Here is a 56,918-nt window from a genome sequence, read left to right on the forward strand (position 1 = left end):
GGTGGGGGCGGCGCGCGGGGGGGGGGGCCCCGCGCCGCCGCGGTGCGTTCAGGCGCCCTGTCCGCCGGCGGCCGCGGCGCGGGCGCTCCAGCGGCCCGCCCGCCGCTCGATCTCGATCGGGTGGTCGAAGCACTCCGAGACGAACTTGGAGGTCAGCACCTCGTCGGCCGGGCCGCACGCCACCGTGCGCCCGGCCCGCAGCAGCAGCGCGTGCGTGGTGGTGGCGGGCAGCTCCTCCAGGTGGTGGGTGACCATCACGGTGGCCATGTGCGGGCGCGCGGCGCGCAGCCGGTCCACCGCCGCCAGCAGGCCTTCGCGCGCGGCCACGTCCAGGCCGGTGGCGGGCTCGTCCAGGAGCAGCAGGTCGGGGTCGGCCATCAGGGCCCGTGCGATGAGCACCCGGCCCCTCTCGCCCTGGGAGAGCGTGGTCCACGGGTCCTGGGCCCGGTCGGCCGCACCGAGCAGGGCCAGCAGCTCCCCGGCGCGCGCGTCCTGCCCGGGCGTCGGCTCCCAGCGCGGCGGGATCTCGATGCTGCCGGTGGCGCCGGTCAGCACCACCTCGCGCGCGGGCAGCGCCGACCGCAGGTCGTGGCGGGGGTCGACGTGGCCGATGCGCGCCCGCAGCTCGCGCACGTCCACCCGGCCGAGCCGGTGCCCGAGCACGCGCACGGTGCCCCGGGTGGGGTGGGCGCGCGCCCCGAGGAGTGCGAGCAGGGTGGTCTTCCCGGCGCCGTTGGGGCCGAGCAGCGCCCAGTGCTCGCCCGGGCGCACCGCGAGGGTCACCTGGTCGAGCAGGAGCTTTCCGGTGCGGACCAGGTCCACCCCGTCGGCGTCGATGACGTTCCGGTCGCGCTCGTCGGCGGCCACGGGTCACCGTCCTCCCTGGTTCGTGGGCCCTGTCGGACGCCGGATCACCCTACCGCCGGGGACCCCGGGCGCGCGGCGCCGCCCGGCACCGGCCCCTGCACCGGGGGGTAGGCGCGGACCGGGCCGGTGGTCGCGCGGTCGACCTGCGCGTTTACCGTGGGAGGCGACAGTGGGCACATCGCGCCGCGATCGGCGCGGAAGGGGCGCGAGAAGGTGGTAGGGGATCCGTCGGACCGGCCGTGCAAGCTCGTCGTGTGCCGGGGCTGCTGCTGCGGGACCAAGAAGAAGGTCCCCGGGGTGGACCACAAGGCGCAGCTCAAGCGGCTCAGCGGGATCGAGGACCACGAGGGGCGGCCGGTCCCCGTGCGGGTCAGCAAGTGCCTGGGGATCTGCTTCAAGGCCAACGTGGTGGTCGTGCAGCCCTCGTCGAAGGGGCGGGCCGGCGGCGGGCGGCCGGTGTGGCTGGGCGACTTCACCGAGGACCGGCTGGTGGACGAGCTCGACGACTGGCTCTTCCAGGGCGGCCCGGGGGTGGTGCCGGTGCCTGAGCCGCTGGAGCCCCACCTCACCTCCAAGGACGCGAAGAAGCCCAAGAAGAAGAAGCTGAAGAAGCAGCTCAAGAAGAAGCGCAAGCAGGCCGAGAAGGCGCGCGGGGAGCGCACGGCCGCGCCCGCGGAGGGCGGGAAGGGGAAGAAGGGCGCGAAGGGCGGGCGCTCCGCGGACGAGGGCGGCGGCAAGGACGCGAAGAAGTCCAAGGGCAAGAAGAAGAAAAAGAAGAAGTGAGGTGGGCCCCCGGGCCACCCCACTCCCTCTCACCGCTCCGCGCCCCGGGCGCCGCCCGGCGCCGGGGCCCAGACCGCCGCTACGCGGGCGCCGCCACCTTCTCCGGCTCGCCCCCGCCCGGACCGTCGCCCCCGGAGCCGGAGCCGGGCCCCTCGTCCGCCTCCAGGGTGGTCGCCAGCGGCTTCTCCTTGATGAACAGTGACAGGACGAACCCGACCGCCACGATCGGCACCCCGTAGAGGAACACCGGCGGAAGCGCACCCGCGAAGGCCTGCACCACGAAGTCGTGCACCTGGGGCGGGAGGGCCTGCAGCATGTCCGGGGTCAGCGAGCTGAGCCCGGCCTCGCCGCCCTGCATCTGCAGCCCGCCGCCGGGCAGGTCGGCCACCCGCTCGTTGAGCCGCCCGACGAAGACCGACCCGAAGACCGCGATGCCGAACGACGCCCCGATCTGCCGGAAGTAGTTGTTGGCCGAGGTCGCCGTGCCCAGGTACCGCGCCGGGGCCGCGTTCTGCACGATGAGCACCAGGTTCTGCATCACCATGCCCACGCCCAGGCCCAGGACGAGCATCCCGGACGCGTTGTACAGGTAGCCGGTGTCGGCGTCCATCCGGGACAGCAGCACCAGGCCGGCCATGATCACCAGCGTGCCGGCGATCGGGAAGGCCTTGTAGCGGCCGGTGGAGGAGATGAGCCGCCCGGTGGTGATGGTGGCCGCCAGCATGCCCGCCACCATCGGCAGCATCATCAGCCCGGACTCGGTGGCCGTGGCACCGTTGACCATCTGCAGGAAGGTCGGCAGGTAGGACACGGTGGAGAACATCGCGATGCCCACGGTGATCCCGATCAGCGCGGTGAGCACGAAGTCGCGGTTGCGGAACAGCGACAGCGGGATGATGGGCTCGCTCGCCCGGCGCTCGGCCAGCACGAACAGCACGGCGCCGACGACCGCTCCGGCGCCCAGGCCGATGATGACCGGGCTGTTCCAGTCGTACTCGCTCCCGCCCCAACTGGTGAACAGCACGATGCACACGCTGGCCGCGGCGAGCAGCACCGTCCCCAGGTAGTCCAGGCGCGGCCGGGGGCCGTCCGGCTTGGGCAGGTGCAGCACGGCGGCCGCGACGGCCAGGGCCAGGGCGCCCAGCGGCAGGTTGATGTAGAAGATCCACCGCCAGTCCAGGTGGTCGGTGAAGAAGCCGCCGAGCAGCGGGCCGGCCACCGAGGCCAGTCCGAACACGCCGCCCATCAGGCCCATGTAGCGGCCGCGCTCGCGGGCGGGCACCACGTCGGCGATGATCGCCTGCGCGGTGATCATCAGGCCGCCGCCGCCGATGCCCTGCAGCGCGCGGAACGCGATCAGCTGCGGCATGTTCTGGGCGATGCCGCACAGCACGGACCCGATGAGGAACATGCCGATGGCGAAGATGAAGACGTTCTTGCGGCCGAACAGGTCACCGGCCTTGCCGTAGATCGGCATGCCCACCGTCGCGGCGAGCATGTAGGCGGTGACCACCCAGGACAGGTGCTCCAACCCGTTGAGCTCGCCCACGATCGTGGGCAGGGCGGTGGACACGATGGTCTGGTCGAGCGCGCCGAGCAGCATCGTCAGCATGACGCTGAAGAACACCCAGCCGACGTGCGGTTTCTTTCCGCTCTTCCGGCTCGGCGGTGCCGAGGGGTCCTCGGTGCCGGTGGTGGTCATGGATGGATCTCGCTTCCCCGTGGGATGGTTCGGGCGCCGCTCCGGCGGGCGCCGTGTCGGTTCGGTGGGCGGGTGGGCCCGGGGCGGGGGAGGGGCGCCGGGTCAGGCCCGCTCGGCGGGGAGCACGAAGAACTCCCGAAAGGCCTGGAACGTCTCGTCCATGACGCGCTCCAGGTCCTCCCGGAAATCCTCGGGTCCGGGCGCCGGGTCGCAGGGGCCGTGCCCGGACTCCTTGAGCCGGTGCATGGTGAACCGCATCAGCGTGGTGGCCATGAGCGCGCCGAGCTGGGCGCGCGTGCCCTCGGCGTCGCCGTCGCCGAGCCGTTCCGCGATGTCGGCGGCGACCCGCTGCTCGGTCTCGGCGAAGCGGGCCATGACGCGCGGCATCAGCGCGGGCTCCTGCTGTACCAGCCGCTTGCGCTGGTACAGGTCCCGCATGGCCGTGCGGTGCTCCTCCGGGTCGTCGCCGACGAAGGTCATCAGGTAGGCCTTCAGGTCGTCGACGGGGTCCCCCGTCGGGCCGCCCGCGACGAAGACGGCCCGGCCCTCCTCGGACGGGCCCAGCGGGCCGTCGCCCACCAGGGCGTCGTCCTTGGAGGCGTAGTAGTTGAAGAAGGTCCGGGAGGACACGTCCGCGGCGGCGGCGATGTCGTCGACGGTGACCGCGTCCAGCCCGTGCTCCAGGACCAGCCGGACCGCTTCGCGGTGCAGGTTGCGACGGGTCTCGCGCTTCTTGCGCTCGCGCAGTCCCATGGTGGTCCCCCCGTCGGAGCCGGGCCGTCCTCTGACACCCTCCATCTTGCAGCCTCTGCAAAAATGCGGCAACTGAATTTCTGCGTGATCTGAATCCCAGGCGGACGGGGGAATAACGGGAACGCCGGAGGGGGCCGCCGTGGTCGGCGGCCCCCTCCGGCGTCGGTCCCCCCGCGGGTCGGGCCCGGAGTCAGGCCCGGGACTTCTCCTGGGAGGCGAACTGGGTCCGGTACAGCGCCGTGTACAGCCCGCCGCCCGCCAGCAGCTCGTCGTGGGTGCCGCGCTCCAGGATCCGCCCGTCCTCCATGACCAGGATCAGATCGGCCTCGCGCACCGTCGCCAGCCGGTGGGCGATCACCAGCGAGGTGCGGCCTTCCAGCGCGGTGGCCAGCGCCTCCTGCACCGCCGCCTCGGACTCGGAGTCCAGGTGCGCCGTCGCCTCGTCCAACACCACCACCGAGGGCCGCTTGAGCAGCAGCCGCGCGATGGCCAGCCGCTGCTTCTCGCCGCCGGAGAGCCGGTACCCGCGGTCGCCGACCATGGTGTCCAGGCCGTCCGGCAGCGTGTCGAGCAGGTGGCCGAGCTGCGCCGCCCGCATCGCCTCCACCAGCTCCTCGTCGGAGGCCTCCGGCCGGGCGTAGCGCAGGTTGGCGCCGACGGTGTCGTGGAAGAGCTGGGCGTCCTGGGTGACCACGCCGACCGCGTCGCGCACCGAGCCGAAGGTCGCCCCGCGCAGGTCGGTGCCGCCCAGGCGCACCGCGCCCTCGGTCGGGTCGTACAGCCGCGAGACCAGGTGGGTCAGCGTCGTCTTCCCCGCCCCCGACGGGCCGACCAGCGCCACCAGCGACCCGGCCGGCGCGGTGAAGGACACCCCGCTGAGCACCTGGGTGTCGTCGCCGGAGGCCGCCTGCGGCGTCAGCTCCAGGGAGGACAGCGAGGATTCGGCGGCGGTGGGGTAGCGGAAGGAGACCCCGTCGAACGCCACGTCCAGCGGCCCCTCCGGCAGGGGGCGGGCGCCGGGCGCCTCGTCGATCATCGGCTCCAGGTCCAGCACCTCGAAGACCCGGTCGAAGCTGACCAGCGCCGTCATCACCTCCACGTGCACGTTGGACAGCGCGGTGATCGGCGCGTACAGCCGGGTGAGCAGGGTGGCCAGCGCCACCAGGGTTCCCAGCTCGAAGGCGCCGCCGACGACGAGGGCGCCGCCCACCCCGTAGACCACGGCGGTGGCCACGGCGGTGATCAGCCCGATCATGGTGAACAGCAGGCCGCCGACGACGGCCTGGGTGACGCCGATGTCGCGCACCCGCCCGGCCCGGTCGGAGAAGGCCGCGGCCTCCTCCTCCGGGCGGCCGTACAGCTTGACCAGCATCGCCCCGCCGACGTTGAACCGCTCGGTCATCAGCGAGCTCATCTCGGCGTTGAGGTTCATCCCGTCGCGGGAGATCCCGGCCAGGCGGCGGCCGATCAGCTTGGCGGGGATGAGGAACAGCGGCACCAGCACCAGCGCGGCCAGGGTGATCTGCCAGGACAGCACGAACATGGTGGCCAGCACCGCCACCGTGCTGATCAGGTTGGACACGATCGACTGCAGCACCGAGGTGATGGCGCGCTGGGCGCCCACCACGTCGGTGTTGAGGCGGCTGATGAGCGACCCGGTCTGGGTGCGGGTGAAGAACGCCAGCGGCATCCGCTGCACGTGCGTGAAGACCTGGGTGCGCAGCAGGTAGATGACGCCCTCGCCGATGCGGGAGGACATCCACCGGTTGGTCAGGTTGAGCACGGCCTCCAGGACCGCCAGCCCGGCCACGGCCAGGGCGAGCGACGCCACCAGGCCGGTGTCCCGGTTCGCCACGCCCTGGTCGATGATCTGCTTGAGCAGCAGCGGGTTGGCGACCACGATCGCCGACGCCAGCGAGGTGCCGACCACGAACAGCACGATGGAGCGCCAGTGCGGGCGGGCGTAGCCCACGATGCGCCGGGCGAGGCCCTTGGGCAGCGCGCTCTGCTTCGCGCTGCCGTCGTTGACCAGGGAACGGTATATCGGGGGACCGCCCCCGCCCATCATCGCCATTTCGACCTCATTCGCCTTCGGGACAACGCGCGGAACGCAGGGGAGGCGCGGCGAACCCGGCGCAGCCCTGCAGCGTCGTCAACAGCCCTCGCGGGCGCCCTGTTCCCGGGGCCGAGCAGGCGCCGAAGAGGTCGCACGCGCGGGAATACGCGGGAAACGGGGCCGGAACCGGCCTTCGTGGTACGGCGCGGTCCGCCTCCGCACCGCCGCCGCGTCCGGCCCCGGCACGGCGGCCGCGCCCGGAATCCGCGCCCAGAAGCCCGTCCTCAGAGCCCGCGCCCGGAGGCGGCGTGCCGAGCCCGCTCAGAGACTGGGCGACAGGCGGTTCAGCGTCGCGCTGGTGGAGCGCCCCCGGGTGAGCGGGAGCTCCCAGAAGTCGGCCCCGAGGGCCTCGGCGCCGCGCCGTTTGGCGTCGGTGTGCGGGTCGCCGGAGGTGATGGCGAGCGCGGCGGGGTCCATCGGGCGCAGCAGGTCGGCGTAGGCGTCCCAGCCGTTGACCTCGGGAGGCCCGGAGACGATGAACACGCCGTCGACACAGCGCAGGGCGGCCAGCAGCTCGGCGCGCTCCTCGTCGGGGTTGACGGGGCGGTCGGGGCCCTTCCAGGCGCTGACCCGCCGGTCGTCCTCGACGCCCACGACGAGCGGCAGGCCGCGGTCGCGGATGGCGGACAGGAAGCGCAGGTGGCCCACGTGGAGCACGTCGAAGACCCCGGTCACCACGGCGGGGGACGCGCCCCCCGGCGGCCCGGCGATCCAACGGGCCGTCAGCGCGGGAACCTCCATGGGCATGTGCACACCTTCACACGATCGACCGGACGCGGAGCGGCCGCGGGCGGGGCTTGTCCGCCCGCCCCAACATATCCCCGGCAGAGGCCGTTCCCCACGCACGGGGCGCCCGTCGGCGCGCGCCGCCCGTGAGGCGGTGCCCACACCGGCCGACCGGCGGCCCGGCGGACCCCGGGAACGACGAAGGCCGGGTCCGTTCGGACCCGGCCCCCGGCCGTGTGCGGAGCGGGCGACGGGAATCGAACCCGCATGGCCAGCTTGGAAGGCTGGAGTTCTACCATTGAACTACGCCCGCATGGCTCCGGTCCCTCTGAGTTTCCTCTAGACTCGTTGAGCCGACGGGGACAAGACTACAGTCTCCGCAGCGTTGGTCGTACACCCGGACGGCGCGGCCGGCGCGAGCAGTACGGGGAGTAGCGCAGCTTGGTTAGCGCGCATGCTTTGGGAGCATGAGGCCGCGGGTTCGAATCCCGCCTCCCCGACGAGACGTCTATGGCTCCAGGTCCGGGGGCGGTGCGGCTCCCGAGGGCCGTGAGCCCCCGCCGTTCTGCCCTAGACTTGGTGTGATCAGCAGGGGGACGAGTGCGGGACCGGGTCAGGTCCCCGCTCAAGGCCCCGCGGCTCGGATCACTGACTGCTCGGCCGGTGCCGTCCCGGACACCGCGGCCTTGCGTCGTGCCCTGCGTGCCGGGTCGTCCCGGAAAACAGCCGGAAATCTAGGAGTACCGCCCCGTGAAGACCGATGTCGAGGAGCTCAGCCCGACCCGGGTCAAGCTGACCATCGAGGTTCCGTTCAAGGAGCTGGACCACGCCTTCGACGAGACCTACAAGTCGCTGGCCAAGCAGGTCCGGATCAAGGGCTTCCGCCCGGGTAAGGCGCCGGCCCGGCTGATCGACCGCTACGTCGGCCGCGGTGCGGTGATCAGCGAGGCGGTGAACCACGCCGTTCCGGAGCTCTACAACGAGGCCATCCAGAAGGAGGAGGTCTTCGCGCTCGGCCAGCCCGACGTGGAGATCACCAAGCTCGAGGACAACGACGAGCTGGCCTTCACCGCCGAGGTCGACGTCCGCCCCAAGTTCGAGGTGTCCGACTGGGAGGGCATCGAGGTCACGGTCGACGACGCCGAGGCCTCCGACGAGCAGGTCACCGAGCAGCTGGGCAACCTGCGCGAGCGCTTCTCCACCCTGGCCGGCGCGGACCGCCCGGCCGCGGAGGGCGACCACGTGTCCATCGACCTGTCCGCCGCGATCGACGGCGAGAAGCTGGAGGACGTCCAGGCCAGCGGCGTCTCCTACGAGGTCGGCACCAACACCATGCTCGAGGGCCTGGACGACACCCTGACGGGCATGTCCGAGGGCGACGAGGCCACCTTCACCACGAAGCTGGTCGGCGGCGAGCACGAGGGACAGGACGCCGACGTCACCGTCACGGTGCACAGCGTCAAGGTCAAGGAGCTGCCGGAGCTGGACGACGAGTTCGCCCAGCTGGCCAGCGAGTTCGACACCATCGAGGAGCTGCGCGCCGACGTGCGCAACCGCCTCGGCGAGATGCGCCGCGTCCAGCAGCTCTCCCAGGCCCGCGACCGCGCCATGGAGAAGCTGGTCGACTCGGTCGACATCCCGCTGCCGGACTCGGTCGTCGACGAGGAGGTCGACCGCCGCCGCCAGAGCCTGGAGAACCAGCTCCAGCAGGGCGGGCTGACCAAGGAGTTCTACCTGGAGTCCCAGGGCCAGAGCGAGGAGGAGTTCGACGAGGAGCTGAAGACCAGCGCCCGTTCGGCCGTCAAGGCCGGCTTCGTCCTCGACCAGCTCGCCGTCCAAGAGGAGCTGTCCGCCGGCCAGGAGGACCTGACCGCCTACGTCGTCGAGCAGGCGCAGCGCATGGGCGTCTCCCCCGACCAGCTCGCCCAGCACCTGGTCCAGTCCAACCAGCTGCAGATCGCCTACACCGAGGTCGTCCGCTCCAAGGCCATGGACCTGGTCCTGGAGAAGGCCAAGGTGTCCGACGAGTCCGGCAACCCCGTCGAGACCGCCCAGGGCGGCGACGACGAGGCCGAGGCCCCCGCCGACACGTCGGCCGCCGAGGAGTCCGAGGCCGAGGCCGAGGACGAGAAGTCCGAGTAAGGCTTTCGCTCTGACGCTCTGGGCCCCCGGCCGCGCCGCGCGCGTGGGCCGGGGGCCCGTTCGCTTTCTGCGGAATGCGCGGCCTTCCGGGCCGCCCCCATGCGCTCAAAGCGAACAGGCCCGCGAAGCGTGCGAGCGGGACCGTGAAGAGCGTTAGTGTCGCAAGCGTCGCAACCGTTTCGATTTCGGAGCAGGTGACGAGAGTGCCGCCGACCCAGAACGAGTCCACGCGAGTCGAAGCCCGTACGGCCGAGTCGCCTATTCCCCCGGTGTTCGAGCAGACGTCGCAGCGTCTGCTGCGCCAGCGCATCATCTTCCTCGGCCAGCAGGTCGACGACGAGATCGCCAACCGCATCGTGGGTGAACTGCTGCTGCTGTCCGCCGAGGACCGCCAGCGGGACATCACGCTGTACATCAACTCGCCGGGCGGTTCGGTCACCGCCGGTATGGCGATCTATGACGTCATGCAGTACATCCCCAACGACGTGCGCACCGTCAGCATGGGCATGGCCGCGTCCATGGGCCAGTTCCTGCTGTGCGCCGGCGCCACGGGCAAGCGCTTCGCCCTGCCCCACGCCCGCGTGATGATGCACCAGCCGATCGGCGGGATCGGGGGCACCGCCTCCGACATCCGGATCCTCGCCGACGACCTGCTGTACGTGAAGAAGATGTTCCAGGAGCGCATCGCCTTCCACACCGGCCAGACGGTGGAGCAGATCGAGAAGGACTCCGACCGGGACCGCTGGTTCACCGCCCAGGAGGCCAAGGACTACGGGTTCATCGACGAGGTGCTGGAGGGCACCCTCGACGTCTCCGGCCAGTCCTGAGGGGCCGAGTCACGCCTGAGGAGTCCGGGACCGGTTACCCCCGAAGTACGGTGCATGTGGAGGGCCAGAACATGAACGAGTACGCGTACAAGGCGTTCGGCGCCGGCGGCATGGCTCCGCCGAGCCCGCAGAACCGCTACATCCTTCCGTCGTTCGTCGAGCGCACCTCGTACGGCGTCAAGGAGATGAATCCGTACAACAAGCTCTTCGAGGAGCGGATCATCTTCGTCGGCGTGCAGATCGACGACACGTCGGCCAACGACATCATGGCGCAGCTGCTCACGCTGGAGCAGATCGACGCCGACCGCGACATCCAGATGTACATCAACTCGCCGGGCGGGTCGTTCACGTCGCTGATGGCGATCTACGACACGATGCAGTTCGTCCGCCCCGACGTGCAGACGGTGTGCATCGGCCAGGCGGCCTCCGCCGCCGCGGTGCTGCTGGCCGGGGGGACGAAGGGCAAGCGCGGCTGCCTGCCCAACGCGCGGATCCTGATCCACCAGCCCGCCACCGACGTCACCCGCGGCCAGGCCAGCGACATCGAGATCCAGGCGAACGAGATCATGCGGATCCGTAAGCAGCTGGAGTCCACGCTGGCCAAGCACACGGACAAGACGGAGGAGGAGATCTCGCAGGACATCGAGCGGGACAAGATCCTCACCGCGGAGGAAGCCAAGGACTACGGCATCGTCGACTTCGTCCTGCCGTACCGCAAGACCTCCCTGAAGTAGGCGGTGTCCGCGGGCCCGGACGGGCCCGCGGGCCCGTCCTCGGGGCCCGGCCCCACACGCCGCGGGCGATCGGGTGGTGAAGCCGGTCTCCCTCTTCGCTTACGCTCGTAAAGAGCGACGCACAGATCACCCCGCACGGAGTCGGCGCCAAAGGGCATATCCTGCAAGAGCGGATAGGCCCGCTGGGGACGCCTCGTACCGCGGACCGCGCAGCGGGCGCACGGGCGCCGTTGACGGGGCGGCCTACGTTTTAAGGAGTGGCTGGGTGGCACGCATCGGCGACGGTGGAGACCTGCTGAAGTGCTCGTTCTGCGGCAAGAGCCAGAAGCAGGTGAAGAAGCTCATTGCCGGCCCGGGTGTGTACATCTGTGACGAGTGCATCGACCTGTGCAATGAGATCATCGAGGAGGAGCTCGCCGACTCCACCGAGCTCAAGTGGGACAGCCTCCCCAAGCCGCGCGAGATCTACGAGTTCCTCGACTCCTACGTGATCGGCCAGGACCAGGCGAAGAAGGCGCTGTCGGTCGCGGTCTACAACCACTACAAGCGGGTCCAGTCCGAGGGCGACCGCCCCCGCGACGAGGACGTGGAGATCGCCAAGTCCAACATCCTGCTGCTGGGCCCCACCGGTTCGGGCAAGACGCTGCTCGCCCAGACCCTGGCCAAGATCCTCAACGTCCCCTTCGCCATCGCCGACGCCACCGCGCTCACCGAGGCCGGGTACGTCGGCGAGGACGTGGAGAACATCCTCCTCAAGCTGATCCAGGCGGCCGACTACGACGTCAAGAAGGCCGAGACCGGGATCATCTACATCGACGAGGTCGACAAGGTCGCGCGCAAGAGCGAGAACCCCTCGATCACCCGGGACGTGTCCGGGGAGGGCGTGCAGCAGGCGCTGCTGAAGATCCTGGAGGGCACCACCGCCAGCGTGCCGCCGCAGGGCGGGCGCAAGCACCCGCACCAGGAGTTCATCCAGATCGACACCACCAACGTGCTGTTCATCTGCGGCGGGGCCTTCGCCGGGCTGGACCGCGTGATCGACCAGCGGGTCGGCAAGCAGGGGATGGGCTTCAACGCGGTGCTGCGCTCCTCCTCCGAGCACAAGGCCGAGGACCTGTTCACCGACGCCATGCCCGAGGACCTGCTGAAGTTCGGGATGATCCCGGAGTTCGTCGGGCGGCTGCCGGTCATCACCAATGTGCACAACCTCGACCGCGAGGCGCTGGTGCGCATCCTCACCGAGCCGCGCAACGCCCTGGTCAAGCAGTACCAGCGGCTGTTCGAGCTGGACAACGTGGAGCTGGAGTTCAGCGAGGACGCCCTGGAGGCCATCGCCGAGCAGGCCATCATCCGCGGCACCGGCGCGCGCGGGCTGCGGGCCATCATCGAGGAGGTCCTGCTCTCGGTGATGTACGAGGTCCCCAGCCGCGAGGACGTCGGCCAGGTGATCATCACCCGCGAGGCGGTCCTGGAGCACGTGAACCCCACGATCGTCCCGCGTGTGGAGCCGGGTGACGAGCCCGAGGAGAAGAGCGCCTGAGGCGCCCCTAGAGCAGCGACGGAGCGGCCGCCCCTCAGCGGAGGGCGGCCGCTCCGTCGTCGTCCGCGGGGCCCTCGATGATCTCGACAAAAGTGCTGTCGAAACCGCCGGAGTGACAGCACCTTCGTCGAGATCATCGCTAGGAGTTCAGTGCCTCGTCCATGCGGTTGATGTCGGCCTGCTGCTCGGCGATGACGTCGTTGGCCATCCGCAGCACGTCGGTGTCCTTGCCGTCGATGGTGACGTCCTCGGCCATCTCGATGGCGCCCAGGTGGTGCTCGGTCATCAGCTCGACGAACAGCGCGTCGAACTCCTCGCCCTCGGCGGCCTCCAGCTCGTCCAGCTGGTCCTGGACGAGCATGCCCGGCATGTCGGTGTGGTCCACCTCGATGGGGCAGGCGGCCAGGGCGCCGCCGCCGTGGTGGCCGCCGCCGTCCTCGACCCCGGCCTCGCCGTCGCGCCACTGGGTGAGGCCGCAGGAGTCGGCGTAGTTGGGGTTGCCCTCGGCGGGCCCGTAGACGTTGGTCTCCAGCCAGGCCTCCATGGCCTCGACCTCGGGCCCCTGGGCGTCCTCGATGCGGTCGGCGATCTTCTCCACGTCGCCGTCGTCGACCCGGTCGGGGACCATCGCCGTCATGTCGAGGGCCTGCTTGTGGTGCTCGATCATCTTGAGCACGTAGACCACGTCGGCCTCGTTGTGGGTGATCTCCTGGTTGGCGGCGTCGATCTGCTCCTGGGAGGCGGGCGAGGCGGACTCGCCGGGGCCGCCGGGCATCAGCACGTCGGGCTCGTCGCCGGAGCCCTCGCCCGAGCAGGCGGTGGCCGCGGCGAGGAGGAGGGCGGCTCCGAGCGCCAGGGTGGGACGCGGCACGGGGGGCTCCTCTCGGCGGGGGAAGCGCGGCGGTCGGCCGCTTCGGGATGTCTACTGTCATCAGGGCGGGTTTGTCCAGTATCCGATCCGTCGCCACATCGTGACGCGCGGTGTGCGCACGCACTGAACTGCGCTGATCGCCGTGTGTAGTGATTTATATCGATTTTACTCATGGTCGCGGTTCGTGTGGATATGTATCTTCTTCGTGTTCACCTTCGGTATCGGCGACGATGAGGAGCCCCCATGCCGAGATCCCCCCGGGTGTCCACGAGACGCCCGCTGCGTCGGCGTCCGCTGCGTCGGCGCGTGCTGAGCACGGCCGTGACCCTCCTGGCCGCCGCGGGACTGACCGCCTCCGCGCTGCCGGCCCAGGCGGGCACCCCCGTCGACGAGATCGACAAGAGCGACAACGTCGAGCTGACGGCCAACCTGCCCAAGCCCGAGGGGTTCGAGCCCACCAACTCCGACCTGGCCTTCACCGGTGACCACGTCATCGTCGGCAACTACAACGGCTTCGTCATCCACGACGTCTCCGAGCCGTCCGAGCCGGAGATCACCGCCGCGGTGCTGTGCCCGGGCGGCCAGGCCGACGTGTCGGTCAGCGGGGACCTGCTCTACTTCTCCGTGGAGTACCCGCGGGCGAACGACGAGTGCGGCGCCCCGGAGAGCACCCCCGAGGACCCGGAGGCGTTCGAGGGCATCCGGGTGTTCGACATCTCCGACAAGGCGAACCCCGAGTACATCGCGTCGGTGCGCACGGACTGCGGGTCGCACACCAACTCGCTGATCCAGGGCGAGGAGAGCGACTACATCTACGTGTCGTCGTACGCGCCCTCGGAGAAGTACCCGAACTGCCAGCCGCCGCATGACAAGATCTCCGTCGTCGAGGTCCCCAAGGACGACCCGCAGGACGCGGCGGTCGTCGCCCAGCCGGTGCTGTTCCCCGACGGCGGCAATGAGGACCAGGACGGCCTGCTGCGGCCGACCCAGGGCTGCCACGACATCACCGTCTACGCCGAGAAGGGCCTGGCCGCCGGGGCGTGCATGGGCGACGGCATCATCATGGACATCAGCGACCCGCTGCAGCCCGAGGTCATCGAGACCGTGCGCGATGAGAACTTCGCGTTCTGGCACTCGGCGACGTTCACCAACAAGGCCGACGGCGTCATCTTCACCGACGAGCTGGGCGGCGGCGGTGCGGCCACCTGCAATGCCGAGGTCGGGCCGGAGCGCGGAGCGGACGCCATCTACGGCCTGAAGGCCAAGCCCGCCAAGGGGGAGCGGCCCGCGAAGGCGGAGCTGACCTTCAAGAGCTACTACAAGATCCCGCGCCACCAGGGCGACACCGAGAACTGCGTGGCGCACAACGGCTCGCTGATCCCGGTGAAGGGCGAGAACTACTTCGTCCAGGCCTGGTACCAGGGCGGGGTGTCGGTGATCGACTTCAACGACCTGGAGAACCCGAAGGAGATCGCCTACTTCGACCGCGGCCCGGTGTCCGACACCGAGCTGGTGCGGGGCGGCAGCTGGTCGGCGTACTACTACAACGGGTACGTCTACTCGGCCGAGCGCACCCGCGGGTTCGACGTCCTCCGCCTGGACGACGAGCGGCTCGACCGTGCCGAGAAGGTGCGGTTCGACGAGCTGAACCCGCAGAACCAGGTCCGCTACTGAGGACCTCCGGCCGGGGGCCGGGCCGCTCCGGCGGCTCTGGGCCCCGGCCGCCCGCCCCGCCCTGTCCCGGTTGCGGACGCGGTAGCCGGTTTACGGACGTCCTAACGTCGGTTCATTCCGGTCCGAAAGCCGGGCGGCAGGGGAGGGGCGGGCGCCGTGCCCTGGGCCCACCCGCGGGCCCACGCGCACCCGTTCCGGCGTGCACGAATTCCCGGTCCGTGCCTGGATTGCCACGATGGGCACCGGCGACGGATGAACCGCGCAGTGTGTCGAATCGGAAGCGGTCCGGATTACCCCTCTGTACAGGAGGGGACCGGTCTATGTAGTTTGCCCGTGTTTTCGGCTCTCATCGACGAAGGAGTCCGGATGCCGACATCCCCCCGGCCGCTCCGGCGGTCCCCGCTCGCGCGCGCCGCGCGCCTCGGCATCGCTCTGACGGGCGCGGCCGCCCTGGCCATCGGCCTCGCCCCCGCCGCCGGTGCGGCCGATACCGGCGGGAGCGGCACCGACAAGAGCGACAACATCGAGCATCTCGCCAACCTCCCCAAGCCCGAGGGGTTCGACAGCACCTCGGCCTATAACTCGGACCTGGCCTTCACCGGCGACTACGCCATCGACGGCAACTACAACGGCTTTGCCGTCTACGACATCTCCGAGCCCGAGGAGCCCGAACTCGTCACCACCGTCCTGTGCCCGGGCGGGCAGGGCGACGTGTCGGTCAGCGGGGACCTGCTGTACTTCTCCGTCGACTACCCGCGGGAGAACGCCGACTGCGGGGCCGCCGCGAGCACCCCGGCCGATGCGGACGCCTTCGAGGGGATGCGGGTCTTCGACATCTCCGACATCGAGAGCCCGGAGTACGTTGCGGCGGTGCCGACCACCTGCGGGTCGCACACCAACTCGCTGGTGCAGGGCGAGGAGACGGACTACATCTACGTGTCGTCGTACGCCCCGTCGGAGCGGTACCCGAACTGCCAGCCGCCGCACGACCTGATCTCGGTGATCGAGGTCCCGAAGGACTCCCCTGAGGACGCGGCGGTCGCCTCCGAGCCGGTGCTGTTCCCCGACGGCGGCAACCCGCCCGGCACCCCGAGCCGGGAGACCAGCGGCTGCCACGACATCACCGTCTACGCGGAGAAGGACATCGCGGCGGGCGCCTGCATGGGCGACGGCGTGGTCATGGACATCAGCGACCCGGTGAACCCCGAGGTCATCGAGACCGTGCGGGACGACAACTTCGCGTTCTGGCACTCGGCGACGTTCACGAACAAGGGCGACGGTGTCATCTTCACCGACGAGCTGGGCGGCGGCGGTGCGGCCACCTGCAACGCCGAGATCGGGCCGGAGCGCGGCGCGGACGCCATCTTCGGGCTGAAGAGCAAGAAGGGCAACAAGAACCGCCCGGCCGAGGCAGAGCTGACCTTCAAGAACTACTTCAAGATCGACCGCTTCCAGGAGGACACCGAGAACTGTGTGGCGCACAACGGCTCACTGATCCCGGTGAAGGGCAAGAACTACTTCGTCCAGGCCTGGTACCAGGGCGGGGTGTCGGTCATCGACTTCAACGACCTGGAGAACCCGAAGGAGATCGCCTACTTCGACCGGGGCCCCTTCACCGAGGGCATCAGCGGGTCGTGGTCGGCGTACTACTACAACGGCCACATCTACTCCTCGGAGATCCAGCAGGGCTTCGACGTCCTGAAGGTGACCGACAAGCGGCTCAAGCGCGCCGAGAAGGTGCGGTTCGACGAGCTGAACCCGCAGAACCAGCCGCGCTACTGACCCCGGTCCCGCCCGCCCCACCCTTCCCCACCCCCGCTGTCCGCCCGCCCCGTGACCCGGGGCGGGCGGCGTACCGACGGGGCCGCGATCTGGGCCCGCATACGCCCGGCCGGCCCCGCCCCTCCCACGGAACGAGGAGTTCTGCATGTCGCTATCCCCCAAGCGCAGACGGCTCGGGCGCCTCGGCGCCGCCGTCGCGGGCGCGGCGGGCCTGGCGCTGAGCCTGGTCGTGGCGCCTCCGGCCGCGGCGGACACCCCGCCGGCCGACTCGGTCACCAGTGACAACATCGAGCACGTGGCCCACCTGCCCAAGCCCGAGGGTCTGGAGAGCACCAACTCGGACCTGGCCTTCACCGGCGACTACGCCATCGGGGGCAACTACAACGGCTTCGTCATCTACGACATCTCGGAGCCGGAGGAGCCCGAGGTCGTCAGCACGGTGCTCTGCCCGGGCGGGCAGGGCGACGTGTCGGTCAGCGGGGACCTGCTCTACTACTCGGTGGACTACCCGCGCGAGAGCGCGGACTGCGGGGCCGCCGAGAGCAGCCCGGCCGACGCCGACGCCTTCGAGGGGATGCGGGTCTTCGACATCTCCGACAAGGAGAACCCGCAGTACGTGGCGGCGGTGCCGACGGCGTGCGGGTCGCACACCAACTCGCTGGTGCAGGGCGAGGAGACGGACTACATCTACGTGTCGTCCTACTCGCCGTCGGAGCGGTATCCGAACTGCCAGCCGCCGCACGACCAGATCTCGGTCATCGAGGTGCCCAAGGACGCGCCGGAGGACGCCAACCTGGCCAGCGAGCCCGTCGTCTTCCCCGACGGCGGCAACCACGACCAGGACAACCTGCTGCTGCCGACCCAGGGCTGCCACGACATCACCGTGTGGGCGGAGAAGGACATCGCGGCCGGGGCCTGCATGGGCGACGGCGTGATCTTCGACATCAGCGACCCGCTGCAGCCCGAGGTCATCGAGACCGTGCGCGATGAGAACTTCGCGTTCTGGCACTCGGCGACGTTCACGAACAAGGGCGACGGCGTCATCTTCACCGACGAGCTGGGCGGTGGCGGCGCTCCCACCTGCACCCCCGAGGTCGGGCCGGAGCGCGGCGCGGACGCGATCTTCAAGCTGAACGTCAAGGAGGGCAAGGGGGACAAGCCGGCCCGTGCCGACCTGAAGTTCCGCAGCTACTACAAGATCGACCGGCACCAGGGCGGCGAGCAGAACTGCGTGGCGCACAACGGCTCGCTGATCCCGGTGAAGGGCAAGAACTACTTCGTGCAGTCCTGGTACCAGGGCGGCGTGTCCATCATCGACTTCAACAACCTCAAGAAGCCCGAGGAGATCGGCTACTTCGACGCCGATGACCGGGTGGACGAGGACGTCGAGGTGAACACGAACACCTGGTCGACGTACTACTACAACGGCTACATCTACTCTTCGGACATCTCCCGGGGCTTCGACGTGCTCAAGGTCGACGACAAGCGCCTGGAGAAGGCCGAGGACGTCGAGTTCGACGAGTTCAACCCGCAGAACCAGCCGCAGTACTGAGGGCAGGAGCCTTCAGGCGACTGAGTGACGCGTAGGGCCGCCGCCCCGCTGGGGCGGCGGCCCGTCCGTGTCGGTGGGGGAGTAGGGGGTCTCTACAGGTCCCGCCGACGAACGTCCCTGATGAAGGAGGCCCACTCAGAGGCCGGGAACGAGAGGTGCCCGAGCCCGCGGTTCTGCGTGTCACGGACGGCGATGCCGTGGGCGGAGGTCGCGGCGACCTCGACGCAGTTGCCGCCGGTCTGGTTGCTGTATCTGGATTTGTGCCAGGGGCCTGCAACCTCGACGCAGTTGCCACCCGTAGTGTTGCTGTAGCTGGACTTACGCCAGTACATGTGAGTCACCGAAGTTCTCCCAATGCGGTGGAGATGAGCGAGCATGAAGTCGTCACAGGGAACGCTGCGCCCCTCAGCTCCTCAAACACTCGTGTGTAGTCGCTGACGTCTTGTGCCGCTTCGACGAGTGTGCCTGCGATCCTGGTCTCCGTGTAGGCGACTCGGCCTCTTTCGGGAGTGGTGAAGAGGCTGAACGTTCCGTCGAGCCCAGGGTGATGACTGCAGTCGAGGGGGACGACCTGGACGGTGACATGCGAGGTCGCGACCATCTCCAGTAGGTGTTCAAGCTGTCTGGACATGATCTCACGACCGCCGATCGGACGACGCAGCACAGCCTCATCCAGTACTGCGGTCATGAGCGGGGGCCGGGATGCCGAATGGACCTTCTGTCGTTCCAGGCGAGCCTGTACCTGCTCGTCGATCTCTTCGTATGTATTCGAGGGCTGCCCAATCTGAATGATTGCGCGTGCGTACTCCTCCGTCTGCAATAGACCTGGAATCAGGAGGGGAGAGTATTCGCGGATCTCCGTCGCCTCTTGTTCGAGTACAGCCACTCCCTGGAACCACTCTGGGAGTCCGCTGTATGTGTTCAGACCCTCCCACATCCGAGTGAGAGTGCCGTCTGTTGAGAGTGCTTGGTCTAGCTGGGCGAGATGCTCCGGTTTGGTGCCTCGCACGCCGCGTTCGAGGCCGCTGATCGTTCCGTAGGACATCATGACCCGCTTGCCGAGCTGTGTTTGCGTCATCCCAGCTTGGAGCCGTAAGCGGCGCAGCTCACGCCCGATCTTCACCCACTGGGGACGACTCCTGTCGGTCATGTCAACCAGATTGAGCTACCACTGAACCAGCGTCAACCGGAATGAATAAGAATTCCCAGTTCAGTTGACTGGCTGGCGGAAGAGAGGGGGTGTCAAGCAGGATCAATACTCAAGCGGCCCCGGTCGGCGGTGGTGCGCCGGACCGGGGCCTGAGCCCACGACCTGGAATGTCAGGTGAGGACCTAATGAGTCACCCTATCCACCCGCCCGACGCCTACAACCTCTTTCTCCTCCTCGCGTGCGACCTGCGGGAGACCTGGAACATCCGGTGGGCGGGGGACGACCACCTCCACCCCGACCTCTACATCGCCGAGCGCCGCACCGAACTCCCGGAGCACGCCCGCGCGGTCGGCGCCACCGGCCGCGTCGCCGCCCGCGACATCGACGAGTTCGCCCGGCGGCTCCGCGACCAGGAGGCCATCGACTGGAGCATCGGTCTGCACCCGCACCGCTGACGCGGTCGACCACCACGGAATGACCGCAGCATGACCGCCGTGGCCCGATTCCCCTGGGGAGCCGCGGACGCCCGACCGGTCCTACGGACCCGCCGTCGGACACCCGCGGGGTGAATCGGGCCACGGCCCGCCGTCTTCTACGCTGGGCCTGTGAGCATCCCGACCCGAGTCACCGCGCCATGAGCAGCAGCAAGCAGAGCGTCCACGAGCGCTACACCGCGATCATCGCCGAGATCATGGGCAGGCGCGTCGAGACCGACATCGACCCCACCACCGAGCGCGTGCGGGAGGTCCTCGACCTCATCGGCGACCCGCAGCGCAGCTACCGGGTCATCCACCTGACCGGGACCAACGGCAAGACGTCCACGGCCCGGATGATCGACGCGCTCCTGCGCGAGCGCCACCTGCGCGTGGGCCGCTACACCAGCCCGCACCTGCGCACCGCCCGCGAGCGGATCGTGCTGGACGGGGAGTCCGTCTCCGAGGAGGCGTTCATCGCCGCCTACGAGGACGTCATCCCCTACATCCGCATGATCGACGAGCGCTCCGACGTCCCGCTCTCCTTCTTCGAGGTCATCACCGTGATGGCCTTCGCCGTCTTCGCCGACGCCCCGGTGGACGTCGCCGTGGTCGAGGTCGGCCTCGGCGGCACTTGGGACGCGACCAACGTCGCCGACGGCGACGTCGCCGTCGTCACCCCGATCGGCATCGACCACACCGACTTCCTCCCCGACACCGTTGAGGGCATCGCCGAGGAGAAGTCGGGCATCATCAAGCCGGGCGCGATCGCCGTCCTCGCCCAGCAGCAGCTCCCCGCCGCCGAGGTGCTCATGCGCCGCGCGGCCGAGGTGGGCGCCACCGTGGCCCGGGAGGGCCTGGAGTTCGGCGTCACCCACCGCGAGGTGGCCATGGGCGGGCAGTTGGTCACCGTCAAGGGCCTGCGCGGCGGCTACGAGAACGTCTTCCTCCCGCTGTACGGCGAGCACCAGGCCAGCAACGCCGCCGTCGCCATCGCCGCCGTGGAGGCCTTCGCCGCCCCGGCCGAGGGCGACGACGAGCTGGACCCCGAACTGATCGGGCAGGCGCTCGGGGGAGTGGAGTCCCCGGGGCGCATGGAGGTCGTGCGGCGTGGGCCCACCGTCATCGTCGACGCCGCGCACAACCCGGCCGGGATCGCGGCGACGGTCGCCGCCGTGGAGGAGTCGTTCGACTTCACCCGCCTGGTCGGCGTGCTGGCGGTGATGGAGGACAAGGACGTCGAGGGCATCCTCGAACCCCTGGAGCCGCTGCTCACCGAGGTCGTGGTGACCCGCAACTCCTCGCCGCGCTCGCTGACCGCCGAGGACCTGGGCGACATCGCCGAGGGGATCTTCGGCAGCGAGCGGGTGCACGTGGCGCCGCGTCTGGACGACGCGATCGACCAGGCGGTGGCCCTGGCCGAGGACACCGGCGAGTTCTCCGGGACGGGTGTGCTGATCACCGGTTCGGTGGTGACGGCGGGCGACGCCGGCCACCTGCTGAAGGGGGACTGATGCGGACCATCTGCGCGGTGGTGCTCGCCTTCGAGGTGATCGTGATCGGGCTGGCCGTTCCGGTCGCGATCCAGCTCAGCGGATTCTCCCCGGCGGTCGCCGGTGCCGTGTGGGGCGGCCAGGCCCTGGCGGCGCTGGTGCTGGCGGCGCTGCAGCGCAAGCACGCATGGGCGCACTGGGCGGGGTGGGTCCTGCAGGCGACCCTGCTGGCGAGCGGGTTCCTGGTGCCGGGGCTGTGGGTGCTGGGCATCATCTTCGCGGGCCTGTGGGTGGCCGGGGTGATGCTGGGCCGCAAGACCGACGCCATGAAGGCCGAGGTCGACGCCCAGGCCGCGGCCGCGCGGGCCGACGGGACCACCGGAGCGGCAGGGGCCGCAGAGGCGAGCTGAGCCCCGCCGAGTGACCCGATGGAGATGCGGTCTCGGGGGCGGCGCCGATCACGGTGCCGCCCCCGAGGTGTCCGTGCCACCGGTGCTGGTCGTCGCGGCCGCCGTACTCGCGGTGTCCTGCGTGATGTGCCTGGTGGGCGGCCTGAAGACCCGCCGCCCGAAGACCCCCGCGGGTCGGCCGGGATGATCTGGGTCTAACGACGGAAGTGGTCCCTGGCCTGGGGGGTGAGGAGCAGGCCGAACACCGCACCGCTGAGGGCGGCCAGGGGCAGGGGGGCCACGGCGGGGACGATTGCGCGGTCGATGGCCGCCGACACCGAAGCGAAGAGGGAGAGTCCGCACACGATCCCTTCGAGAACGAGTGTGCCGACCCGCACTCCGTTGGTGCGACGACCGAAGCGGGCGGCGAGGATGAGGGACGGCACCATGACGCCGAAGGCGACCGTCCCGATCGCCAAGGCGGCGATGCCCACCACGAGGATCAGGATCGCGACCCCGATAGCGGCGAGGGCATCGTAGAAGTCCGCCGGTGGCGCGCTCCCTCCGAGAGGGGAGTCCATGTAGAAGATGAGCACTAGGGCCAGCCCCGCCAGGCCCAGAAGAACCGCGACGGCACTGACCGCTCCTTGGCCCCACAACAGGATGCGCGCGATGAGAACCGGATTGGGTGTCGGGGCGCCCGCCTCCTGGTCGGGCGGGCCGTTCGTCGGCGACAGCGCCCAGGCCGGCTGCCCCTGTGGCCGTGGATATCCCACGTGCGCCTCCTCGCCCTCCGGGGTCGAAGTCGACCCACCGTACAGCCCGAGCAGGAGTGTGCGTTCTACGATGGGCGCTTCTGGGGAGGGGACGTTGTTCAAAACAAGAGGTTGTTCGGTGAATCGCCCCAGGTCAGCGAGGCTGTTCCCCGCACGTGCGGGGATGGACCCTGCATGCGCAGCCTTTCCGGGACCTTGGACGTCTGTTCCCCGCACGCGCGGAGACCGGTCCCTGGCCCCGGCTCCCGAGGGGGCGGTGTCGGCGCCTATCGCGCCGACACCGCCCTCCCTCTCCGGGCTGACCGCCTGAGGGGAAGAGGTGAGCGGTCAGCCGTGTCCTGGGCGCCCCTGTCGCATCGGCGCCTCGGTCGTCAGCAGGTCTCGATGCCCGCGGTGGTGATGAGGTGGCCGCCGTACAGGTAGTAGTAGCCACCGTGCAGGGCCGAGTACGGGGTCTTCACCCACGTGTTGCCGTGGCTGTTCGTCAGCTTGCAGTCGATGGTGATCTTGTCGCCCGCGAACAGGGTCGGCCCGACCACGTTGCCACGGCCGTAAGGGATGTCCCGGTAGCGGGTCCTGGCGGTCTCCACCGTGCGGATGTAGTCGGCGCTGGCCGACGCCACGCTGAAGGCCGGAGCGGACTCCCCGGTGTCCGCGGGGAGGGCCGCGGAGATCCCGGAGAGCGCCATGGCGAAGGCGCCGACGACGGCGGCGCGCTTGCCGAGGGGTGCGAGGCGGGGGGTGAGCGAGGATTTCATGGCGTCCTTCGTTGAATGAGGACCAGCGGGGGGGGAGGCCGTGTACCTCGGCCCAGGAGCGAGGGGCGAACGTTGCGACGCCCGGACGGAGGGCGGTCGCGAACGTCGGCACACGTGCCGGAACGTGAGGCGAACCGGCCGACGAGCACCGATTCGGCTCCTCACGGGACGGCATGCTCGCAGTACGCCGATCCGCCGCGCAAAGAACTTCGACAGAGCTCTAATTCCCCAGCTCGGACCCCCGTGGGTGCTGTCGGGACACGGACGGGCCAGGACCCCGCGACGCTGGTCGTCCCGGCCCGTCCCTCGGTGACCGTCTCCGTCAGGCCTGCGTGACGCTCCTCGCGCCAGCCGGGGCCGCCGCCTCCGGTGCGGGCCCGAACCATTCCTCCAGTGACCTGCGCAGTCCGGGCACCGAGGTCTCTGCGGGCTCATCGACCCCCGCCGCCCAGGCGATGTGGCAGTCCGGGCGGATCAAGAGCGCGTCGGCGGGACGGTCGTCCGTCGTTCCCCCGCACACCTCCACGCGGTCCTTCCACCCCTCGGCGGCCTCGCGCAGTTCCGGGCGGTCGGACAGGACCAGCAACAGTGGCCGCCCCTCCCGCATGAGTTCGGCGACGTCAGTCGTCCCCACCTCCGTGTCCACGGCCAGGTCCTCCACGAACGTCCCGGTCAGCGGGTGGGCTCCCGGTGCCGGTTCCGGATGGCGGACATCGGCCCCCGCCAGCAGGCCCGCCATCCGGCGCTTCGCCGGCTCATCGGCCACCAGCTCCTGGAACAGCTCCCGCAACGCGTCCGCCGCCGGGTCGAGCCCTCGCCGGAGCGCCACCTGGGCCCGCGTGTGCAGCAAGGTCCGCTCGGCGGCCGCGCGGCGCTCCCCTCCGTAGGTGTCCAGAAGCCCCTCCGGAGCCCACCCCTGGACGGCCGCGGCCAGCTTCCACCCCAGGTTCACCGCGTCCAGCATCCCGGCGTTCAGCGCGATCCCCGTCGCCGGGAACAGGTGCGCCGCGTCCCCGGCCAGCAGGATCCGCCCATCCCGGTAGCTCTCGGCCTGCCGCGCCTGGAAGGTGAACCGCGACAGCCGCCGCGCCTCGCCCATCGGCAGGTCGACTCCGAGCACCTTCTCGACGCTCGTCCGGAACTCCTCCGCGGTCATCGGCGCCTCGTCGTCCCCGTCGAACCGCTCGAACTCGGTCGTGAAGACCGACATCCCGTCCGGGGAGGCCGCGAGGGCGAATACGCCGCCTTCTGTGCGGGTGAACCCGCCTTCGACCCTGCCGTGCCCGGGCACGTCGACGCCTCCGTCGTCCCGCACCGTCACCGACTCGGGCACCCCGACCTGCGCCAGCCGGTTCACCTCCGGGTACGTGGTCCCCGGGAACCCGATCCCCGCCGACTCCCGGACCCTGCTGCGCGGCCCGTCGCACCCCACCAGGTAGCGGGCGGTCGCCCGATACGCGCCCCCGGGGCCGCGGACGCGGACGGCCACGCCGTCCGCGTCCTGCTCCAGGCCGAGCACCTCGTGCCCCCGGCGCACCTGCCCACCCAGCCCGGTGGCGTGCTCCTCCAGCAGCTCCTCCAGGTGCGGCTGCGGGAGCGCCATCGCCCGCATCGGGGAGTCCTCCAGCCCGGTCAGGTCCACGTGGACCCCGCCGAAGGGGAAGCGCGGCGCCGGGTGGGCGTCCCCGCACGCCGCCGAGAACCGGGCGAACAGCCCCCGGTGGTGCAGCAGGTCGAGGATCCGGCCGCCGAGCCCGCTCGCCTTGGCGGCCTCCGGGCGCCGCGCCCGCCGCTCCAGGACCAGTGGGCGCACCCCCGCCAGGCGCAGCTCGCACGCCAGCATCAAGCCGGTCGGGCCCGCCCCCACGATGATCACGTCTGAATCCGTCACCGGCCCCGCCCCTCGTCGTTCGTCACCGTCGGGATCGGATTCCGTTCCGCCGACCCCGGCCACGGCCGATGATTCTGCGCCATGACTGGGGTCTTGCCGCAAGTCCCCCGGTGCGCTATACGTTGAGAGTGGCGGGGAGGAATTTTCCCCGCCTTCGTCATTCCCGGGCCTCGTCGACGAGCCGGGACAGGTCGCGGCCACCTCCATAGCCGAAGGACGCGGACGAGCCCTCGAAGTCCATCTCCACCCCGTCAAGGGTGTCGATGGCCTCTCTCGCCCTCCTGTACTCCGCCGACGATTCGCGCTCGTTCTCCATCTCCACCCCTCACACCACGACCGCACCCAGGGACACCGACCTCGGGGTCCCCTTCGGCGCCGTGTAGGCGTTCCACGCCTCGGCCAGCCTCCGCACGCCCTCCGCCAGGCGGTCCGGGTCGGGGGAGAACGGCAGCCGCAGCCGGTCGCGGCTCCCTCCCGTCGCGTCGATGGCCGGGCCCGGCAGCACCGCCACCCCGTGCCTGATCGCCACCTGCGCGAACGACGCCGCGTCCCCGCGCGGCAGGCGCACCCACACCGTCTGGCCCCCCGCCACCGGCGGGCACTCCCACTCCGGCAGCAGCCGCTCCAGCTCCGCCCGCAGCAGGTCGTGCCCCTCCCGCAGCTCCCGGACGCGGCGCCCGCGCACCTGCTCGTAGTCCTCCAGCAGCTCCGCCGCGACGAGCTGGGAACCCACCTCCCCGCCCAGGTCCCGCATCGACTTCAGCCGCACCAGCCGCGCCACCAGCTCCTCGCGGGCGCGCAGCCACCCGACGCGCAGCCCTCCCCAGGCCACCTTGCTGAGCGACCCCACCGTGACCGCCTCCCCGTAGGCGGCCAGCGGCGGCGGGGCCGGTGAACCGTCCAGCGACAGGTCGGCGGCGACCGCGTCGTCCACCAGCACCACCCCGTGCTGCGCCGCCGCCCGCACCAGCCGCCGCGCCGCCAGCGGCGGCAGCACCGACCCGGTCGGGTTGTGGTGGTTGGGCACCGTGTAGGCCAGCACCGGGCGGCGCTCGGCCATCAGCCGCACCGCCCGCGCCACGTCCAGCCCGTCCGGGCCGGTGGCCACCGGCATCAGCGCGGCCCCCGACGCCCGCAGCACGTCCAGCGCCCCCGCGTACGTCGGCGCCTCCGCCAGCACCCCGTCACCCGGCGCCACCAGGTGTTCCACCAGCAGCGACAGCGCCTGCTGCGCCCCGGTGGTGACGAGCACCTGCCCCGGCGCGGTCGGCACCCCCTGCGCCGTGTACTTGGCGGCCACCGCCTCCCGGAGCCGCGCCAGCCCCGCCGGGTGGTAGCCCAGGTCGACCGCGGAGGGCAGGGACAGCCCGCCGTAGGCGCGGACGACCTCCGGAGGCGGCTCCTCCGGGGCGGCGCAGCTCAGCACCACCGTCCCGTCCTGCGGCTCGATCAGCTGCAGGAACATCGGGTTGACCGGCCCTTCCTCCGCCGCCGGGGGCAGCGGCACCGCCTCGGCCACCCGGGTGCCGCTGCCCTGGCGCCGCTCGATCCGCCCCTCGCCGCGCAGCTCCTCGTAGGCCGCGACCACCGTGGTGCGCCCCACCGCCAGCGCCGAGGCCAGTACCCGGTCGGGCGGCAGGACCGCCCCGGCGCGCAGCGTCCCCTCCTCGATCAGCCGCCGCAGCCGCCCGGCCAGCAGCAGGTACAGCGGCCCCCGCCCCGCCGACCAGCGCCCCAGCAGCGACGCCAGGGTCCGCGTGTCCACCTTGTCCGTTCCCATGCGGACCATTCTGCCTTGATTGGCCCTGTACCAGCGGACCAATCCCCGGTGGCATGGAGGCATGGAACGCACCGAACTCGACGACGCGACCCGCAGCGTGCACCCCCCGGTGTCCGAGCCCGAGGGCAGCACCCCGCTGGGCGCCCCGCTCCACCTCGACCACCAGTTCGCCTTCGCGACGGCCGAGGCGCTGGCCGGGGCCTTCAACGGCCCCGACGCCGCGCCCCTGTACGGCCGCTACTCCAACCCCACCGTCCGCTCCCTGGAACACGCCCTCGCCGACCTCGAACGCGGCGCCGCCGCCACCGCCTACGCCTCCGGCATGGGCGCCATCAACGCCGTGATCACCGCCCTCGTGGGCAGTGGCGACCACGTCATCACCCAGCGCGCGCTCTACGGCGGCACCCATGCGCTCTTCACCGACCTGGAGAAGCGGTGGGGCGTGCAGGTCGACCGGGTCTCCGGCGACGACCCCGAAGAGGTGTGGGCCCTGTTGCGCCCGAACACCCGGCTGCTCTACCTGGAGACCATCGCCAACCCCACCACCCGCGTGAGCGACGTGCCCGCGCTGGCCGCCGTCGCCCGCGAGGCCGGGGTCCCCACGGCCGTCGACAACACCTTCGCCACACCGCTGCTGTTCCGCCCCCTCGACCACGGCGCCGACATCGCCCTCCACTCCACCAGCAAGTACCTCGGCGGACACGGGGACGCGATCGGCGGCGCCGCCGTCTTCGCCGACCGCGGCCTGCACCGGCGGGTGTGGGAGCACGGCGTCGAGCTGGGCGCCTGCGCCTCGCCGTTCAACGCCTGGCTCACCCTGCGCGGCCTGCGGACGCTGGCGCTGCGCGTCCCCCGGCACAGCGCCAACGCGGCCGCGATCGCCCGCCGCCTGGCCGACCACCCGGCCGTGCGCTCGGTCGCCCATCCCGACCTGCCCGACCACCCGGACCGCGACCGGGCCTCCCGGCTGCTCGCCTCGGGCGGCGGCGTGCTCTCCTTCGACCTGCGCGGCGGCCGGGCGGCGGGCGCCGCCTTCACCGAGGCGCTGCAGGTGGCGAGCCTGGCCCCGTCCCTGGGCGACGTGAAGACGCTGGCGATGGCGCCCGCCTCCACCTCCCACCACCGCCTCACCGCCGCCGAGCTGGAGGCCGCCAGCATCACCGAGGGGACGGTGCGGATCGCGGTGGGCATCGAGGACCCCGACGACCTGTGGGCCGACATCGAGCGCGCCCTCGCCGCCGTTTGACCGCGGGGGCGGGGAGGGGGCCGGGCGCTGTCCCGTGCCGGAACCCCTGTGCGGCAGGGGATGCAGGTCTGTTCGCCGATCGGGAGGGCCTGGCATCATTCAGGAATCCGGGCCCAGCTGGGCCCCTTCCCCAGGAGTTCCCGTGCTCGCTCCCCTGCGTAGTGATGACCCGCGCACAATGGGCCCGTACCAGCTCAGGGCGCGTCTGGGCGCAGGAGGCATGGGGCAGGTGTTCCTGGGCCGCTCCAAAGGCGGCCGCCCCGTCGCCGTCAAGCTCGTGCGCGAGGAGTTGGCCGGGGACGCGGGCTTCCGGCGCCGGTTCGCCCTGGAGGTGGACGCCGCACGCCGCGTCGGCGGGCACATCACCGCGCAGGTCGTCGACGCCGACACCGACGGTGCCCGGCCGTGGCTCGCCACGGCCTACATCGCGGGCCCGTCCCTCCAGTGGGCCGTCGACGAGCACGGACCGCTGCCGCCGCGGTCGGTCGCCGACCTGGGGGCGGGCCTGGCGGAAGGGCTGGCCGCCGTGCACGCCGAGGGCCTGGTGCACCGGGACCTCAAACCCGGCAACGTCATCCTGGCCGAGGACGGGCCCCGGGTGATCGACTTCGGGATCGCGCGCGCCATGGACACGACCAGCTTCACCCAGAGCAGGACCTTGCTGGGCACCCCGGCGTTCATGTCCCCCGAGCAGGCGCGCGGAGAGGAGATCGGACCGCCCAGTGACGTGTTCTCCCTCGGGTGCGTACTGGCCTTCGCCGCCTCGGGCGACGGCCCGTTCGGCTCGGGCGTGCCGCACGCGGTGACCTACAGGATCGTCCACGAGGCGCCCGACCTGTCCGGGATCTCGCGGCGCCTGGCCAAGCTGGTGAAGTCCTGCCTCGAAAAAGAGCCGGGGCGAAGACCCTCCACGGACGATGTGCTGGACGACCTCGCACCACAGGCGGAGGAGGCACCGCCCGGCGCGCACTGGGTGCCCGACGCGGTCACGGAGGTCATCACCCGGGAGAAGACCAGGGTCCTGACCCTCGTCGGCCCCGAGGAGGCAAAGGCCGCGTCAACCGGGCCCGAGAGAGCGAAGGAGGCGGCGAGGCGGGCGGGGGACCCCAAGACCGAAGCGCGGGTCGAGCCCCGGAAACCGCAGTCCTCCGAGCCTCTGACAAGACGGAGGCATTCGGCCCCGAAGGCTGTCGGAAAGACGAACGTGAACTGGACCTTCACGGCGGTCAACTTCCGAGGCCGCAATCATGAGCGGTTCACGGTCGTGTTCCCACCCGGTGGAAGCGTTGAGGACGGGAGAGTCTGGGGCACCTCCGTCTACAGTGACGACTCATCGGTGGGCCTTGCCGCCGTCCACGCTGGGCTGATCACGTTGAAACACGGCGGCAAGGTCACGTTCGAGGTCGGGCCCGGCCAAGTGTCCTATGCCGGATCTATCCGGAACGGCGTGGCATCCGCCAAGGGCGGTAGGTCGCGCGGAAGCTTCGTGTTCCCCCCTAAGCCGCAGGAGCACGCACCGCTGAGGCGATGGGCCGCATCCCCTCGGTCACCCCGTACGGCGGGTACGCCGGATACGGCGACCGGCGATGGTGCGACGGGCGCCGGCACCTCTACGAGCGGAACGTCGTCGTCCTCCCAAGACGAGACGGCTGTCCTCGGCTGGGCGGCGGCCGGAATCGCCGCTGTCGGCGTGGCGCTCCTGTATCTCAACCACACCGAGTTCGCCGTATGGGCGAGCCAGTGGGCCAACGGCGGCACCGCGGAGATCGTGGCGGGCGACTGCATCACCTACATCGGCGACGATGAGCCGGTGGAGATCCCCTGTTTCTCCGCCGCGGCCGCGTACACCGTCGCGGAGGTGCGCCCGGTGTCCGCCGACGGAGACGCCTTCTCCTTGGACGGCCCCACCATTCTTGAAAGCAGCGAGTCCGGCTTGGAGCCCGGGGTCATGCGCCATGTCTGCGATGACGTGCCCGCCTGGACCCGTGAATCGCCCTCCTTCGACCTCTCCACCGGCGACATCGCCTGCCTCGTCCCGAACACGGATTCCGACTGAGCGGCCGACCGGTGCCCGCCCTGTGGCCCCCCCCCTTCCGAGCCCCGGAGGACGCCGTCTCCGGTCGGCCGCCCGTGGAACCGCCTCAGTCGACGAGCGCCGTGGCCTCGATCTCCACCAGGTGGTCGGGGATGTCCAGCGCGGCGACGCCGATCACCGCGATCGGGGGCGTCGGCGCCTTGCCCAGCGCCTTCGCCACCCGTTCCATGCCCTCCAGGAACACGGGCATCTTGTCCGGCGTCCAGTCCACGACGTACACGGTCAGCCGCGCCACGTCGTCGAAGGTCGCCCCCGCCGCCTCCAAACCGGTGGCGACGTTCCGGTAGCACTGCTCGATCTGCGCGGCGAGGTCCCCCGCGCCGACCGTGTTCTGCTCGGCGTCCCAGGACACCTGCCCGGCCACGGACACCAGCTTCGCCCCGGTCGCGACCGACACCTGCCCGTACAGGCCGATCTCGGGCAGTCCCTCGGGGTGCATCAGCGTGACGGCCATGCCGCTCCTTCCCTCGTGCGCGGCGCCCGTCGGCCCACGCTCTCTTGCGGTTACCCGGGAACCGTAGGAGAGTGAGCGCCGACGCGGAAGAACGCACTTCTCCGTAACGGGGGAACCCGGCGGTGACCGAGCAGGGCAGGGGCGGAACGGACATGAAGGGCGAAGCGGACGCGGACCTGCGCCGGGCGGACTCCCTGGCGCGGGAGATCTTCTCCGACGTCGCCAACAAGTGGGCGCTGCTGATCATCGAGGCCCTGGGGGAGCGCACCCTGCGCTTCACCGAGCTGCGCGCCGAGGTCGAGGGCATCAGCCACAAGATGCTCACCCAGAACCTGCGCATGCTGGAGCGCAACGGCCTCGCCGAGCGGACCGTCCACCCCACCGTCCCGCCCCGCGTCGACTACGCCCTCACCGGGCCCGGCCGCGACCTGCGCGAGGCCGTCGACCTGTTCTGCGACTGGACCCGCGCCAACCTCGCCCACATCGAGGGCTCCCAGAGCCGGTTCACGGGGTGACCGGCGCCCGTCCCACGGGGATTAGGGGCTGCCCCGAACCGGCCTCGGGACCGCCGCCGCGCGGGTAAAGTTGCGCTCACCGGGGCCGACGGCGCACCCCTCGCGCGGGCCGACCGCCCATCGCGGGTGCCGACCGAAACCGTCGGCCGCCCCGTGCCTACCCGAGATCCCTGAGGAGAACCACGTGGAGCGCACTCTTGTCCTGATCAAGCCCGACGGCGTCCGGCGGAGCATCATCGGCGAGGTCGTCTCCCGCATCGAGCGCCGCGGCCTGCGCATCGTCGCCATGGACCTGCGCACGCTCGACGAGGAGACCGCCAAGACGCACTACGAGGAGCACGCCGAGCGCCCGTTCTTCCCCTCGCTCGTCGAGTTCATCACCGGCGGCCCGCTGGTGGCCATGGTCGTCGAGGGGGAGCGCGCCGTCGAGGCCTTCCGCGCCCTGGCCGGGGCCACCGACCCGGTCTCCGCCGCGCCCGGCACCATCCGCGGCGACTTCGCCCTGGAGGTCCAGGCCAACATCGTGCACGGCTCGGACTCGACCTACTCGGCCGAGCGGGAGATCAAGCTCTTCTTCCCCGAACTGCAGGCCTGACCGCCGGACCGGTCGCCGTCGGCCGCCCCGGCCGACGTCTTCGTCCGCCCGCGTCCTCAGCGGTGCAACGATTCGGTGTGTTTGCGTAACGGAGCAACTCCCCAGCGTTACGATACGGGTGCTGGATCCACATCCGTGCTGGAACGAGACCCTATTGCCCGCCCCGTGCGCGACGCGCCGATTCGGTGCCGCTGAGGACGATTCATGACCACTAATCTCGCCTTTCTCGGCCGCGACATGGCGGTCGATCTCGGTACCGCCAACACGCTGGTCTACGTGCGCGGCCGGGGCATCGTGCTGAACGAGCCCTCCGTCGTGGCCCTCAACACCTCGACGGGCAAGATCGTCGCGGTGGGCGTCGAAGCGAAGCAGATGATCGGTCGCACCCCGTCCGACATCACCGCGGTCCGCCCCCTCAAGGACGGCGTCATCGCCGACTTCGAGATCACCGAGCGCATGCTGCGCTACTTCATCCAGAAGATCCACCGCCGCCGCCACTTCGCCAAGCCGCGCGTGGTCGTCGCCGTCCCCAGCGGCATCACCTCGGTGGAGCACCGCGCCGTCAAGGAGGCCGGCTACCAGGCCGGCGCCCGCCGGGTGCACATCGTCGAAGAGCCCATGGCCGCCGCGATCGGCGCCGGGCTCCCGGTGCACGAGCCCACCGGCAACATGGTCGTCGACATCGGCGGCGGCACCACCGAGGTCGCCGTCATCTCCATGGGCGGCATCGTCACCTCCCAGTCCATCCGCGTCGGCGGCGACGAGCTGGACCAGGCGGTGATGACCTACGTCAAGAAGGAGTTCTCCCTGATGATCGGGGAGCGCACCGCCGAGGAGCTCAAGTTCGCCATCGGCTCGGCCTACCCGACCGGCGCCGAGGAGCTGCACGCCGAGGTGCGCGGGCGCGACCTGGTCAGCGGCCTGCCCAAGACGGTGGTGCTCTCCGCCGCCGACGTCCGCCAGGCCATCGAGGAGCCGGTCACCGCCATCATCGACGCGGTGCGCACCACCCTGGACAAGTGCCCGCCGGAGCTGTCCGGCGACATCATGGACCGCGGCATCGCCGTCACCGGCGGCGGCGCCCTGCTGCGCGGCCTGGACGACCGGCTGCGCCACGAGACCGGCATGCCCATCCACCTGGCCGAGAACGCGCTCGACTCGGTCGCCATCGGCTCGGGGACGTGCGTGGAGAACTACGAGCGCCTGAACCAGGTCCTCGTCCCCGAACGGCGGCGCTGACATGCGGCGCGACGGCCCACGCCCGCGCCTGGTCCTGGTCCTGCTGGTGGCGGCCGCCATCGCGCTGATGGTGCTGGACGGCCGCCCGGGCACCGACCCGGTCACCTCCACCGCCCGCGCCGCGGCCGGGGCGGCCTTCGGCCCGGTCGCCGGGGCGGTCACCACCGCCGCCCGGCCGGTCGCCGACGGCTACCGCACGCTCGCCGCCGCGCCCGGCGCCCGTGCGCGCATCGAGGAGCTGGAGGAGCGCAACCGCCGCCTCAGCGCCGAGCTGGCCGCCGCCGAGCAGGACGGCGTCCGCTCCGAGCGCCTCGACGACCTGCTGCACCTGTCCGGCCTGGGCGGCTACGAGATCGTGCCCGCGCAGGCGGTGACCCGGATGGGCTCGGGCGGCTACGCCGAGACCGTCACCCTGGACGCCGGCACCCGCGACGGCATCGCCCGCGACATGACCGTGGTCGACGGCTCCGGCCTGGTCGGCCGCGTCATCCGGGCCTCCCGCTCCACCGCCACCGTCCTGCTGTTCACCGACGGCGCCTCCTCGGTGGGGGCGCGCATGGAGGGCACGCGCGACATCGGCGCGGTGCACGGCCGCTCCCGCGCCCTGGACGGCCGCGCCCCCGCCGTCCTGGAGCTGATGCAGGCCGACGCCCCGCTGGAGGAGGGCGACCGGGTGGTGACCATGGGCTCGCACAACGACGCCCCGTTCGTGCCCGGCGTGCCGCTGGGCACCGTGACCCGGGTGCGCGAGACGCCCGGGGCGCTCACCCGCACCGCCGAGATCCGGCCCGCGGCCGACCTGGGCTCCCTCGACGTGGTGGGGGTGGTCGTCGGCGCACCGGAGGAGGACCCGCGCGACTCGGTCCTGCCCGAGAAGCCGGACGGCGACGCCGCGCGGCCGCCCGGGCGCGCCGACCGGCAGGAGGGGGACCGATGAAGGGGGCGGTGACCGCGCTGCTGGTGGCCGCGGCGGTGCTGGTCCAGGCCGCGCTGGTCAACCGGCTTCCGCTGCCCTGGGATGTGGGCCCCGACCTGGTCGTCCTGGCCGTGGCCGCCACCGCGCTGCGCAGCGGCCCCGCCGGGGCGGCCGTCACCGGGTTCTGCGCCGGGCTCGCCGTGGACCTGCTGCCGCCCGCCGACCACGAGGCCGGGCGGTACGCGCTGCTCTACTGCCTGGCGGGCTACCTGGTCGCGCGCTACGGGCGGGTGGAGGGCCGGGGCCGCGCCCGGACCTACGGGACCGCCGCGGCGGCCGCCCTCGGCACCGCCGCCGGGTTCGCCCTCCTGGGCGCGGGCCTGGGCGACCCGCGGGTGGGCCTGGCGGCCGCGGCCCTCGCGGTGCCGCTGTCGGCGGCGGAGACGATGCTCGTCAGCCCCCTGGTACTGGCCCCGGTGGGGCGGATCATGCGGGCGGTCGCCCCGGACGCCTACGCCGAGGGCGGCTACCCCGACCTGCCCGCGTTCAGCGGGGGAGGGACGCGCGGATGGCGTGGATGAGGAGGCGGCGGCCGGGGCGGCCCCGGCGGCGCACCGGCGGCGCACCGGCCAAGGAGGGGCCCACCCCCCGGACGGCGCCCGGCAGGCGCGGGCTGGTGCTCGCCCAGGTGCTGGTCCTGGCGCTGTTCGCGGCGCTGGGCGTGCGCCTGTGGTACCTGCAGGTGCCCATGGGCGAGCACTTCGCGCGGCTGGCCGAGGCCACCCACACCGAGGAACTGGTGGTGCCCGCCACCCGTGGCCTGATCCTGGACCAGGCGGGGCGGCCGCTGGTGCGCAACCGCACCGCCCTGGTGGTCTCGGCCGACTGGCACGCCCTGCAGGCGCTGCCCGACCAGGGGGCCGAGGTCCTGGAGCGGGTGGCCGAGGTGGTGGGCGAGCCCGCCGACACGATCAAGAAGCGCACCCGGCTGTGCGGCCCGGAGGTGAGCCGCCCCTGCTGGCCCGGATCGCCGTACCAGCCGGTCACCCTGGCCGACGACGTGGACCCCCGGGCGGCGCTGCAGATCATGGAGCGCAGCGAGGACTTCCCGGCCGTCTCCGCCCAGCACCTGGCGGTGCGCGACTACCCCAACGGAGAGCTGGCCTCCCAGGCGCTGGGCTACCTCCAGCCGGTCACCCAGGAGGAGCTGGAGGCCCGCGAGGAGCTGCGCAAACAGTACAGCGGCGTGGACCAGGTGGGCCGGGACGGCCTGGAGGCCACCTACGACGCCGAGCTGCGCGGCACCGCCGGGGTGCGCACCCTGGCCGTCAACAACCGCGGCGAGGTGACCGGGGTCGTCGGCGAGCAGGCCCCCGAGCCGGGCATGCACCTGGTCTCCACCATCGACCAGCGGGTGCAGAAGACCGTGGAGGACGCCCTGCGGCGCGGCATCGACCGGGCGCGCGGGGCCGGCCACCCGGCCTCCACCGCCGCGGGCGTGGTGATGGACGTGCGCACCGGCGGCATCGTGGCCTCGGCGAGCCTGCCCTCCTACGACCCTTCGGTCTGGCAGGGCGGCATCGACCAGAAGACGTTCGAGGAGCTGCTCAGCGAGAAGGCCGGGTCGCCGCTGACCTCCCGGGTGATGCAGGGGCAGTACCCGCCCGCCTCCACCTTCAAGGTGTCCTCGCTGGCGGCGGGCGTGAAGGGCGGCCAGCCGCTGCGCGGCACCTACTCCTGCCCCTCGTCCATCTCGGTGGGCAACCGCTCCTTCGAGAACTACGAGGGCTCGGCGCACGGCGCGCTCAGCCTGCACCGCGCCATCGTGGTCTCCTGCAACACCGTCTTCTACCAGATGGCCTACGACGAGTGGCGCCAGGACGAGCGCAAGAAGAAGCCCGACGACGTGTTCGCCCGCACCGCCGAGGACTTCGGGTTCGGCCAGGCCACCGGCGTCGACCTGCCGCACGAGGCCGCCGGGCGCATCCCCACCCGCGAGTGGAAGCGGGAGCTGTGGGAGGCCACCAAGGACGAGAGCTGCAAGCGCGGCAAGGAGGGCTACCCCGGCGTCGCCGAGGAGGACCCGGGGCGGGCCGCGTATCTGAAGAGGGTCGCCAAGGAGAACTGCACCGACGGCTACCGGTGGCGCGCCGGCGACGCGGTCAACTTCTCCATCGGGCAGGGCGACGTCCTGGTGACGCCGCTGCAGCTGGTGCGCGCCTACGCGGCCGTCGCCAACGGCGGCACCCTGTGGGAGCCGCGCGTGGGCAAGGCGCTGGTCTCCGCCGACGGCGGGACCGTGAAGCGGATCGAGCCGGAGAAGGCCGGGGAGCTGGACGTGCCCCCTCAGGTCCTGACCTACATCCAGAAGGCCGTCACCCAGGTGCCCAAGGAGGGCACCGCGCGCGGCGCCTTCGGCGGGTTCCCGCAGGACGAGGTGTCCATCGCCGGGAAGACCGGTTCGGGGTCGGCGCTCAACAGCGACTCCACCGCCTGGTTCGCCTCCTACGCCCCGGCCGACGACCCGCGGCTGGCCGTGGTGGTGGTCGTCCCCAAGGGTGGCACCGGTGGTGAGACCGCCGCGCCCATCGTCCGGGAGATCTACGAGGGCATCTACGGCTTCACCCGCGAGGGCGGGGAGAAGGGCGAGGGCGGCTCGGACAAGAGCGTCAAGGGCGGGGAGCCGGACCTGACCGGCGGCGAGCCCACGGAGGAGCTGCCCGAGGTGCGCAGCGACGGCACCATCGGCCTGGCGGCGGGGGAGTGAGCACCGTGTCCACCGTGCGCTCCGCACCCGAGCCCCTGCGCCGCGGCACCGCCTCGCGGGCGTTCCGCACCGTGGCGGGCAACCGCCCGCGCCGCCTCGACCGGGCCCTCATCGGCGGCGTCCTGGCGCTGACCGCGATCGGCACGCTGCTGCTGGCGGCCGCCACCTATGAGCCCGGGCACCCGGAGAGCCCGCTGGTCTACGTCGAGCGGCACCTGGCGCACGTGGGCATCGCGCTGGCGGCCGGGGCGGCCGTCGCCTTCGTCGACTACCGCAAGCCCCGCGCCTACGCCCCGATCGTGTTCATCGCCTCCGCGGTGCTGCTGGCGCTGGTGCTCACGCCGCTGGGCGAGGTGGTCAACGGCTCCCGGTCGTGGGTCGCGCTCGGCCCGGTCCAGCTCCAGCCCTCCGAGTTCGCCAAGGTGGGCCTGGTGCTGATGGCCGCCATGCTGCTGGGCGAGCCCCGCGACGGCGAGACCGCACCCACCAGCCGGGACGTGCTGTTCAGCCTCGGGGCGCTGGCGGTCCCGCTGGGCCTGGTCATGCTCCAGCCCGACCTGGGGACCGGCATGGTGGTGGGCGTCACCTACCTGGCCATGCTCACCCTGTCCGGGGCGCCGCTGCGGTGGATCGCCGGGCTGCTGGCCTGCGGGGTGGCGGCGGTCGTCGCGGTGTGGTGGTTCGGCCTGCTCAAGGCCTACCAGCTGGCGCGCTTCACCAGCTTCCTGGACCCCTCCATCGACGCGCGCGGCACCGGCTACAACGCCAACCAGGCGATGATCGCCGTCGGTTCGGGCGGCATCAGCGGCACCGGCCTGTTCCGGGGGGAGCAGACCGCCGGGCGGTTCGTCCCCGAGCAGCACACCGACTTCATCTTCACCGTCGCCGGGGAGGAGCTGGGCTTCGTCGGCGGCATCGCCGTCATCGGGCTGATGGCGCTGGTGCTGCTGCGGATCCTGCGCATCGCCGCCGGGTGCGAGCAGCCCTACGCCCGGCTGGTGTGCGTGGGCGTGGCCGCCTGGTTCGCCTTCCAGGCGTTCATCAACATCGGCATGACCATCGGCGTCACCCCCATCACCGGCATCCCGCTGCCGTTCGTCTCCTACGGCGGCAGCGCCACCATCGCCAACATGTGCGCGGTCGGCCTGGTCCTCGGGGTGCACGCGCGCGACCGGGGCTTCGAGTGATCCGGCATACCCTGGTAGGGCACGTGCCGCAGAACCCGACCCGGAGGCGACAGTCCCATGTCCTTCAATGCCGGTGAGAGCGTCCTTCCGCAGCTGGAGGCGCTCCTGCCGCGTGTGCAGAAGCCCATCCAGTACGTCGGCGGCGAACTCAACTCCGTCGCCAAGGACTGGGAGGGCGCCGAGGTCCGCTGGGCCCTGATGTACCCGGACGCCTACGAGGTGGGCGTGCCCAACCAGGGCGTGCAGATCCTCTATGAGGTCCTCAACGAGCGCGAGGGCGTGCTCGCCGAGCGCACCTACGCGGTCTGGCCCGACCTCGAGGCGCTCATGCGCGAGCACGGCATCCCGCAGTTCACCGTCGACGCGCACCGCCCGGTGGGCGGCTTCGACGTGCTGGGGGTCAGCTTCGCCAGCGAGATGGGCTACACCAACCTGCTCACCGCCCTGGACCTGGCGGGCCTGCCGCTGCATGCGGCCGACCGCACCGACGACCACCCGGTGGTGCTGGGCGGCGGGCACGCCGCGTTCAACCCCGAGCCCGTGGCCGACTTCCTGGACGCCGCCGTCCTCGGCGACGGCGAGGAGGTCGCCCTGGCCATCACCGAGGTCGTGCGGGAGTGGAAGCGCGAGGGCCGCCCGGGCGGCCGCGACGGGCTGCTGGAGCGGCTCGCGGCCGGGGGCGGGGTGTACGTGCCGCGCTTCTACGACGTGGACTACCTGCCCGACGGGCGCATCGGCGGCTACCGGCCCAACCGGCCCGGGGTGCCCTGGCAGGTGCAGAAGCACACCGTGATGGACCTGGACTCCTGGCCCTACCCCAAGGCGCCGATCGTGCCGGTGGCCGAGTCGGTGCACGAACGGTACAGCGTGGAGATCTTCCGCGGCTGCACCCGCGGCTGCCGGTTCTGCCAGGCGGGGATGATCACCCGCCCGGTGCGCGAGCGCAGCAAGGAGACCGTGCAGTCCATGGTCGACGAGGGGGTGCGCAACACCGGCTTCCAGGAGGTGGGGCTGCTCTCGCTGTCCAGCGCCGACCACACCGAGATCGGCGGCATCGCCAAGGGCCTGGCCGACGCCTACGAGGGCACCAACACCGGCCTCTCGCTGCCCTCCACCCGGGTGGACGCCTTCAACATCGACCTGGCCAACGAGCTGACCCGCAACGGCCGCCGCTCGGGCCTGACGTTCGCCCCCGAGGGCGGCAGCGAGCGGATGCGCCGGGTGATCAACAAGATGGTCACCGAGCAGGACCTCATCCGCACCGTCACCGCCGCCTACGAGGCCGGGTGGCGCCAGGTCAAGCTGTACTTCATGTGCGGGCTGCCCACCGAGGAGGACGAGGACGTCCTGGCCATCGCCGACCTGGCCACGGAGGTGATCCGGACGGGCCGGGAGGTCACCGGCCGCAAGGACATCCGGTGCACCGTGTCCATCGGCGGGTTCGTCCCCAAGCCGCAGACCCCGTTCCAGTGGGCGGGCCAGACCCCGGCCGAGACCGTGGACGCCCGGCTGCGCAAGCTCCGCGACGCGCTGCGCGCCGACAAGCGCTACGGCAAGTCGGTGGGCCTGCGCTACCACGAGGGCAGCCCGTCGATCATCGAGGGCCTGCTCTCCCGCGGCGACCGCCGGGTGGGCGCGGTCATCGAGCGGGTGTGGCGCGACGGCGGCCGGTTCGACGGGTGGAGCGAGCGCTTCTCCTACGAGCGGTGGATGCGCTGCGCCGAGGAGGCCCTGGCCGGGCAGCCGGTCGACGCGGACTGGTTCACCGTGCGCGAGCGCGCCGAGGACGAGGTGCTGCCCTGGGACCACCTGGACGCCGGGCTCGACCGGTCGTGGCTGTGGCAGGACTGGGAGGACGCCCAGCACGGCGAGGAGTCGGTGGAGGTCGACGACTGCCGCTGGAACCCCTGCTACGACTGCGGGGTGTGCCCCAGCATGGGCACCGAGATCCAGATCGGCGTGTCCCCCGCGGACCGCTCGAAGCTGCTGCCGCTGAGCGTGGTCTGAGACGCGGAAGGCGAGAGTGTATGGCCCGGTGCCCCGCTCGCACCGGGCCATACGTGCAGTAAGACGGACGGTGGGCCCCGAAGGTTTGCACGTTCGCCGAAAAATCTCCAAGAATCTTTGGCGCCGGGGATTTTCGCAGGTCACCGTGGCGTTCTCCGGGTAGCGGGGCGGCCGGGGGACCGGACCCGCGCGCCCGGGCGGGTGGCGTGTCCGCTTTTCAACCGGTGTCGCCCTGGGAACAGCACGGGTGTGCCCTGAGCGCGCCGTCGGGGGCCGGCAGGCCCCGTTCGGTCGGGTGATGGGCGCTCGCCCCCGGGGCGGTGGCGCGCTCCGCCCCCCGCGGGCCGTAGGCTGAATGGGACGTGAATTCCCCAGGTGGGTGTGTCGTGTTGGTATCGGCACCCCGCCAGGGGGGTCGACGAGGAAAGGAGTTCCGCTGCCCCCCGCACCTGAGGGCACCGCTTCGCCCGCCGACGACCGACCCGCACCGAGGCTGCGCGTGCGCTACGCCAAGCGCGGCCGAATGCGTTTCGCCAGCCATCGCGACATCGCGCGCGCTCTGGAGAGGGCGATCCGCAAGGCGGGCGTTCCCGTCGCCTACTCGGCGGGGTTCACACCGCACCCGAAGCTCTCCTACACCGGGGCCGCCCCCACCGGGGTGGCCAGTGAGGCGGAGTACTTCGAGATGGTGCTCGCCGAGTCCGTACCGCCGGCGCGGGTGCGCGCCGGCCTCGACGCCGCCCTGCCCGACGGGTTGGACGTCGTGGAGGCCGTCCCGGCGGAACCGGGAGGCCTGGCCGACCGGTTGCAGGCCTCGCAGTGGCGGGTGGAGCTGCCCGGCGTCGCCCCCGACGACGCCGAGAGTGCGGTGGCCGCCTTCATGGCGGCCGACAGCGTCGAGGTCGAGCGGCTCACCAAGAAGGGCCGCCGCCGCTTCGACGTCCGCGCGGCCGTCGTCCGACTGGAGTCGGACGCGCGTGCCGCAAGGGAACACAACGCGACATATGCCATACTTCGGATGGTCGTCCGGCACACCGCACCTGCCGTTCGACCGGACGACGTGGTGACCGGCCTGCGTCACGCGGCCGGCCTGGCGCCGCCGTCATCGCCGATGATGACCCGGCTGGCGCAGGGGCCGCTGGACGAGGGGACCGGAGGGATCGCCGACCCGTTCGCGACGGATCGACGGGGCGCGACCCCCGGACCCGCGGAGGGGGAGCGGCAGGCGCCGCCCCCGTCGGGGATCGCGGGCCCGACATGACGACTTTGCCCCGGCGGCGGGAGGCCGCCGGGCGCCGACACAGCGACGACAGCTCTCGCGCGCCGCGGCCGGGCACCGAGCCGGAGCCGCGCCCGAGAGCTCTGACGGGAGACCGCCCGGATGCTCGAGAACGAGCCCAACGGCGGTGCCGAAGGCACCGCGGGAACAACTGAAACAGCAGGGAACGACGGCGAGGTCACGGTGAGCGCGCCCGCCGGGCGCCGGGGGGTGCGGGCCGCCGGCCCGCCACCGGAGCCGGACGCCCCGCAGGCCGCCCCCGCCGCGCCGCTCACGCGGCCGGCCGGGCAGGTGGACGACGACGCCCACCAGGTGGTCGTCTCCGCCCCCAAGGCCGCGGGCACGGCGCGCCGGGTGATCACGCCCGAGGAGCCGCCCGCCCCCGCCGTCCCCGCCCGGCGCACCGTCACCGCGGCCGAGGCCGTGGAGGACGCCGACGGGGCCGAGGAGGAAGGGCAGGAGGACGAGCAGGGCGCCGCCGCTGCCGCGCCCGAGGAACCGGCCGAGAAGCCGGCGGAGAAGCCGCGCACCCGCACGCGGGCGCGCCGCGCCGCCAAGGCCGAGAGCGCCGACGCCGGCGCCTCTGGCGAGGCGGAGTCCGCCGCGCAGGCCGAAGAGCCGAAGGCGGGCGCGAAGAAGGCGCCCGCCAAGAGGACCACGGCGCGAAAGAAGGCGGCGCCCGAGCCGGAGCCCGAGGCCCCCGCCGCCGACGACCCCGCCGCCGGGGCCGCGGAGGCGACGGCCGCCTCGCCGTTCCAGTCGCCCATGGTGCTGTTCCAGCCGCCGGTGGCCCCGCCCGCGGGCGCCCCCGCCGCGGCGTCGAACGGCACGCACGCGCCCGCCGAGGCCGAGGCCGACACCGAGGACGACGCGGACGAGACCGCTGAGGAGACCGACGAGGCCGAGGCCGACACCGAGGACGCCGACGCGTCGGCGGAGGGCTCCGAGGAGCGCCCCACCCGCCGTCGCCGCCGCCGGGGCGGACGCGGGCGAGGCCGGTCCCGCTCGGGCGACGAGGCGGGCGACGACGAGGTCGGCGAGGGCGAGGAACCCGCAGCCGAGGCCGAGGCCGCCGACGGCGGCAAGGCCGCCCGGCAGGCCGAGTCCGACGAGGGCGGGGCGGGCAGCCGCCGCCGTCGCCGTCGGCGCCGCCGGGGTGCCGGGGACAGCGGCGGCGGCGAGGAGCCGGCGCCCAAGGACGACCCGCCCAACACCGTGGTGAAGGTGCGCGAGCCGCGCGCGGCCGCCACCGCCGAGAACGAGGTCCAGGCGGTCCGCGGCTCCACCCGCCTGGAGGCCAAGAAGCAGCGCCGCCGCGAGGGCCGCGAGCAGGGCCGCCGCCGCGCCCCGATCGTCACCGAGTCGGAGTTCCTGGCCCGCCGCGAGTCGGTCAAGCGCGACCTGGTCGTCCGCCGCATCGAGGACCGCACCCAGATCGCGGTGCTCGAGGACGACGTCCTCGTCGAGCACTACGTGGACCGCGCCACCCACCGCTCCTACGTCGGCAACGTCTACCTGGGCCGGGTGCAGAACGTGCTGCCGTCGATGGAGGCCGCCTTCGTCGACATCGGCAAGGGCCGCAACGCGGTGCTGTACGCGGGCGAGGTCAACTGGGACGCCTCCGGCATGGAGGGCCAGCCCAAGCGGATCGAGTCGGTGCTCAAGTCCGGCCAGTCGGTGCTGGTGCAGGTCACCAAGGACCCGCTGGGGCACAAGGGCGCCCGGCTCACCAGCCAGATCAGCCTGCCCGGCCGCTACCTGGTGTACGTGCCCGACGGCAACATGACCGGCATCAGCCGCAAGCTCCCCGACAAGGAGCGGGCGCGGCTCAAGCAGATCCTCAAGAAGGTGATGCCCTCCAACGCCGGCGTGATCGTGCGCACCGCCGCCGAGGGCGCCAGCGAGGAGGAGCTGGAGCGGGACATCTCCCGCCTGGCCTCCCAGTGGGAGTCGATCAAGCGCAAGTCGAAGTCGGCCTCGGCGCCCTCGCTGCTCAACAGCGAGCCGGACCTCACGGTCAAGGTGGTCCGGGACGTCTTCAACGAGGACTTCTCCAGCCTGGTCGTCTCCGGCGGCGAGGCCTGGGACACGGTCCGCGAGTACGTGGACTACGTGGCCCCGCACCTGTCCGAGCGGCTCACCCGCTGGGACGGCGAGCGGGACGTCTTCGAGGCCTACCGGATCGATGAGCAGATCACCAAGGCGCTGGAGCGCAAGGTGTGGCTGCCCAGCGGCGGCTCGCTGATCGTCGACCGCACCGAGGCGATGACCGTCGTCGACGTGAACACCGGCAAGTTCACCGGCCAGGGCGGCAACCTGGAGGAGACGGTCACCAAGAACAACCTCGAGGCGGCCGAGGAGATCGTGCGCCAGCTCCGGCTGCGCGACATCGGCGGCATCATCGTGATCGACTTCATCGACATGGTGCTGGAGAGCAACCGCGACCTGGTGCTGCGGCGGCTGCTGGAGTGCCTGTCCCGGGACCGCACCAAGCACCAGGTGGCCGAGGTCACCTCGCTGGGCCTGGTCCAGATGACCCGCAAGCGGGTCGGGCAGGGGCTGCTGGAGGCGTTCTCGCACTCCTGCGAGCACTGCAACGGGCGGGGCCTGGTGCTGTCCAGCGAGCCCGTCGAGGGCAAGGGCGGCGGCTCCGGGGGCGGCCGGAAGAAGAAGGGCAAGAACGGCTCGGAGAAGGGCGCCGAGAAGGCGTCCGACAAGGGTGCCGACGCGGCTGACGAGAAGGCGGAGAAGGCCGACCGGTCCGACGGGCAGGCGTCCGAGCAGGCCGCCGTCAAGGAGGACAAGCCCGCGGCGAAGGGCGCCGACAAGGCGCCTGAGAAGGCGTCGGAGAAGGACGCGGCGCCGGAGCCCGAGGCCAAGGAGGCGCCCAAGAAGCGGTCGTCGAGGCGCAGGTCCGCCAAGCAGGCCGCCGCGCCCGAGGAGCCCGCGGCGGACGCGGCGGCAGCCGAGTCGGCCGCCGGGGCCGCGGAGGCGCCGGCCGAGCCGGTGTCCGAGGCGCCCGCCGAGGCCGCCCAGGACACCGCCGAGGGCGGGACGGCGGAGGAGGAGCAGGAGGCGCCCAAGAAGGCCAAGCGCGCCTCCACGCGGTCCACCGCCAAGACCACGGCGTCCAAGGCGAAGACCACCAAGAGCGCCTCCAAGACCGGCACCAAGGCGGCCGCGAAGAGCACCGCCGAGGCCGGGGCGAAGAAGACCACGTCCACGCGCCGGAGCAAGAAGGCGGCGGAGGAGGCGGCCGAGCCCGCCGACGAGACCGCCGCTCCGGCTGCGGACGCGGCCCAGCAGGCTTCCGCGGAGCCCTCGGGCGCCGCGGCGGCGGAGCAGGAGGCGGCCGCGTCCGACGGCGCCGCGGCCCCTGCGGACTCCGCCGACGCCGGGGAGGCCGACGGCGGGGCCGAGCGCCCGCGCCGCCGCCGCACCCGGCGCACCAAGACCGGCGGCACCCCCTCGGAGTCGGCGGTCGTCGAGGCCTGACGGGCACGGGCCGGACCGCGGTGCGCTGCGGTCCGGCCCCGACCCGGGCGTGCCGGGTCCTGACCGGGCGGTGGTAACCTAAAGGTCGGTGCGTCGGCGCGCCCCTATCGTTCGCGCGCCCGAGACCCGACTTCGATTCCCACGCCCCCTAGCGGGAGCCCGGTGGGTATGGGGCTGCGGTCAACAGCAGCGCATTTCACTCCCCGCCTCGGCGGGGATTGTCCACGAGCAGGAAGAGAGTTCCCCGGTGTACGCGATCGTGCGAGCGGGCGGCCGACAGGAGAAGGTGTCTGTCGATGACGTCTTGAACATCGACAGGGTCTCCGAGGAGGCCGGTTCGACGGTGTCCTGGGAGCCGCTGCTGATCGTCGACGACGGCAAGGTCGTCAGCGACTCCAGCGAGCTGAGCGGCTACAAGGTCACCGCCGAGGTCCTCGGCGAGGCCAAGGGCCCGAAGATCAACATGATCAAATACAAGAACAAGACCGGTTACAAGAAGCGCCTGGGTCACCGCCAGAAGTACACCCGGGTCCGCGTCACCGGCATCGCCAAGTAGAGGAGGGCTCCCCGATGGCACACAAGAAGGGCGCATCGTCCAGCCGTAACGGGCGCGACTCCAACGCTAAGCGGCTCGGTGTCAAGCGCTTCGGCGGCCAGTCCGTCAAGGCCGGCGAGATCCTGATCCGTCAGCGCGGGACGAAGTTCCACCCCGGCGACAACGTCGGCCGCGGTGGCGACGACACCCTGTTCGCGCTGGTCGAGGGCAAGGTCGAGTTCGGCAACCGGCGCGGCCGCAAGGCCGTCAACATCGTCCCGGCCGGCGCCGAGTAATCAGGCGCGCCGCGAGACGGAGCATTCCGCGTAGAGGCGGGTCGGGAGGGGGAACCCTTCCGGCCCGCCTTTCGTGGATGATGGGGACGTGCGAAGTGGCATGAGAGGGCAGCGTCGCGAGGGAACGCCCCAGGTCAACGAGAGTGCTCTCCGCACGCGCGGGGATGGACCCTCCTTGGCGGGCAGCGCCCGCAGCACCACATCGTGCTCTCCGCACGCGCGGGGATGGACCCGCTCCGCGACGAACACACCCCGGCCAGGGCGTGTGCGCCCCGCACGCGCGGGGATGGACCCTCCAGGGCCAGCTCCGGGCCCATTTTCACCACGTGCGCCCCGCACGCGCGGGGATGGACCCAGGGTGAGCATGATCGGCCAAAAGGAGCACGAGTGCGCCCCGCACGCGCGGGGATGGACCCTCCTGGCCGTCCTCCCACGCCGCCTCGCGGCGGTGCGCCCCGCACGCGCGGGGATGGACCGTCCACGTGCTTGGACAGCACCAGGGTGTCGACGTGGTTCCCCGCACGCGCGGGGATGGACCCCGCGCCGCGATCGCGCGAATGCTGATCCCCTCGTGCTCCCCGCACGCGCGGGGATGGACCCCAGTAGGCCCAGCCGATCACGTCGTTCGCGATGTGCGCCCCGCATGCGCGGGGATGGACCCAGAGCCTCGCGCAGCCCCGTGGGAAGCCGGTAGTGCTCCCCGCACATGCGGGGATGCGCCGGGCCCGTCCGGCGGGTGCCGCGTGCCGTCCCCCCGTGCCCCCACGGTGTGATCGGTCTCCCTCCCGCATATGCCTTCGCCGTCGTTTGGTCCGACCGTCTAGAGTGTTGACTGGTGGATCTTTCCTCCCCGCCCGGACCGGACCGGCGGGTCGAGGGTTTTCACACGGCAGAATCCGCGCGCCGGAAAGCGCGCAGGCGCGACACGGGGAGAACCAGGCACATGCCCGATTTCGTCGACGAAGCGGCCTTGCACGTCAAGGCCGGTGACGGCGGGCACGGCTGTGCCTCCATCCACCGGGAGAAGTTCAAGCCCCTCGGCGGCCCCGACGGCGGCAACGGCGGGCGCGGCGGCGACATCGTCCTAGAGGTCGACCCGCAGATCTCCACCCTCCTCGAATACCAGCGCCGCCCCCACCGCCGGGCCGGGAACGGCACCCCCGGCAAGGGCGGCAACCGCAACGGCGCCAACGGCGACGCCCTCGTGCTCCCCGTCCCCGACGGCACCGTCGTCACCGGTGAGGACGGCGAGGTGATCGCCGACCTCGTCGGCGCCGGGACCCGGCTCGTGCTCGCCGACGGCGGCGCGGGCGGCCTGGGCAACGCCGCCCTGGCCTCGCCCAAGCGCAAGGCCCCCGGCTTCGCCCTCAAGGGCGAGGAGGGCCTCTCCGCCGACGTCCGCCTGGAGATCAAGACCATCGCCGACGTCGGCCTGGTCGGCTTCCCCAGCGCCGGGAAGTCCTCCCTCATCGCGGCCCTGTCGGCGGCAAAGCCCAAGATCGCCGACTACCCGTTCACCACGCTGATCCCCAACCTCGGCGTCGTCGACTCGGGTGAGGTGCAGTACGTCGTCGCCGACGTGCCCGGCCTCATCCCCGAGGCCAGCCAGGGGCGCGGCCTGGGCATGAACTTCCTGCGGCACATCGAGCGGTGCTCCACCCTCGTGCACGTCCTGGACTGCATGACCGCCACCTACGACCCCGACCGCGACCCGGTCCGCGACCTCGACGCCCTGGAGGCCGAGCTGGCCGCATACGGCGAGCTGATGGAGGTCGACCTGTCCGACCGGCCCCGCCTGGTCGTCCTGAACAAGATCGACGTGCCCGACGCCCGCGAGCTGGCCGAGATCGTGCGCCCCATGCTGGAGGAGCGCGGCCTGAAGGTGCTGGAGGTCTCCGCCGCCAGCCGTGAGGGCCTGCGCGAGCTGGCCTTCGCCATGGGCGGCGAGGTCGCCCGTGCCCGCGCCGCCCGGCCCGAGCCCGAGCCCACCCGGGTGGTCCTGCGCCCCCGCGAGATCGGCGGGGCCTCGTTCGAGGTCGTGCCCCTGGGCGACAACACCTTCCGGATCCGCGGCACCAAGCCCGAGCGCTGGGTCCGCCAGACCGACTTCTCCAACGAGGAGGCCGTCGGCTACCTCGGCGAGCGCCTCGACCGGCTCGGCATCGAGGACGCCCTCGCCAAGGCGGGCGCCGCCGCCGGGGCCGAGGTCTACATCGGCACCGAGGAGGACTCCGTGGTCTTCGACTGGGCACCGGGCGTCGACACCGACCAGGCCCCGATCGGCCCGCGCGGCAGCGACTCCCGGCTGGGCTGACGCCGCGCGGGCGGGGTGGCAGGCGCCCGGCCGCTTCGACGATCGACACAGATGGGAAGTCGTCCGCCGTGCACCAGGAAGGCACAGCAGGGCAGGGTAAGGACAGCGCCTCCGGGACCGCCGGGGGCGGGGCCGCGGGAGGCGCCCGGGGGGAGTTGCGCGCGGCGCGGCGCGTGGTGGTCAAGGTCGGCTCCTCGTCGCTGACCACCCCCGACGGGCACATCGACACCGACCGCATCGCCGAACTCACCGACGTGCTGGCGCGCCGCCGCGCCGCCGGGACCGAGCTGGTGCTCGTCTCCTCCGGGGCGGTCGCCGCGGGCATGGGGCCGCTCGGGCTGGCCGCCCGCCCCCGCGACCTGGCCACCCAGCAGGCCGCGGCCAGCGTCGGCCAAGGGCTGCTGGTGGCCCACTACACGGGCGCGTTCGCGCGCCACGGGCTGACCGCCGCGCAAGTGCTCCTCACCGTGGAGGACCTGATGCGGCGGGTGCAGTACCGCAACGCCCAGCGCACCTTGCGGCGGCTGCTCGACATGGGCGGCGTGCCCATCGTCAACGAGAACGACACCGTCGCCACGCACGAGATCCGGTTCGGCGACAACGACCGCCTGGCCGCCCTGGTCGCGCACCTGCTGCGGGCCGAGGCGCTGCTGCTGCTCTCCGACGTGGACGCGCTCTACGACGGGAACCCCGCAAAGCCGGGGACCCGCCGCATCCCGCGGGTGACCGGCGCGGGCGACCTGGACGGGGTGGACGTCGGCGGCACCGGCGGGCGCGGGGTCGGCACCGGCGGGATGGTGACCAAGCTGGAGTCGGCGCGGATCGCCACCGAGGCGGGTGTCCCCACGGTGCTCACCTCGGCGGCGAACGCGGGGGAGGCGCTGGCGGGCGCGTCGGTGGGCACCCTGTTCACCGCGTCGTCCAAGCGGCGGCCGACGGCCCGGCAGCTCTGGCTCGCGCACGCGACGGCGGGCCGCGGGACCGTGGTCCTGGACCCCGGGGCGGTGCGGGCGGTGGCGGCCGAGCACGCCTCACTGCTGCCCGCCGGTGTGGTGAAGGTCGAGGGCGACTTCAGCGCCGGCGACCCGGTCGACCTGTGCGACGAGGACGGGCGGCCGGTGGCCCGCGGGCTGGTGAACTACGACGCCGCGGAGATCCCGATGCTGATGGGGCGCTCCACCCGGTGGCTGGCCCGCGAGATGGGCCCCGAGTACGAGCGGGAGATCGTGCACCGCGACGACATGGTGCTGCTCGACCGCGCCCGGTCGGTCGGCGGGACGCGCACGCCGAAGACCGGACGCAGCGGCGCCCCGGACGCCCCGGACGCCCCGGACGTTCCGAAGGCGTCGGGCGCGCCGGGGGCACCGGACGGCCCGTCCCCGAAGGCGACGGCCCCGGCGGGCGGCTCCCCGGCGTAGCCGGTCCCCGAACGGTGCCCCGAACGGTGCTCGGACGCGGGCGGTGACCCCGCCAGGCGTTCGGTCGGCCCCCGACCGCACCGGCCGAGCCGTCGCGGACCCGACGGCGGGCCCGACCGGGCGGGGTGCTTATTCGGGCGGCCCCGCAGCCGATGGCACCCTCGCGAGTCCGATCAGCGAGCCGTGGCCTCCGTTGCTCGATGGTGTCCGCCGGAGAGGTGGAACTTTCAGCGGCCGTGGTCACCGTCCGCCTACGACCTTCAGCCGTCCGCCGACAGGCGCCCCGTCGGTGCGCCCCCCTCCGCCGCGGATCCCCGATGATCTCGGGAGAAACGACGCTAAAACCGCGCTTGTAGCGTCGTTTCTCCCGAGATCAACAACTGAAGAGGGCCGGAGCGGCCGCTCAGGGCTCGTCGGACGGAGAACCTCCCGACCGACCACGAGAACCCCTGACCGCCACGAGAAGTACCGGGCCACGGCTGGCCGGGACCGCGCGATCCGCGGTTCCGGCCACCGGCCCCACCCGGTCGGCGCTCGCCCCACCCCGGCGGGGGCGGCCGGAATAAGCTGGGCGCAGGCCCGACACCCGATCCACGACCACGACATTCCCGAGCGAATGGAACCCCTGATGAGCAACACCGAGCGCGAGGTGCACGACGCCGCCCGCAGGGCCAAGGACGCCGCGGCCGACCTCGCACCGATGAGCCGGGCGGACAAGGACGAGGCCCTCGCCGCGGTCGCGGACGCGCTGGTCGCCGAGGCCGCCTCCATCGTCGCCGCCAACGCCGAGGACCTCGACCGGGCGCGCGCCGCCGGGGAGACCGAGGCCTACCTGGACCGCCTCGCCCTCACGGAGGAGCGCGTCTCCGGCGTCGCCGACGCGGTCCGGGCCGTCGCCGAGCTTCCCGACCCCGTCGGGGAGGTCGTCTTCGGCTCCACCCTCCCCAACGGCCTGGAGCTGCGCCAGGTCCGGGTGCCCCTGGGCGTCGTCGGCATCATCTACGAGGGCCGCCCCAACGTCACCGCCGACGCGGCGGCGCTGTGCCTCAAGAGCGGCAACGCCGCCCTCCTGCGGGGCTCCTCCTCGGCCTACTCCTCCAACACCCGCATCGTGGAGGTGATCCGGGGGGCCCTGGAGAAGACCGGCGTCCCCGCCGACGCGGTGCAACTGGTGCCCGGTTCGGGGCGCGACTCGGCGCAGGCGCTCATGAGCGCCCGGGGGCTGGTCGACGTGCTCATCCCGCGCGGCGGGGCCAACCTCATCCAGGCCGTGGTGCGCGACTCCACGGTGCCCGTCATCGAGACCGGCGCCGGGAACTGCCACGTCTACATCGACGAGCACGCCGACCTGGACAAGGCGGTGGCCATCGCGGTCAACGCCAAGGCGCAGCGGGTGTCGGTGTGCAACGCGGCCGAGACGCTGCTGGTGCACGAGCGGATCGCCGACCGCTTCCTGCCGCGGTTCCTGCGGGAGATCGGCGACCTGGGCGTCACCGTGCACGGCGACGACCGGGTGCGCGCCCTGGACGACCGCGCCGTGGCCGCCACCGAGGAGGACTGGAGCACCGAGTACCTGTCGATGGACCTGGCCGTGAAGGTGGTCGAGACCCTGGACGAGGCGATGGCGCACATCCGCGCCTACTCGACGGGGCACACCGAGGCCATCGTCACCGACTCGCAGGCGGCGGCGCGCCGCTTCACCTCGCGGGTCGACTCGGCGGCGGTCATGGTGAACGCCTCGACGCGGTTCACCGACGGCGGGGAGTTCGGCTTCGGTGCGGAGATCGGCATCTCCACCCAGAAGCTGCACGCCCGCGGCCCGATGGGGCTGCGGGAGATGACCTCCACCAAGTACATCGTCACCGGTGACGGCCAGGTGCGCTGATACCGGGAGGGGGCTGCCCCACGGCCCGGAAGATCCGCGGGGCCCACCGCGCCGAGAGCGCGGTGGGCCCCGCGGCCGTGGTTGCCCCGACCGCCTTGGTCGCCCGTGACCGCCCTCGGCCGCGCCCGTCCGGCCCCGGGCGCCCCCGGCCGCGCTCGAAGCGGCGCGGATGTCCGTTCCGGCGGCCGGTCCGGCGCCCCGCACGTGCGGGTTCGCAGGTGAGCGCTCTATGCGGTGGACCGGTCACGGGGAGCCGACCGGCGAGGCGGGCCGCCCGGGTCCGAACGGCGCTCACACGGGCCCCGTGAGGCACTACGATGCCGGAACAGTAGGAGTTTTCGCGTTTCCGGGAGCCCCCCAATGACCACCGATCAGCACCCGCCGTCCGGATCGACGTTCGACAGCGGGGTGCCCACGGCCGCCCGCGTCTACGACGTCATGCTCGACGGCAAGGACAACTACGCCATCGACCGGCAGGTGGCCCAAGCGAGCCTGGAGGTCATGCCCGAGCTCAAGGAGATCGCCCGGCACAACCGGGAGATCCTGCACCGGGTGGTCCGCCACGTCGCCGCCGACCAGGGCATCGACCAGTTCCTCGACCTGGGGTCGGGGCTGCCCACCGCGCGCAACACCCACGAGGTGGCCCAGCAGGCGAACCCCGCGGCGCGCGTGGTCTACGTCGACATCGACCCGCTGGTGTCCGCGCACGGCCACGCCATCCTGGCGGAGAACGCCTACACCCACGTCGTGACCGGCGACATCCGCGACCCGCGCTCCGTGATCGACCACCCCGAGGTGCGCGAGCTCATCGACTTCGACCGGCCGGTGTGCGTGATGCTGTGCGGCATCCTGCACCACCTCCTCGACGAGGAGGACCCCAACGGCATCGTCGCCGCGTTCCGGGACACGGTCGTCTCCGGGTCCTACTTCTTCATCACCAACTTCACCCGCCTGGGCGACGCACCCGAGAGCGTGGAGCTGGAGCGGGTCCTGCTGAGCCAGCTCGGCACCGGCCGGGTGCGCACCGTCGAGGAGCTGATGGCCTACTTCGACGGGATGGAGCTGCTGGCCCCCGGGATGGTCCCGCTGCCGCTGTGGCGGCCGGACGGCATCGTCCCGGACAGCACCTCCATCGCGGCGCGCTTCATGACCGGGGGAGTGGCGCGCAAGGACTGAAGGCGCGGCCGGACGCGGCCCGGGGGGCCCAACGGGCCCGCGCCCCCTGCCGTCCGCCGCACCGACGGCGGGGGCGCGGCCCGTCAGTTCTGCCGGCTGTCGGAGTCGCCCCGGCTCCCGGCGCTCTTCCAGCGCTCGGCGACCGTGTCGAAGATCTTGCCGCTCGCGTTGGCCGCGGTCCCGGCGACGTCGCGCACCATGCCCACCAGTGGGTCCGAGGAGCGCTCCCAGGACTGCTTGTAGGAGTTGGCGGCGTTGCGCGCCTCCTCGCTGACCGAAGCGTCCTTGTCGCCGGAGCGGCGCGGGTAGTCCCCGGCGAGGATGGTGCGGTACGAGCCGTCCTCGATCCAGCGGTGCAGCTCGGCGGTGCGCACCACGGCGAAGGGGTGGGTGGTGCCGATCAGGCTCATCACCTTCAGGAGGCTGTCGCGCGCGTCGCCCCCCTCGTCGTACTCCTTGGCCTGCTCCAGGAAGGCGTCGGTGTTCATCTCGGCCAGGCGCGAGCCGCCGGCCATCTTCATCAGCGCGCGCTTGGCGGCGTCCGGGTCCTGGGCGGCCAGCAGGCCCGCGCGGTCGCAGGACAGCTCGGACTTGCGGTACCACTCCTCCAGGGCGGCGACGATGGCGCGCAGGCCGATGTAGCCCAGCGGGATCCAGGCCACGCGCGCGGCCAGGTTGATCAGGGCCAGGAGCATGGTGCGGTAGACGGCGTGGCCGGACAGGATGTGCCCGACCTCGTGGCCCACCACGAAGCGCTGCTCCTCGGCGTCGAGGAGGTCGAACAGCCCGCTGGTCATGACGATGAACGGTTTCTGGCTGCCGATCGCCATGGCGTTGGGCTTGGGGTCCATCTTGATGTAGAGCTCGGGCACCTCCTTGAGGTCGAGCACGTAGGCGGCGTCGCGCACGTAGTCGTGCACCTCGGGGAACTGGCGTTCCCCGACCCGCACGGCGCCGGAGAGGAACATCAGGCGCAGCGCGCGCTCGTTGAACAGCCCTGAGAGCTTGCGGAAGACCTCGTCGAAGCCACGGAGCGACCGCAGGGCGACCAGTGCGCCGCGGTCGGCCGGGTGCTCGTAGGCGCGGGAGGAGATGTCGTCGAGTCGGACGCGGGCGCGGTCTGGTGTGTTGGTGGCCATGTCGGCATGCTATGCGCGCCTCCCCGGCCGACGCCACGATTTCCGGCAACGAGATATGACGCGAATCCGGCGCCGCCCGGAAGGCCGTGCGTGCGGCCGGGTCCCGGCCCGCCGAGGGGGCGGCGCGGGGGCCGGGACCCGTCCGCGGGCGCGCCGTGGGCCGGTGCCCGGGGACGCGCCCGGCGCGGGTGCGGGGACGGCGCGGTGGACGCCTTCGGTTAGTCTCGGCGGCGGCTGGAAAAACCGGTGTAAAGGGAGCGATGAGGTGGCGAACGGAGCGATGGGCGCGGGCGCCGGCCGGGGTCCGGGCCGTCCACGACGCGTGGGGGTCATGGGCGGCACCTTCGACCCGATCCACCACGGGCACCTCGTCGCCGCCAGCGAGGTCGCCCACCTGTTCCACCTGGACGAGGTGCTGTTCGTCCCGGCGGGGCGGCCCTACCAGAAGGACCTGGACAAGGTGGCCCCGGCCGAGGACCGCTACCTGATGACGGTCATCGCCACCGCGGAGAACCCGCAGTTCAAGGTGAGCCGGATCGAGGTCGACCGCGAGGGCCCCACCTACACCATCGACACGCTGCGCCAGCTCCGCTCCGACTACGGTCCGGACGTCAAGCTGTTCTTCATCACCGGCGCCGACGCCCTTGGCGCTATCCTGAGCTGGCAGAACGTGGACGAACTCTTCGAACTCGCGCATTTCGTGGGCTGTAACCGGCCCGGGCACCGGCTGACCGACACCGGGCTGCCCGACGGCAAGGTCAGCCTGGTGGAGATCCCGGCGCTGGCGATCTCCTCCACCGAGTGCCGGGAGCGCGTGGGCAAGGGCGAGCCGATCTGGTACCTCGTCCCCGACGGGATCGTCCGCTACATCAACAAGACCGGGCTCTACCTCGACGACCCGTCGGCGGGGCGGACCCCAGGGGAGGCAGCTACTTCATCGTGACCGCTACGGACAGGGCCGTCGAGCTCGTGAACATCGCCGCCGAGGCGGCTTCGGACAAACTCGCCCAGGAGGTCGTCGCCTTCGACGTGAGCGACCAGCTCGTCATCACCGACGCCTTCCTGCTGTGCTCCGCCCCCAACGACCGGCAGGTGCGCTCCATCGTCGACGAGGTGGAGGAGCGCCTGCGCGAGGCCGGCGCCAAACCGGTCCGCCGTGAGGGCGAGCGCGACGGGCGCTGGGTGCTGCTGGACTACGTCGAAATCGTCGTGCACGTCCAGCACGAGGAGGAGCGCGGCACCTACGGCCTGGAGCGGCTGTGGAAGGATTGCCCCGCGATCACCCTGCCGGAGAGCGCGCGGGGCCGCGAGCGCACCCAGGACGGCGCCTGAGCGGTCCGTGGGGCGGCCCCTGGGGGCCGGTCCGCCGCCGATCAGCACCGACCTGCACCGACCGCACAGGAGTTGAGTCGATGGCCGAATCCCGTCGTGTCCTCTGCTGGCGCCACGGCCAGACCCAGTGGAACGCGGACAAGCGCTTCCAGGGGCAGTCCGACATCCCGCTCGACGACGTCGGGCGCGAGCAGGCCCAGCGCGCGGCGCGCCTGCTGGCCGCGCTGCGGCCGGACGCCGTCATCGCCTCGGACCTGCGCCGCGCGGCGGACACGGCCGGGTACCTGTCGGAGGCCACGGGGCTGGCCGTGCACACCGACAAGGGGCTGCGGGAGCGCTTCGGCGGGCCCTGGGAGGGGCTGACCACCGCGGAGATCCGCGAGCGGTGGCCGGAGGAGAACGCCCGGATGGAGATCCCCGGCGGTGAGCCCATCGAGGAGGTGGGCGAGCGCGTCGCCGAGGCGGTCGAACGCGGGCTGGAGCGGGTGCCCGAGGGCGGGCTGCTGGTGGCCGTGGGCCACGGGGCGGCGCTGCGCGCGGGCATCAACCGGATGCTCGGGCTGCCCGTGGAGATCCGCCAGGCGCTGGGGCCGCTGGGCAACTGCTCATGGTCGGTGCTGGGGCCGCTGCGCGTGGGCGGGTGGCGCCTGCTGGAGCACAACGCCTCCAGCCTCCCGGAGGAGAGGATCCTCGGCGACGACCGGTGAGCGCGTCCCCGCAGGTCCAGGGGGAGCGTTCGGAATCCGTTTCGACTAATCGGGCGGATTCCGCTATCGTTCAGGGTGTCGGCAGGGCGGTTCCCCCGCCCCCGCCGGACCCGAGGGGCTATGGCGCAGTTGGTAGCGCGCCTCCATGGCATGGAGGAGGTCTGGGGTTCGAATCCCCATAGCTCCACAGAAGCGAACGGCCCGGTGCGGATGCGATCCGCACCGGGCCGTTCGTCGTTCCCGCGCTTCGCCTCCGCCTCCCACGGTTCCGTCCGGTCCCGGCCACCGGGCGGGGAACCGCTTTCATCACGGGCCTCGTCCCAGCTTCCGTGACGAACTACTGGGAGCGGGAGCCGAAAGATCAGCCGGCGTCGGAGGAGATCTCCCTGCCGACTGCGACCCGGCTGCTGTGGGCCATGGTCGGCCTGATGTTCCTCGCGGGGGTCCTGCATTACGCCGTGCTGCCGTACACGGCCGGGTTCATCCTCCTCTGCCTGGCATGGCCCGCTGCTGCCTGTTGTGCCGGGATCTGGGCGTACGCGGCATCGGTGCGGTTCAGGGGATTGGCCGTGGGCTTCGCCGCCGTGCTGGTGCTTGCCGGGTCGGCGCTGTTCCTCGCCAGAGCGGCCGTGTACCACGTCTGGGCCGATGAGGTCCGCTGCACGGTGGCGGCGACGAGCACATGGGACGAGATGGTCTTCCGCTACAACCGCAGAGGCGGCGGAGGGCGCCCCGCCCATGAGGTCGAATGGGAGTGCGCCGGTGAACGGGTCACGGTGAAGAAGGCCGGGACCCCATCCGTCGAGGAAGGTGAGACCCAGGACATGGCCTACGACCCCGAGGGGCGCCTGCCGCTTGAACGGGCGCGGAAGGTTATGGAGCTGTGGATCCCCGGCAGCGCGGGAGCGATATCCCTCGGTGTGGTGATGTACCTCGGCCGCTACCCGCGACGCCCCGCCTGGACCCGGACGGACAAGGCCTGAGGGCATGCCGACCGCCCAAAACCGCGACCCCTACGGCGACGAAGAGTCGAGGGACCGGACACCGCTGATCGTCACCGTGGTCTTCGCCACGGTGGCGGGCCTGACGTTCTTCCTCGCGCTCGTGCACTATTTCGCCCTGCCGCAGTGGCTCGGCTTCCTCCTGCTCTGCGTGGTGTGGCTCGTCGGGTTCGGCTGCTCCCTGGCCTGGGGCCGCTGCGCGAGTGCCGGGTGCGCCGGGTCGCTCGTGGGTGCGGCCGCGGGGCTCGTGCTGCTCTGGGCGGTGGTCCTGGCGGCCCGGGTCCTGGCCTACGACTCCTTGACCGAGGAGGTCAGGTGCACGGTGGTCGCGGCCGAGACGCGGGTCGTGCGGCAGGACCCCTTCAGCGAGCGGCGGAAGCGGTTCGTCCACGAGGTGGAATGGGATTGCGCGGGCGAGCAGGTCTCCGTGCGCCGTGTCGGAGCGTTCGGCGGAGAGGGCGGCGAGCCCGCGCTCCGCTATTCGGAGGGGGAATCCCATGTCATGGCGTACGACCCCACGGGGCGCCTGCGGCTCGAACCG

The 56,918-nt window shown here is 72.0% G+C and carries 49 protein-coding genes, 3 tRNA genes and 1 CRISPR repeat array (1 of these 53 running past the window's edge); of the genes, 36 read left to right on the top strand and 16 right to left on the bottom strand.

Features of this window, described 5'->3' with window-relative positions:
* Window positions 1-48: 48 nt before the first annotated feature.
* Window positions 49-867 carry an ABC transporter ATP-binding protein gene (locus tag O4U47_RS11260; protein WP_270677743.1) on the bottom strand — a complete coding sequence of 273 codons (819 nt, stop codon included), beginning with the start codon at window positions 865-867 and terminating at the stop codon, window positions 49-51.
* A gap of 213 nt (window positions 868-1,080) precedes the next feature.
* Between O4U47_RS11260 and O4U47_RS11265 the strand changes: the two genes are divergently transcribed.
* Complete coding sequence (locus O4U47_RS11265) at window positions 1,081-1,650, top strand: (2Fe-2S) ferredoxin domain-containing protein (RefSeq protein WP_408638956.1); 570 nt, start codon at window positions 1,081-1,083, stop codon at window positions 1,648-1,650.
* A gap of 79 nt (window positions 1,651-1,729) precedes the next feature.
* Here O4U47_RS11265 and O4U47_RS11270 read toward each other — a convergent pair whose 3' ends face one another.
* The 5 genes from O4U47_RS11270 to O4U47_RS11290 all read right to left on the bottom strand — a co-directional run bounded on the left by O4U47_RS11270 (window position 1,730) and on the right by O4U47_RS11290 (window position 7,260).
* A complete protein-coding gene (locus tag O4U47_RS11270) occupies window positions 1,730-3,352 on the bottom strand; it encodes an MDR family MFS transporter (RefSeq protein ID WP_270677744.1) in 1,623 nt (540 codons plus the stop codon).
* A gap of 102 nt (window positions 3,353-3,454) precedes the next feature.
* Complete coding sequence (locus O4U47_RS11275) at window positions 3,455-4,150, bottom strand: TetR/AcrR family transcriptional regulator (protein WP_270677745.1); 696 nt, start codon at window positions 4,148-4,150, stop codon at window positions 3,455-3,457.
* A gap of 145 nt (window positions 4,151-4,295) precedes the next feature.
* Window positions 4,296-6,179, bottom strand: coding sequence for an ABC transporter ATP-binding protein (locus tag O4U47_RS11280; RefSeq protein ID WP_270677746.1), 1,884 nt, complete (start codon window positions 6,177-6,179; stop codon window positions 4,296-4,298).
* A 303-nt stretch (window positions 6,180-6,482) separates the two neighbouring features.
* The gene (locus O4U47_RS11285) at window positions 6,483-6,968 is read right to left on the bottom strand and encodes an adenylyltransferase/cytidyltransferase family protein (protein WP_408638957.1); all 486 of its coding nucleotides are present in this window, start codon (window positions 6,966-6,968) and stop codon (window positions 6,483-6,485) included.
* A 221-nt stretch (window positions 6,969-7,189) separates the two neighbouring features.
* A tRNA-Gly gene (locus tag O4U47_RS11290) sits at window positions 7,190-7,260 on the bottom strand.
* A 112-nt stretch (window positions 7,261-7,372) separates the two neighbouring features.
* Here O4U47_RS11290 and O4U47_RS11295 point away from each other — a divergent pair.
* From O4U47_RS11295 to clpX, 5 genes are all read left to right on the top strand, one after another.
* A tRNA-Pro gene (locus O4U47_RS11295) sits at window positions 7,373-7,447 on the top strand.
* 250 nt (window positions 7,448-7,697) lie between these two features.
* Entirely contained in the window at window positions 7,698-9,089 is a 1,392-nt protein-coding gene (tig, locus tag O4U47_RS11300; protein WP_270677747.1) for a trigger factor, read from the top strand.
* 260 nt (window positions 9,090-9,349) lie between these two features.
* Window positions 9,350-9,916: an ATP-dependent Clp protease proteolytic subunit gene (locus O4U47_RS11305; RefSeq protein WP_270677830.1), complete on the top strand. Its 567-nt coding sequence runs from the start codon at window positions 9,350-9,352 to the stop codon at window positions 9,914-9,916.
* A gap of 71 nt (window positions 9,917-9,987) precedes the next feature.
* Window positions 9,988-10,650 (top strand): ATP-dependent Clp protease proteolytic subunit, encoded by a 663-nt coding sequence (locus tag O4U47_RS11310; protein ID WP_270677748.1) that lies wholly within the window; start codon window positions 9,988-9,990, stop codon window positions 10,648-10,650.
* Window positions 10,651-10,915: 265 nt separating this feature from the next.
* Window positions 10,916-12,190 (top strand): ATP-dependent Clp protease ATP-binding subunit ClpX, encoded by a 1,275-nt coding sequence (clpX, locus tag O4U47_RS11315; protein ID WP_270677749.1) that lies wholly within the window; start codon window positions 10,916-10,918, stop codon window positions 12,188-12,190.
* Between the two features lie 139 nt (window positions 12,191-12,329).
* Here the strand turns inward: clpX and O4U47_RS11320 are convergent, their stop codons facing one another.
* Window positions 12,330-13,061 (bottom strand): DUF305 domain-containing protein, encoded by a 732-nt coding sequence (locus O4U47_RS11320; protein WP_270677750.1) that lies wholly within the window; start codon window positions 13,059-13,061, stop codon window positions 12,330-12,332.
* A 243-nt stretch (window positions 13,062-13,304) separates the two neighbouring features.
* Between O4U47_RS11320 and O4U47_RS11325 the strand changes: the two genes are divergently transcribed.
* The 3 genes from O4U47_RS11325 (at window position 13,305) to O4U47_RS11335 (ending at window position 18,069) form a co-directional block, all read left to right on the top strand.
* Window positions 13,305-14,735, top strand: coding sequence for an LVIVD repeat-containing protein (locus O4U47_RS11325; protein WP_270677751.1), 1,431 nt, complete (start codon window positions 13,305-13,307; stop codon window positions 14,733-14,735).
* A gap of 366 nt (window positions 14,736-15,101) precedes the next feature.
* The gene (locus O4U47_RS11330; RefSeq protein ID WP_270677752.1) at window positions 15,102-16,517 is read left to right on the top strand and encodes an LVIVD repeat-containing protein; all 1,416 of its coding nucleotides are present in this window, start codon (window positions 15,102-15,104) and stop codon (window positions 16,515-16,517) included.
* A 145-nt stretch (window positions 16,518-16,662) separates the two neighbouring features.
* A complete protein-coding gene (locus tag O4U47_RS11335) occupies window positions 16,663-18,069 on the top strand; it encodes an LVIVD repeat-containing protein (RefSeq protein WP_270677753.1) in 1,407 nt (468 codons plus the stop codon).
* A gap of 92 nt (window positions 18,070-18,161) precedes the next feature.
* On the opposite strand, the gene O4U47_RS11340 is transcribed toward O4U47_RS11335, so the two are convergent.
* Entirely contained in the window at window positions 18,162-18,401 is a 240-nt protein-coding gene (locus tag O4U47_RS11340; protein WP_270677754.1) for a DUF397 domain-containing protein, read from the bottom strand.
* A 5-nt stretch (window positions 18,402-18,406) separates the two neighbouring features.
* A complete protein-coding gene (locus tag O4U47_RS11345; RefSeq protein ID WP_270677755.1) occupies window positions 18,407-19,219 on the bottom strand; it encodes a helix-turn-helix domain-containing protein in 813 nt (270 codons plus the stop codon).
* Window positions 19,220-19,404: 185 nt separating this feature from the next.
* Between O4U47_RS11345 and O4U47_RS11350 the strand changes: the two genes are divergently transcribed.
* The 3 genes from O4U47_RS11350 (at window position 19,405) to O4U47_RS11360 (ending at window position 21,595) form a co-directional block, all read left to right on the top strand.
* Window positions 19,405-19,674 (top strand): hypothetical protein, encoded by a 270-nt coding sequence (locus tag O4U47_RS11350; protein WP_270677756.1) that lies wholly within the window; start codon window positions 19,405-19,407, stop codon window positions 19,672-19,674.
* Between the two features lie 179 nt (window positions 19,675-19,853).
* The gene (locus O4U47_RS11355; RefSeq protein ID WP_270677757.1) at window positions 19,854-21,206 is read left to right on the top strand and encodes a bifunctional folylpolyglutamate synthase/dihydrofolate synthase; all 1,353 of its coding nucleotides are present in this window, start codon (window positions 19,854-19,856) and stop codon (window positions 21,204-21,206) included.
* Window positions 21,206-21,595 (top strand): DUF4233 domain-containing protein, encoded by a 390-nt coding sequence (locus O4U47_RS11360; RefSeq protein WP_270677758.1) that lies wholly within the window; start codon window positions 21,206-21,208, stop codon window positions 21,593-21,595. The genes O4U47_RS11355 and O4U47_RS11360 overlap by 1 nt, the downstream gene beginning before the upstream one ends.
* A gap of 194 nt (window positions 21,596-21,789) precedes the next feature.
* On the opposite strand, the gene O4U47_RS11365 is transcribed toward O4U47_RS11360, so the two are convergent.
* The 5 genes from O4U47_RS11365 to O4U47_RS11385 form a co-directional block, all read right to left on the bottom strand.
* The gene (locus tag O4U47_RS11365) at window positions 21,790-22,350 is read right to left on the bottom strand and encodes a hypothetical protein (RefSeq protein WP_270677759.1); all 561 of its coding nucleotides are present in this window, start codon (window positions 22,348-22,350) and stop codon (window positions 21,790-21,792) included.
* A gap of 371 nt (window positions 22,351-22,721) precedes the next feature.
* Window positions 22,722-23,108 carry a hypothetical protein gene (locus O4U47_RS11370; protein WP_270677760.1) on the bottom strand — a complete coding sequence of 129 codons (387 nt, stop codon included), beginning with the start codon at window positions 23,106-23,108 and terminating at the stop codon, window positions 22,722-22,724.
* A 322-nt stretch (window positions 23,109-23,430) separates the two neighbouring features.
* A complete protein-coding gene (locus O4U47_RS11375; protein WP_270677761.1) occupies window positions 23,431-24,999 on the bottom strand; it encodes an FAD-dependent monooxygenase in 1,569 nt (522 codons plus the stop codon).
* Window positions 25,000-25,156: 157 nt separating this feature from the next.
* Complete coding sequence (locus O4U47_RS11380; protein ID WP_270677762.1) at window positions 25,157-25,315, bottom strand: hypothetical protein; 159 nt, start codon at window positions 25,313-25,315, stop codon at window positions 25,157-25,159.
* Between the two features lie 9 nt (window positions 25,316-25,324).
* Window positions 25,325-26,779 carry an aminotransferase-like domain-containing protein gene (locus O4U47_RS11385; RefSeq protein ID WP_270677763.1) on the bottom strand — a complete coding sequence of 485 codons (1,455 nt, stop codon included), beginning with the start codon at window positions 26,777-26,779 and terminating at the stop codon, window positions 25,325-25,327.
* 61 nt (window positions 26,780-26,840) lie between these two features.
* Here O4U47_RS11385 and O4U47_RS11390 point away from each other — a divergent pair, with 61 nt between their 5' ends.
* Entirely contained in the window at window positions 26,841-28,025 is a 1,185-nt protein-coding gene (locus tag O4U47_RS11390) for a trans-sulfuration enzyme family protein (RefSeq protein ID WP_270677764.1), read from the top strand.
* 178 nt (window positions 28,026-28,203) lie between these two features.
* Window positions 28,204-30,081 carry a protein kinase domain-containing protein gene (locus O4U47_RS11395; RefSeq protein WP_270677832.1) on the top strand — a complete coding sequence of 626 codons (1,878 nt, stop codon included), beginning with the start codon at window positions 28,204-28,206 and terminating at the stop codon, window positions 30,079-30,081.
* Window positions 30,082-30,166: 85 nt separating this feature from the next.
* Here the strand turns inward: O4U47_RS11395 and O4U47_RS11400 are convergent, their stop codons facing one another.
* On the bottom strand, window positions 30,167-30,574 hold the full coding sequence (locus O4U47_RS11400; RefSeq protein WP_270677765.1) for a RidA family protein: 408 nt from the start codon (window positions 30,572-30,574) through the stop codon (window positions 30,167-30,169).
* Window positions 30,575-30,726: 152 nt separating this feature from the next.
* Here O4U47_RS11400 and O4U47_RS11405 point away from each other — a divergent pair, with 152 nt between their 5' ends.
* The 16 genes from O4U47_RS11405 to O4U47_RS11480 all read left to right on the top strand — a co-directional run bounded on the left by O4U47_RS11405 (window position 30,727) and on the right by O4U47_RS11480 (window position 52,198).
* Window positions 30,727-31,089, top strand: a complete 363-nt coding sequence (locus O4U47_RS11405; RefSeq protein WP_270677766.1) for a winged helix-turn-helix transcriptional regulator — start codon at window positions 30,727-30,729, stop codon at window positions 31,087-31,089.
* A 184-nt stretch (window positions 31,090-31,273) separates the two neighbouring features.
* On the top strand, window positions 31,274-31,684 hold the full coding sequence (gene ndk / locus O4U47_RS11410) for a nucleoside-diphosphate kinase (protein WP_270677768.1): 411 nt from the start codon (window positions 31,274-31,276) through the stop codon (window positions 31,682-31,684).
* 204 nt (window positions 31,685-31,888) lie between these two features.
* A complete protein-coding gene (locus tag O4U47_RS11415; RefSeq protein WP_270677769.1) occupies window positions 31,889-32,923 on the top strand; it encodes a rod shape-determining protein in 1,035 nt (344 codons plus the stop codon).
* Window position 32,924: 1 nt separating this feature from the next.
* Window positions 32,925-33,860: a rod shape-determining protein MreC gene (gene mreC / locus O4U47_RS11420; RefSeq protein WP_270677770.1), complete on the top strand. Its 936-nt coding sequence runs from the start codon at window positions 32,925-32,927 to the stop codon at window positions 33,858-33,860.
* A complete protein-coding gene (gene mreD, locus O4U47_RS11425; RefSeq protein ID WP_270677771.1) occupies window positions 33,857-34,420 on the top strand; it encodes a rod shape-determining protein MreD in 564 nt (187 codons plus the stop codon). Before mreC ends, mreD begins: the two co-directional genes overlap by 4 nt.
* Window positions 34,408-36,606 carry a penicillin-binding protein 2 gene (mrdA, locus tag O4U47_RS11430; RefSeq protein WP_270677772.1) on the top strand — a complete coding sequence of 733 codons (2,199 nt, stop codon included), beginning with the start codon at window positions 34,408-34,410 and terminating at the stop codon, window positions 36,604-36,606. Before mreD ends, mrdA begins: the two co-directional genes overlap by 13 nt.
* A gap of 5 nt (window positions 36,607-36,611) precedes the next feature.
* On the top strand, window positions 36,612-37,793 hold the full coding sequence (gene rodA / locus O4U47_RS11435) for a rod shape-determining protein RodA (RefSeq protein WP_270677773.1): 1,182 nt from the start codon (window positions 36,612-36,614) through the stop codon (window positions 37,791-37,793).
* Between the two features lie 57 nt (window positions 37,794-37,850).
* On the top strand, window positions 37,851-39,800 hold the full coding sequence (locus tag O4U47_RS11440; protein ID WP_270677774.1) for a TIGR03960 family B12-binding radical SAM protein: 1,950 nt from the start codon (window positions 37,851-37,853) through the stop codon (window positions 39,798-39,800).
* Window positions 39,801-40,299: 499 nt separating this feature from the next.
* On the top strand, window positions 40,300-41,061 hold the full coding sequence (locus O4U47_RS11445; RefSeq protein ID WP_270677775.1) for a TIGR03936 family radical SAM-associated protein: 762 nt from the start codon (window positions 40,300-40,302) through the stop codon (window positions 41,059-41,061).
* A 120-nt stretch (window positions 41,062-41,181) separates the two neighbouring features.
* Window positions 41,182-44,574 carry an Rne/Rng family ribonuclease gene (locus tag O4U47_RS11450; protein WP_270677776.1) on the top strand — a complete coding sequence of 1,131 codons (3,393 nt, stop codon included), beginning with the start codon at window positions 41,182-41,184 and terminating at the stop codon, window positions 44,572-44,574.
* A gap of 247 nt (window positions 44,575-44,821) precedes the next feature.
* Window positions 44,822-45,130, top strand: a complete 309-nt coding sequence (gene rplU / locus O4U47_RS11455; protein ID WP_270677777.1) for a 50S ribosomal protein L21 — start codon at window positions 44,822-44,824, stop codon at window positions 45,128-45,130.
* Window positions 45,131-45,144: 14 nt separating this feature from the next.
* Entirely contained in the window at window positions 45,145-45,405 is a 261-nt protein-coding gene (rpmA, locus tag O4U47_RS11460; protein ID WP_270677778.1) for a 50S ribosomal protein L27, read from the top strand.
* Window positions 45,406-45,548: 143 nt separating this feature from the next.
* A CRISPR array of direct repeats spans window positions 45,549-46,066; the repeat unit is 29 nt; unit sequence GTGCGCCCCGCACGCGCGGGGATGGACCC.
* 282 nt (window positions 46,067-46,348) lie between these two features.
* Entirely contained in the window at window positions 46,349-47,719 is a 1,371-nt protein-coding gene (obgE, locus tag O4U47_RS11465; protein WP_270677779.1) for a GTPase ObgE, read from the top strand.
* Between the two features lie 155 nt (window positions 47,720-47,874).
* Window positions 47,875-49,137 (top strand): glutamate 5-kinase, encoded by a 1,263-nt coding sequence (proB, locus tag O4U47_RS11470; RefSeq protein ID WP_270677780.1) that lies wholly within the window; start codon window positions 47,875-47,877, stop codon window positions 49,135-49,137.
* Window positions 49,138-49,765: 628 nt separating this feature from the next.
* On the top strand, window positions 49,766-51,022 hold the full coding sequence (locus O4U47_RS11475) for a glutamate-5-semialdehyde dehydrogenase (protein ID WP_270677781.1): 1,257 nt from the start codon (window positions 49,766-49,768) through the stop codon (window positions 51,020-51,022).
* A 360-nt stretch (window positions 51,023-51,382) separates the two neighbouring features.
* Complete coding sequence (locus O4U47_RS11480; RefSeq protein ID WP_270677782.1) at window positions 51,383-52,198, top strand: SAM-dependent methyltransferase; 816 nt, start codon at window positions 51,383-51,385, stop codon at window positions 52,196-52,198.
* An 83-nt stretch (window positions 52,199-52,281) separates the two neighbouring features.
* Here O4U47_RS11480 and O4U47_RS11485 read toward each other — a convergent pair whose 3' ends face one another.
* Entirely contained in the window at window positions 52,282-53,337 is a 1,056-nt protein-coding gene (locus O4U47_RS11485; RefSeq protein ID WP_270677784.1) for a M48 family metallopeptidase, read from the bottom strand.
* 280 nt (window positions 53,338-53,617) lie between these two features.
* Here O4U47_RS11485 and nadD point away from each other — a divergent pair, with 280 nt between their 5' ends.
* The 6 genes from nadD to O4U47_RS11515 all read left to right on the top strand — a co-directional run.
* On the top strand, window positions 53,618-54,280 hold the full coding sequence (gene nadD, locus O4U47_RS11490) for a nicotinate-nucleotide adenylyltransferase (RefSeq protein WP_270677833.1): 663 nt from the start codon (window positions 53,618-53,620) through the stop codon (window positions 54,278-54,280).
* Window positions 54,277-54,669: a ribosome silencing factor gene (gene rsfS / locus O4U47_RS11495; protein WP_270677785.1), complete on the top strand. Its 393-nt coding sequence runs from the start codon at window positions 54,277-54,279 to the stop codon at window positions 54,667-54,669. Before nadD ends, rsfS begins: the two co-directional genes overlap by 4 nt.
* Window positions 54,670-54,749: 80 nt before the next feature.
* Window positions 54,750-55,376 (top strand): histidine phosphatase family protein, encoded by a 627-nt coding sequence (locus tag O4U47_RS11500; RefSeq protein WP_270677786.1) that lies wholly within the window; start codon window positions 54,750-54,752, stop codon window positions 55,374-55,376.
* 114 nt (window positions 55,377-55,490) lie between these two features.
* Window positions 55,491-55,563: transfer RNA gene (locus tag O4U47_RS11505), tRNA-Ala, on the top strand.
* Window positions 55,564-55,705: 142 nt separating this feature from the next.
* Entirely contained in the window at window positions 55,706-56,359 is a 654-nt protein-coding gene (locus O4U47_RS11510) for a hypothetical protein (protein ID WP_270677787.1), read from the top strand.
* Between the two features lie 4 nt (window positions 56,360-56,363).
* Window positions 56,364-56,918 carry the 5' portion of a hypothetical protein gene (locus O4U47_RS11515; RefSeq protein ID WP_270677788.1) on the top strand. Its footprint extends 228 nt past the window's final position, so 555 of the gene's 783 nt are visible here — the first part of the coding sequence; its start codon is at window positions 56,364-56,366; its stop codon lies beyond the right edge, outside the window.

Source organism: Nocardiopsis suaedae (genome assembly GCF_027706745.1).
Lineage (GTDB): Bacteria > Actinomycetota > Actinomycetes > Streptosporangiales > Streptosporangiaceae > Nocardiopsis_A > Nocardiopsis_A suaedae.

Excerpts from the sequence above, each read along its gene's own strand:
- O4U47_RS11270 (WP_270677744.1), bottom strand. The coding sequence starts at position 3,352 with ATGACCACCACCGGCACCGAGGACCCCTCGGCACCGCCGAGCCGGAAG.
- O4U47_RS11275 (WP_270677745.1), bottom strand. The coding sequence starts at position 4,150 with ATGGAGGGTGTCAGAGGACGGCCCGGCTCCGACGGGGGGACCACCATG.
- O4U47_RS11280 (WP_270677746.1), bottom strand. The coding sequence starts at position 6,179 with ATGGCGATGATGGGCGGGGGCGGTCCCCCGATATACCGTTCCCTGGTC.
- O4U47_RS11285 (WP_408638957.1), bottom strand. The coding sequence starts at position 6,968 with ATGCCCATGGAGGTTCCCGCGCTGACGGCCCGTTGGATCGCCGGGCCG.
- O4U47_RS11310 (WP_270677748.1), top strand. The coding sequence starts at position 9,988 with ATGAACGAGTACGCGTACAAGGCGTTCGGCGCCGGCGGCATGGCTCCG.
- O4U47_RS11325 (WP_270677751.1), top strand. The coding sequence starts at position 13,305 with ATGCCGAGATCCCCCCGGGTGTCCACGAGACGCCCGCTGCGTCGGCGT.
- O4U47_RS11330 (WP_270677752.1), top strand. The coding sequence starts at position 15,102 with ATGCCGACATCCCCCCGGCCGCTCCGGCGGTCCCCGCTCGCGCGCGCC.
- O4U47_RS11335 (WP_270677753.1), top strand. The coding sequence starts at position 16,663 with ATGTCGCTATCCCCCAAGCGCAGACGGCTCGGGCGCCTCGGCGCCGCC.
- O4U47_RS11340 (WP_270677754.1), bottom strand. The coding sequence starts at position 18,401 with ATGTACTGGCGTAAGTCCAGCTACAGCAACACTACGGGTGGCAACTGC.
- O4U47_RS11345 (WP_270677755.1), bottom strand. The coding sequence starts at position 19,219 with ATGACCGACAGGAGTCGTCCCCAGTGGGTGAAGATCGGGCGTGAGCTG.
- O4U47_RS11350 (WP_270677756.1), top strand. The coding sequence starts at position 19,405 with ATGAGTCACCCTATCCACCCGCCCGACGCCTACAACCTCTTTCTCCTC.
- O4U47_RS11355 (WP_270677757.1), top strand. The coding sequence starts at position 19,854 with ATGAGCAGCAGCAAGCAGAGCGTCCACGAGCGCTACACCGCGATCATC.
- O4U47_RS11360 (WP_270677758.1), top strand. The coding sequence starts at position 21,206 with ATGCGGACCATCTGCGCGGTGGTGCTCGCCTTCGAGGTGATCGTGATC.
- O4U47_RS11370 (WP_270677760.1), bottom strand. The coding sequence starts at position 23,108 with ATGAAATCCTCGCTCACCCCCCGCCTCGCACCCCTCGGCAAGCGCGCC.
- O4U47_RS11380 (WP_270677762.1), bottom strand. The coding sequence starts at position 25,315 with ATGGAGAACGAGCGCGAATCGTCGGCGGAGTACAGGAGGGCGAGAGAG.
- O4U47_RS11385 (WP_270677763.1), bottom strand. The coding sequence starts at position 26,779 with ATGGGAACGGACAAGGTGGACACGCGGACCCTGGCGTCGCTGCTGGGG.
- O4U47_RS11390 (WP_270677764.1), top strand. The coding sequence starts at position 26,841 with ATGGAACGCACCGAACTCGACGACGCGACCCGCAGCGTGCACCCCCCG.
- O4U47_RS11395 (WP_270677832.1), top strand. The coding sequence starts at position 28,204 with ATGGGCCCGTACCAGCTCAGGGCGCGTCTGGGCGCAGGAGGCATGGGG.
- O4U47_RS11400 (WP_270677765.1), bottom strand. The coding sequence starts at position 30,574 with ATGGCCGTCACGCTGATGCACCCCGAGGGACTGCCCGAGATCGGCCTG.
- O4U47_RS11405 (WP_270677766.1), top strand. The coding sequence starts at position 30,727 with ATGAAGGGCGAAGCGGACGCGGACCTGCGCCGGGCGGACTCCCTGGCG.
- O4U47_RS11415 (WP_270677769.1), top strand. The coding sequence starts at position 31,889 with ATGACCACTAATCTCGCCTTTCTCGGCCGCGACATGGCGGTCGATCTC.
- mreC (WP_270677770.1), top strand. The coding sequence starts at position 32,925 with ATGCGGCGCGACGGCCCACGCCCGCGCCTGGTCCTGGTCCTGCTGGTG.
- mreD (WP_270677771.1), top strand. The coding sequence starts at position 33,857 with ATGAAGGGGGCGGTGACCGCGCTGCTGGTGGCCGCGGCGGTGCTGGTC.
- mrdA (WP_270677772.1), top strand. The coding sequence starts at position 34,408 with ATGGCGTGGATGAGGAGGCGGCGGCCGGGGCGGCCCCGGCGGCGCACC.
- O4U47_RS11440 (WP_270677774.1), top strand. The coding sequence starts at position 37,851 with ATGTCCTTCAATGCCGGTGAGAGCGTCCTTCCGCAGCTGGAGGCGCTC.
- O4U47_RS11450 (WP_270677776.1), top strand. The coding sequence starts at position 41,182 with ATGCTCGAGAACGAGCCCAACGGCGGTGCCGAAGGCACCGCGGGAACA.
- rpmA (WP_270677778.1), top strand. The coding sequence starts at position 45,145 with ATGGCACACAAGAAGGGCGCATCGTCCAGCCGTAACGGGCGCGACTCC.
- obgE (WP_270677779.1), top strand. The coding sequence starts at position 46,349 with ATGCCCGATTTCGTCGACGAAGCGGCCTTGCACGTCAAGGCCGGTGAC.
- O4U47_RS11475 (WP_270677781.1), top strand. The coding sequence starts at position 49,766 with ATGAGCAACACCGAGCGCGAGGTGCACGACGCCGCCCGCAGGGCCAAG.
- O4U47_RS11480 (WP_270677782.1), top strand. The coding sequence starts at position 51,383 with ATGACCACCGATCAGCACCCGCCGTCCGGATCGACGTTCGACAGCGGG.
- O4U47_RS11485 (WP_270677784.1), bottom strand. The coding sequence starts at position 53,337 with ATGGCCACCAACACACCAGACCGCGCCCGCGTCCGACTCGACGACATC.
- nadD (WP_270677833.1), top strand. The coding sequence starts at position 53,618 with ATGGGCGCGGGCGCCGGCCGGGGTCCGGGCCGTCCACGACGCGTGGGG.
- O4U47_RS11500 (WP_270677786.1), top strand. The coding sequence starts at position 54,750 with ATGGCCGAATCCCGTCGTGTCCTCTGCTGGCGCCACGGCCAGACCCAG.